Annotated in this window: 41 protein-coding genes, 2 pseudogenes and 1 CRISPR repeat array (2 of these 44 running past the window's edge); of the genes and pseudogenes, 13 read left to right on the forward strand and 30 right to left on the reverse strand. The window is 65.7% G+C overall.

Features of this window, described 5'->3' with window-relative positions:
- From LKE50_09360 to LKE50_09405, 10 genes and pseudogenes are all read right to left on the reverse strand, one after another.
- Positions 1–1,327: the 5' end (the start) of a sensor histidine kinase KdpD gene (locus LKE50_09360; GenBank protein ID MCH3968795.1), read on the reverse strand. 1,616 nt of this gene lie to the left of the window's left edge; the window shows 1,327 of its 2,943 coding nt (coding positions 1–1,327); the start codon lies at positions 1,325–1,327; its stop codon lies off the left edge, out of view.
- A gap of 170 nt (positions 1,328–1,497) precedes the next feature.
- A complete protein-coding gene (gene kdpC, locus LKE50_09365) occupies positions 1,498–2,109 on the reverse strand; it encodes a potassium-transporting ATPase subunit KdpC (protein ID MCH3968796.1) in 612 nt (203 codons plus the stop codon).
- A gap of 12 nt (positions 2,110–2,121) precedes the next feature.
- A complete protein-coding gene (kdpB, locus tag LKE50_09370; GenBank protein ID MCH3968797.1) occupies positions 2,122–4,344 on the reverse strand; it encodes a potassium-transporting ATPase subunit KdpB in 2,223 nt (740 codons plus the stop codon).
- A 14-nt stretch (positions 4,345–4,358) separates the two neighbouring features.
- A complete protein-coding gene (kdpA, locus tag LKE50_09375) occupies positions 4,359–6,176 on the reverse strand; it encodes a potassium-transporting ATPase subunit KdpA (GenBank protein MCH3968798.1) in 1,818 nt (605 codons plus the stop codon).
- Positions 6,177–6,813: 637 nt separating this feature from the next.
- Complete coding sequence (locus LKE50_09380) at positions 6,814–7,473, reverse strand: NAD-binding protein (protein MCH3968799.1); 660 nt, start codon at positions 7,471–7,473, stop codon at positions 6,814–6,816.
- 13 nt (positions 7,474–7,486) lie between these two features.
- Positions 7,487–8,140 (reverse strand): TrkA family potassium uptake protein, encoded by a 654-nt coding sequence (locus tag LKE50_09385; GenBank protein ID MCH3968800.1) that lies wholly within the window; start codon positions 8,138–8,140, stop codon positions 7,487–7,489.
- Positions 8,141–8,152: 12 nt separating this feature from the next.
- Positions 8,153–11,047, reverse strand: coding sequence for a cation-transporting P-type ATPase (locus tag LKE50_09390; GenBank protein MCH3968801.1), 2,895 nt, complete (start codon positions 11,045–11,047; stop codon positions 8,153–8,155).
- A 220-nt stretch (positions 11,048–11,267) separates the two neighbouring features.
- Positions 11,268–11,780 (reverse strand): histidine phosphatase family protein, encoded by a 513-nt coding sequence (locus tag LKE50_09395; protein MCH3968802.1) that lies wholly within the window; start codon positions 11,778–11,780, stop codon positions 11,268–11,270.
- A 341-nt stretch (positions 11,781–12,121) separates the two neighbouring features.
- Positions 12,122–13,570: pseudogene (locus LKE50_09400) on the reverse strand (catalase).
- A 639-nt stretch (positions 13,571–14,209) separates the two neighbouring features.
- Positions 14,210–14,698: a hypothetical protein gene (locus LKE50_09405; GenBank protein ID MCH3968803.1), complete on the reverse strand. Its 489-nt coding sequence runs from the start codon at positions 14,696–14,698 to the stop codon at positions 14,210–14,212.
- Between the two features lie 171 nt (positions 14,699–14,869).
- Between LKE50_09405 and LKE50_09410 the strand changes: the two genes are divergently transcribed.
- Positions 14,870–15,199: a YbjQ family protein gene (locus tag LKE50_09410; GenBank protein ID MCH3968804.1), complete on the forward strand. Its 330-nt coding sequence runs from the start codon at positions 14,870–14,872 to the stop codon at positions 15,197–15,199.
- Between the two features lie 151 nt (positions 15,200–15,350).
- Positions 15,351–15,821 (forward strand): YbaK/EbsC family protein, encoded by a 471-nt coding sequence (locus LKE50_09415; protein ID MCH3968805.1) that lies wholly within the window; start codon positions 15,351–15,353, stop codon positions 15,819–15,821.
- Positions 15,822–15,904: 83 nt separating this feature from the next.
- Here the strand turns inward: LKE50_09415 and LKE50_09420 are convergent, their stop codons facing one another.
- The 11 genes from LKE50_09420 to LKE50_09470 all read right to left on the reverse strand — a co-directional run bounded on the left by LKE50_09420 (position 15,905) and on the right by LKE50_09470 (position 31,100).
- Positions 15,905–16,960 carry an alcohol dehydrogenase catalytic domain-containing protein gene (locus tag LKE50_09420; protein MCH3968806.1) on the reverse strand — a complete coding sequence of 352 codons (1,056 nt, stop codon included), beginning with the start codon at positions 16,958–16,960 and terminating at the stop codon, positions 15,905–15,907.
- A gap of 246 nt (positions 16,961–17,206) precedes the next feature.
- Positions 17,207–22,552, reverse strand: a complete 5,346-nt coding sequence (locus LKE50_09425) for a hypothetical protein (protein MCH3968807.1) — start codon at positions 22,550–22,552, stop codon at positions 17,207–17,209.
- A gap of 216 nt (positions 22,553–22,768) precedes the next feature.
- The gene (locus tag LKE50_09430) at positions 22,769–24,292 is read right to left on the reverse strand and encodes a polysaccharide deacetylase family protein (GenBank protein ID MCH3968808.1); all 1,524 of its coding nucleotides are present in this window, start codon (positions 24,290–24,292) and stop codon (positions 22,769–22,771) included.
- 186 nt (positions 24,293–24,478) lie between these two features.
- Positions 24,479–24,658, reverse strand: a complete 180-nt coding sequence (locus LKE50_09435) for a hypothetical protein (protein ID MCH3968809.1) — start codon at positions 24,656–24,658, stop codon at positions 24,479–24,481.
- A gap of 49 nt (positions 24,659–24,707) precedes the next feature.
- Positions 24,708–25,838, reverse strand: coding sequence for a hypothetical protein (locus LKE50_09440; protein MCH3968810.1), 1,131 nt, complete (start codon positions 25,836–25,838; stop codon positions 24,708–24,710).
- A gap of 171 nt (positions 25,839–26,009) precedes the next feature.
- On the reverse strand, positions 26,010–26,462 hold the full coding sequence (locus LKE50_09445) for a hypothetical protein (GenBank protein ID MCH3968811.1): 453 nt from the start codon (positions 26,460–26,462) through the stop codon (positions 26,010–26,012).
- An 87-nt stretch (positions 26,463–26,549) separates the two neighbouring features.
- Positions 26,550–27,515, reverse strand: coding sequence for a quinolinate synthase NadA (gene nadA, locus LKE50_09450; protein MCH3968812.1), 966 nt, complete (start codon positions 27,513–27,515; stop codon positions 26,550–26,552).
- On the reverse strand, positions 27,512–28,051 hold the full coding sequence (locus tag LKE50_09455) for a transcription repressor NadR (protein ID MCH3968813.1): 540 nt from the start codon (positions 28,049–28,051) through the stop codon (positions 27,512–27,514). Before LKE50_09455 ends, nadA begins: the two co-directional genes overlap by 4 nt.
- Positions 28,048–28,953: a carboxylating nicotinate-nucleotide diphosphorylase gene (gene nadC / locus LKE50_09460; protein MCH3968814.1), complete on the reverse strand. Its 906-nt coding sequence runs from the start codon at positions 28,951–28,953 to the stop codon at positions 28,048–28,050. Before nadC ends, LKE50_09455 begins: the two co-directional genes overlap by 4 nt.
- Positions 28,946–30,424, reverse strand: a complete 1,479-nt coding sequence (locus LKE50_09465; protein ID MCH3968815.1) for an L-aspartate oxidase — start codon at positions 30,422–30,424, stop codon at positions 28,946–28,948. The genes nadC and LKE50_09465 overlap by 8 nt, the downstream gene beginning before the upstream one ends.
- Positions 30,425–30,734: 310 nt before the next feature.
- The gene (locus LKE50_09470; protein ID MCH3968816.1) at positions 30,735–31,100 is read right to left on the reverse strand and encodes a NifB/NifX family molybdenum-iron cluster-binding protein; all 366 of its coding nucleotides are present in this window, start codon (positions 31,098–31,100) and stop codon (positions 30,735–30,737) included.
- A 229-nt stretch (positions 31,101–31,329) separates the two neighbouring features.
- Between LKE50_09470 and LKE50_09475 the strand changes: the two genes are divergently transcribed.
- From LKE50_09475 to LKE50_09485, 3 genes are read left to right on the forward strand one after another with little or no spacing between them, the layout of a single operon-like run.
- Positions 31,330–32,421 carry a bifunctional glycosyltransferase family 2/GtrA family protein gene (locus LKE50_09475; protein MCH3968817.1) on the forward strand — a complete coding sequence of 364 codons (1,092 nt, stop codon included), beginning with the start codon at positions 31,330–31,332 and terminating at the stop codon, positions 32,419–32,421.
- The gene (locus LKE50_09480; GenBank protein MCH3968818.1) at positions 32,399–33,352 is read left to right on the forward strand and encodes a phosphodiester glycosidase family protein; all 954 of its coding nucleotides are present in this window, start codon (positions 32,399–32,401) and stop codon (positions 33,350–33,352) included. Before LKE50_09475 ends, LKE50_09480 begins: the two co-directional genes overlap by 23 nt.
- Positions 33,336–33,878: a hypothetical protein gene (locus LKE50_09485; protein ID MCH3968819.1), complete on the forward strand. Its 543-nt coding sequence runs from the start codon at positions 33,336–33,338 to the stop codon at positions 33,876–33,878. The genes LKE50_09480 and LKE50_09485 overlap by 17 nt, the downstream gene beginning before the upstream one ends.
- Before the next feature lie 743 nt (positions 33,879–34,621).
- Here LKE50_09485 and LKE50_09490 read toward each other — a convergent pair.
- Positions 34,622–36,133: a cellulase family glycosylhydrolase gene (locus tag LKE50_09490; GenBank protein ID MCH3968820.1), complete on the reverse strand. Its 1,512-nt coding sequence runs from the start codon at positions 36,131–36,133 to the stop codon at positions 34,622–34,624.
- Between the two features lie 367 nt (positions 36,134–36,500).
- Here LKE50_09490 and LKE50_09495 point away from each other — a divergent pair, with 367 nt between their 5' ends.
- The 5 genes from LKE50_09495 to LKE50_09515 all read left to right on the forward strand — a co-directional run bounded on the left by LKE50_09495 (position 36,501) and on the right by LKE50_09515 (position 43,218).
- Positions 36,501–37,268: a cyclase family protein gene (locus LKE50_09495; GenBank protein MCH3968821.1), complete on the forward strand. Its 768-nt coding sequence runs from the start codon at positions 36,501–36,503 to the stop codon at positions 37,266–37,268.
- A 10-nt stretch (positions 37,269–37,278) separates the two neighbouring features.
- Positions 37,279–38,190 carry a 2-dehydropantoate 2-reductase gene (locus LKE50_09500; GenBank protein ID MCH3968822.1) on the forward strand — a complete coding sequence of 304 codons (912 nt, stop codon included), beginning with the start codon at positions 37,279–37,281 and terminating at the stop codon, positions 38,188–38,190.
- Positions 38,191–38,674: 484 nt separating this feature from the next.
- Positions 38,675–39,922 (forward strand): ammonium transporter, encoded by a 1,248-nt coding sequence (locus LKE50_09505; protein ID MCH3968823.1) that lies wholly within the window; start codon positions 38,675–38,677, stop codon positions 39,920–39,922.
- A 72-nt stretch (positions 39,923–39,994) separates the two neighbouring features.
- On the forward strand, positions 39,995–40,342 hold the full coding sequence (locus LKE50_09510) for a P-II family nitrogen regulator (GenBank protein ID MCH3968824.1): 348 nt from the start codon (positions 39,995–39,997) through the stop codon (positions 40,340–40,342).
- A 215-nt stretch (positions 40,343–40,557) separates the two neighbouring features.
- Entirely contained in the window at positions 40,558–43,218 is a 2,661-nt protein-coding gene (locus LKE50_09515) for a DUF3516 domain-containing protein (protein ID MCH3968825.1), read from the forward strand.
- Here the strand turns inward: LKE50_09515 and LKE50_09520 are convergent.
- On the reverse strand, positions 43,205–43,816 hold the full coding sequence (locus LKE50_09520; protein ID MCH3968826.1) for a TetR/AcrR family transcriptional regulator: 612 nt from the start codon (positions 43,814–43,816) through the stop codon (positions 43,205–43,207). The two genes, LKE50_09515 and LKE50_09520, sit on opposite strands and share 14 nt — an antisense overlap.
- 72 nt (positions 43,817–43,888) lie before the next feature.
- On the opposite strand from LKE50_09520, the gene LKE50_09525 reads away from it, so the two are divergent.
- From LKE50_09525 to LKE50_09535, 3 genes are all read left to right on the forward strand, one after another.
- On the forward strand, positions 43,889–44,464 hold the full coding sequence (locus LKE50_09525; GenBank protein MCH3968827.1) for a hypothetical protein: 576 nt from the start codon (positions 43,889–43,891) through the stop codon (positions 44,462–44,464).
- Complete coding sequence (locus LKE50_09530) at positions 44,457–46,175, forward strand: HAD-IC family P-type ATPase (protein ID MCH3968828.1); 1,719 nt, start codon at positions 44,457–44,459, stop codon at positions 46,173–46,175. Before LKE50_09525 ends, LKE50_09530 begins: the two co-directional genes overlap by 8 nt.
- Positions 46,176–46,460: 285 nt before the next feature.
- On the forward strand, positions 46,461–47,228 hold the full coding sequence (locus LKE50_09535; GenBank protein MCH3968829.1) for a sulfite exporter TauE/SafE family protein: 768 nt from the start codon (positions 46,461–46,463) through the stop codon (positions 47,226–47,228).
- Positions 47,229–47,257: 29 nt separating this feature from the next.
- Here the strand turns inward: LKE50_09535 and LKE50_09540 are convergent, their stop codons facing one another.
- From LKE50_09540 to cas1, 7 genes and pseudogenes are all read right to left on the reverse strand, one after another.
- Positions 47,258–49,486 (reverse strand): lectin like domain-containing protein, encoded by a 2,229-nt coding sequence (locus LKE50_09540; protein MCH3968830.1) that lies wholly within the window; start codon positions 49,484–49,486, stop codon positions 47,258–47,260.
- 181 nt (positions 49,487–49,667) lie between these two features.
- Positions 49,668–50,432, reverse strand: a pseudogene (locus LKE50_09545) (virulence RhuM family protein).
- Positions 50,433–50,811: 379 nt separating this feature from the next.
- A complete protein-coding gene (locus LKE50_09550; protein MCH3968831.1) occupies positions 50,812–51,138 on the reverse strand; it encodes an HIRAN domain-containing protein in 327 nt (108 codons plus the stop codon).
- 154 nt (positions 51,139–51,292) lie between these two features.
- Positions 51,293–52,018: a metallophosphatase gene (locus LKE50_09555; protein ID MCH3968832.1), complete on the reverse strand. Its 726-nt coding sequence runs from the start codon at positions 52,016–52,018 to the stop codon at positions 51,293–51,295.
- Between the two features lie 43 nt (positions 52,019–52,061).
- Positions 52,062–52,784 carry an ion transporter gene (locus LKE50_09560; protein ID MCH3968833.1) on the reverse strand — a complete coding sequence of 241 codons (723 nt, stop codon included), beginning with the start codon at positions 52,782–52,784 and terminating at the stop codon, positions 52,062–52,064.
- A 250-nt stretch (positions 52,785–53,034) separates the two neighbouring features.
- A complete protein-coding gene (gene cas2 / locus LKE50_09565) occupies positions 53,035–53,355 on the reverse strand; it encodes a CRISPR-associated endonuclease Cas2 (protein ID MCH3968834.1) in 321 nt (106 codons plus the stop codon).
- Positions 53,356–53,363: 8 nt separating this feature from the next.
- On the reverse strand, positions 53,364–54,254 hold the full coding sequence (gene cas1, locus LKE50_09570) for a type II CRISPR-associated endonuclease Cas1 (GenBank protein MCH3968835.1): 891 nt from the start codon (positions 54,252–54,254) through the stop codon (positions 53,364–53,366).
- 287 nt (positions 54,255–54,541) lie between these two features.
- A CRISPR array of direct repeats spans positions 54,542–57,671; the repeat unit is 36 nt; unit sequence ATTGTACCAACTGGGGAATTGAGCGGGCGCCAAGAC (it continues 73 nt past the right edge of the window).

Consider the following 57,671-nt stretch of genomic DNA (forward strand, 5'->3'; position numbering starts at 1 on the left):
AGCCATAGAGGACGGCGATGTTGAGCACCGTGACGCCCAGGCGCTCCATGAGCAGGGCCACCACCGAGACGGCCACGAGAAGCCCCAACGCCTTGGCGACGTCAGAGGGGGTGTAGCGGTCCTCGGCATGGCGCTCGTGCCAGCGCCTGACCTGCTGGGACTCGTCGGGGATGATGTAGATGTCGAGGTCGGGCGCCAGCGCGGCGATGCGGTCGGTGAGCGGGGCCTGGTCGAGGAGGTGCCGGCGAGCGCCGCTGCGCCCCATCACGACCTTCGAGACCCCCGAGATGCGCGCGTAGTCGGCGATCTGGCGGGCGACGTCGTCGCCGTAGACGGTCTCGACCTTGGCTCCTAGCTGCTCGGCCAGACGCATGTTGGCCTTGAGCCGCTCGGCCGCCTCGCCGGTGGCGGGGCCGTCGTCCCCCTCCACGAGCAGGGCCGTGAAGCGGGCGTCGAAGGCGCGCGCCATGCGGGCCGCCGTGCGGACGATGCGCCCGTTTGAGGGGGCGCCCGACAGGCAGGCCAGCACATGCTCGCCGGTGTAGTAGGCATCGGGCCCCGCGGCGCGGACGCGCTCGACCATACGGTTCACGCGGTCGGCGCAGCGCCTGAGGGCGATCTCGCGCAGGGCGGTGAGGTTCTTGACGTCGAAGAAGTTCTCGAGGGCGCGCTCCGCCCCCTCGCCGCGGTAGACCTTACCCTCGCGCAGGCGGCCGATGAGCTGGTCGGGCTCGATGTCGACGAGCTCCACCTGGTCGGCGTCGTCGAAGACGCGGTCGGGGATGCGCTCGGTGACGACCACTCCCGTGATGGCGGCCACGCGATCGTTCAGGCTCTCGAGGTGCTGGACGTTCACCGTGGTGTAGACGTCGATGCCCGCCTGGAGCAGCTCCTCCACGTCCTGGTAGCGCTTGGCATGGCGGCACGTCGGGTCGTTGGTGTGCGCCAGCTCGTCCACGAGCGCGAGCCGGGGGTGCCGGCCGAGAAGCGCGTCGAGGTCAAGCTCGTGCACGTGGATGCCGTTGTGGTCCACGTCCAACGGTGGCAGGGTCTCGAGGCCGGCCACGAGCCCCTGGGTCTCGGGCCGGCTGTGCGGCTCTATGTAGGCGGCGACCACATCGATGCCCGCACGCTGGGCCTCATGGGCGGAGCGGAGCATCGCATAGGTCTTGCCGACGCCGGGGGCATAGCCGAAGAAGATCCTGAGGTGGCCGCGCGCACCCGGTGCGCCCGCGCCGTCCGGGAGGCTGGCCGCCTCGTCGCGGTCGAGCTCGATGGCACGCAGGATCCGGTCAGGGTCACGCCGTGCCTCGATGTCGTCTTCCACGGTCGTCCCTCCTCCCGGCCTTGCGGCCGACGGGTGCTGGCAGGGCATAGGCACCCTGCCAGCACTGTACTCCCCTCGCGCCCCGACAGGGCCCCTCGGCAGGGCGGACGTGGCCTCAGGACTTGCCAGCGCGCTGGCGTGACGGCCACATGGCGACCGCCGGACGCCTCCTACCTGCCGAGCGCCGCGTCGATGGCGAGGTTCACGCCGAGGACGTTCACGCGCTCCTCGCCCAGGACCCCCAGCAGGCGCCCCTGGGTGTTCTGCGAGATGATCTGGCGAACGGCGTCCTCAGAAAGGCCGGTGGCGCTGGCGATGCGCGGCACCTGGTACTCGGCCGCCGCCGGCGAGATGTCGGGGTCGAGCCCTGAGCCGGACTCGCTCACAAGGTCCACGGGCACGGCGTCGTCGCCGCGGGCAGGGTCTGCCGCACGGATGGCGGCCACACGCTCAGACACGGTCTGGCCGTAGGACTCGCTCGCGGGCGAGACGTTGGAAGGCGAGCCGTAGGCCACGGCGTTGCCGCTCGCGTCCGTGTAGCTGGACGTGTCGGAGCTGGTCTCGGGCCGGCCCCAGAGGTGCCCCGCATCCGTGAAGTCCTGGCCGAGCAGGGCGCTGCCCACCTCCTGGCCGTCCTTCTCGATGATCGAGCCGTTGGCCTGGTACGGGAAGCACACCTGCCCCACGAGGGTCACCACGGCCGGGTAGGCCACGCCGAGCGCCAGGGTGGCGACGGCGAGGACCGCCAACGCCCGAGGAAGCATCTTGACGAAGGTTCTCATAGCACACTCCCCTTATGCCATACCGACAGCGACGAGCACGATGTCGATGAGCTTGATGAACACGAACGGGACCACGAACCCGCCCAGGCCGTAGACCAGGAGGTTGCGGCTCAGGAGCTTGGAGGCCGCCACCTCGCGGTACCTGACGCCCTTGAGTGCCAGCGGGATCAGCGCCACGATGACGAAGGCGTTGTAGATGATAGCCGCGAGCACGGCGGACTGGGGCGAGTGGAGCCCCATGACGTTGAGCGCCTGGAGTCCCGGGTAGAGCGTGGTGAACAGCGCCGGGATGATGGCGAAGTACTTGGCGACGTCGTTGGCGATGGAGAAGGTCGTGAGCGAGCCGCGGGTCATGAGCAGCTGCTTGCCTATGCGCACGATGTCGATGAGCTTGGTGGGGCTCGAGTCGAGGTCCACCATGTTGCCGGCCTCCTTGGCGGCCTGCGTGCCGGTGTTCATGGCCACGGCCACGTCCGCCTGGGCGAGCGCCGGGGCATCGTTGGTGCCGTCGCCGGTCATGGCGACCATGTGGCCCTCCGCCTGGTAGCGGCGGATGGTCTCGAGCTTGCCCTCGGGCGTGGCCTCCGCGAGGAAGTCGTCCACGCCGGCCTCGGCGGCGATCGCCGCGGCGGTGGTGGGGTTGTCGCCCGTCACCATGATGGTGCGGATGCCCATGCGGCGCAGGTCGGCGAACTTCTCCGCCACGCCCGGCTTGATGATGTCCTTGAGCGCGATGACGCCCAGGACCACCTGGTTCTTGGTGACGACGAGCGGGGTCGCCCCCTGCTGGGCTATGGCCTGGACGGCACGGTCGCACTCGGCCGAGAGCCGCACGCCCGCAGGCTCGAGGTAGTGGGCCACGGCGTCGGCCGCGCCCTTCCTGACCTCGTCACCGGCATAGTCGATGCCGCTCATGCGGGTCTTGGCCGAGAACTCGATGAAGGTCGCCTTGTCGGGGTCGATCTGGGGACGGGCCAGGCCGAAGCGGTCGGATGCCAGGGCCACGATGCTCCTGCCCTCGGGTGTCTCGTCGGAGAGGCTCGAGAGCTGGGCCGCGGCGGCGAGCTCGCCCACGTCATGGCCGTCCACGGCCACGAACTGGTCGGCACGACGGTTGCCGAGCGTGATGGTGCCCGTCTTGTCGAGCAGCAGCACGTCCACGTCGCCGGCGGCCTCGATGGCGCGCCCGCTCATCGCGAGCACGTTGGCCTGGTTGAGCCGGCTCATGCCCGCGATGCCGATGGCCGACAGCAGCGCCCCGATGGTGGTGGGGGCCAGGCACACGAGCAGCGCCACGAGCGTGGTGACCGAGCTGGGATTGGCCACGCCCGCCTGGCGGGCCGAGAAGTCCGAGTAGGTGTAGAGGGCCATGACCACGAGGATGAAGATGATGCAGAGGGCCACGAGGAAGATCTGGAGCGCGAGCTCGTTGGGGGTCTTCTTGCGGCTGGCACCCTCCACCATCGAGATCATCTTGTCGAGGAAGCTCTCGCCAGGGTCGTTCACGACCTCGACCACGATCTGGTCTGAGAGCACGGTGGTCATGCCCACGACGGAGCTGCGGTCGCCGCCGGCCTCGCGGATGACGGGGGCCGACTCGCCGGTGATGGCGGACTCGTCCACCGAGGCGGCGCCGTCGACGATGGTGCCGTCGGCGGGGATCTGCTCGCCGGCATAGACGACCACGCAGTCGCCCTTGCGAAGGTCGCAGGAGTTGACGTTGACGATGCGGTCGAGCGCGTCCGGACCGGGAACCTTGTGGGCCTCGAGGTCGCGCTTGGAGGCACGGAGGGCATCCGCCTGGGCCTTGCCACGTCCCTCGGCCAGGGCCTCGGCGAAGTTCGAGAAGAGCACCGTGAGCCACAGCATGACCACGATGGCCAGGACGTAGCCGGAGGGGGCGTCCGAGATGCCCGCGAGCGAGAGGAGCCACAGGGCGCTCAGCAGGACCGCCGAGACGTACACGAGGAACATCACGGGGTTCTCGAGCTGGGTCCTGGGCGCGAGCTTGGCGAACGCCTGGGCGACCGCCTTCATGGCCTGGCCTCCCTTGGGGGCGTCGTCCTGGTCGTGGTGATGCGTGTGGTGCTCGCCCTCGGGGATGGCCGCAGGGTCCGCAGCGACCGCGTGGCCCCTGTGGGTCACAGGTGCGACGCCGGAGACCGCCTGCGTGTTCCTCTCGGCAGATGCCAAGATGGTCGGATGGTCGATGGTGCTGGTGATGAGTTCTGCCATGTGAGACACCTCCCTTATGCCGCGCTGCCGAGGAACTCGGCAACCGGTCCGAGTGAGAGCGCCGGGAAGAAGCTCAGGGCGCCGATGAGGATGACGATGAAGACGAGCAGGAACACGAACATGGGACCGTCTGTCTTGAGGGTGCCGGACGTGGCGGCGACGAGGCGCTTGCCCGAGAGGTTCCCGCCGATGGCGAGGACGCTGACGATGGGCACGAACCGTGCGAACATCATCACGACGCCGAGCGAGAGGTTCAGGAACACCGTGTTCGCGTCGAAGCCGGCGAAGGCCGAGCCGTTGTTGCCACCGGCCGAGGAGTACGTGTAGAGCAGCTCTGACAGGCCATGTGCGCCAGAGTTGTTGAGGCTGGCCGCCACCTGGGGAAGCATGGCCGCGACGGCCGAGCCCACCAGTATCGCGACGGGCGTGGCGAGGCAGGCGATGACGGACCACTTCATCTCGAAGGGCTCGATCTTCTTGCCCAGGAACTCGGGCGTGCGGCCCACCATGAGGCCAGCCACGAAGACCGTGAGGATCGCGAAGGCGAGCATGCCGTACAGGCCGCAGCCCACCCCGCCGAAGACGACCTCGCCCAGCTGCATGAGCAGCATGCACGCCATGCCCGCGAGCGGGGTCAGCGAGTCGTGCATGCAGTTGACCGAGCCGTTGGAGGCCGCCGTGGTGAAGGCCGCCCACGTGGAGCTCGAGGCGATGCCGAAGCGGACCTCCTTGCCCTCCATGTTGCCGCCGGCCTGGCCCGAGGTGCCCAGGTAGACCGCACCGTTCTGAGAGAGCTGCAGGGTCCCGGCCTGCTCGTTCACCGCGATGACGGCAAGCGCCACCACCAGGCACACCCCCATGGCCGCGAATATGGCCCAACCCTGTCGCCTGTTCCCCACGGACAGGCCGAACGAGAAGCACAGGGCGGCCGGGATGAGCAGGATCGCGATCATCTCGATGAGGTTCGTGAGCGCGTTGGGGTTCTCGAGCGGGTTGGCGGAGTTCGTGCCGAAGTAGCCGCCGCCGTTGGTGCCGAGCTGCTTGATGGCGACCTGGCTGGCAGCGGTGCCCGCGGGCACGAGCTGCTCGGTGACGATGGTGGCGCCCTGGACCTGCTGGCCGTCCACGTAGACGGTGCCGTCCTGGGTGTCTATGGTTGCCCCCTGGAGCTGGTTGCCCGAGGCATCCAGCGCGATGGGCTCGTCGAGCCTGACGTACCGGTCGGCACCTGTGGACTGCGGCACGCCTGCGGCCACGAGCACCACGGCCATCACGAGGGCGATGGGCAGGAGCACGTAGAGCACGCCGCGCACGAGGTCGACCCAGAAGCTCCCGAGGCCCTCGTGCCTGGTCCGGACGAATCCGCGGATGAGGGCGAAGAGCACGCCCATGGCCACGGCAGGCGTGACGAAGTTCTGGACGGCCAGGCCCGCCGCCTGGGCGAACCAGCTGAGCGACGCCTCGCCCGAGTAGGCCTGCCAGTTGGTGTTGGTGACGAAGCTGGCAGCGGTGTTGAAGGCGAGGTCCCAGCTCATGCCAGCCACGTGGTTGGGGTTGCCGGGCAGGACGTTCTGGAACACGAGGATGCAGAAGAGCGCGACGAAGCTCACCACCGAGAAGGCCGCGACGCAGGCGAGGTAGCGCCTCCAGTCCATCTCCTCGGCGCGGTCGATGCGGAGCAGCCTGAAGGTGCCCCGCTCCACCGGCCCGAGCACAGGCGACAGGACGACCCTCTCGCCCATCATGACGTGCTTGATGTAGCCGCCCAGGGGGTACGCGAGGCCCACCAGGATGGCCAGGTACAGCGCATACTGCATGACGACTGCGAGCATCACCGATCGCCTCCCATGAGGATGTGGACGTAGTAGACGAGCAGGGCCCCGGCTATGAGGGCCGCGACGATGAGGACGGTTTGCATTGCCCCACCTCCCTTTCCTGAACCCATGGTGCGGCACAGGACGTTAAGCCGGGATAAAGGTGGGGCCGCTGGCGTAAAGATGGGATAAAGTCGCAGGTGGAGGCTGCGAAGGTACAGGGGGTGCGGGCGACGGCGGTAGGTTGGGCTGTGGGCGGGTGGTGCTTCTCGACAGCAGCAGGTTGGGCGATGGACGCGGGCGGGAGGTGCTTCTCGACAGCAGCAGGTTGGGCGATGGACTCGGGCGGGTGGTGCTTCTCGACAGCAGCGTTACACAAGCCGACGTGTTCGGCAGAGATCCGTTACACGAGTGGCCCTCTTCGGCAGGATGCTGCCGAACCCGAGGGGTTGTGTAACATCACGCGCGATCCAGTCACCAATCGATGCCGTGACGCAGTCGAGAAGGACAAGCAGTCAAGAAGGACAGAGGGGGCGAGCCGGCTCGCGCCGACCCGCCCCCTCATGTGTGCCCGCACTCCCCTGGCCAGCAGTCGCTGGCCTCTGGCTGCGTGCCTCTGGCCGCATCGACGCCCGCAGGCGCCGCACGACCGCCCTTATGCGAACAGGCTCCTGATGCCCGCACGCCCGAGGTCACCCGTGAAGATGATGACCTGGTCGTGGTCGCTCAGCCTCGTGTCGCCGCGTGGCACGAGGATGTTGCCCCCACGCTCGACGGCGACGACCGACGTGTCGTTGGGGAACGTGAGCTCCTTCAGCGTCTTGCCCGAGACGGTCGAGTTGGGCTTGACCTCGACCTGCACGATGGCATGGTCGCCACGCCCCAGCTTCATGAGGGTGAAGACGTCTCGCATGTCCATCTCCTCGCGCGAGAAGCGCGCGATGATGTCAGCCTGGTTGACGCCCACATCCACGCCCATGCCAGGCGTGAACATCCAGTTGTTGGCTGGGCTGTTGACGCGCGCGACCGTACGTCCCACGCCATACTCCATCTTGGCGAGCATGGAGGCGACGAGGTTGACCTCGTCGAGTCCCGATGCGGCCACGAGCACGTCGCAGGTGAGGATTCCGGCCTTCTCGAGCGTGGCAGGCTCGGAACCCGACCCCTCGATGACGGTGCAGCCCGGGCAGGTGCGGCGCAGACGCTCCACGACCGCAGGCCTGAGCTCGATGATGGTCGGCTTCTGGTCGTCCTCCGAGAGCAGCGTCGCGAGGTAGGAGCCTATCTTGCCGCCGCCGACGATGATGATGTTCATGGTGGCCCCTTCCTTAGTCGGTGAGTCCGAGCATGGTCTTGAAGCGACGAGCCGAGGTCGAGGCGACGGCCGCGAAGAGGACATCGCCATGCTGGAGCTCGGTTCCCTGCGTGGGGATGAACGTGTCGTTGCCACGCATGATGGCCACGACCATGACCTCCCCCAGTGCCGTGATCTCGCGAACCTGCTCTCCCTCGAGCAAGTGCGGCAGGTCCACGCGCACGACCTCGACGTCGCCGTCCCCCATCTGGAAGACGCCGTCGAGCTGATGGTAGGTGAGCAGCTGGCAGGCACGGGCGATGCCCCACTCGGTGGTGGAGATGGCCTGGATGCCCAACCTGCGATAGGCCTCGGCCTTCGACATGTCATAGAGGCGAGCGATGACGCGTGGCACGTGGTAGACGCTGCGTGCGATCTGAGCCACGACGATGTTGGCCTCGTCCGAGGCGGTGCAGGCGATGACGGCGCTCACGCGGTCGATGCCGGCCTGCGCGAGGACGTCTCGGTCAAAGCCCACGCCGGCGATCTTGGTGCCTGAGAAGTCGTCAGGCAGCGCGTCGAGCTTCTCCTGGTCCCGGTCGATCACGCACACGTGGTTGCCCTGGGCGCAGAGCTTGGTGGCAAGCCCGCTCCCCATGCGTCCCATACCTACGATGATGACGTCCATGTCAGCTCACCCTCACCTTTCTGGGGCCGGCTGCGGGGTCGAGCCCGCGGCGGCCTTGCGCTTGTGGATCGAACGGACGATGGCCTTGCGGCACTCCTCGAGCGCGAGGACGACCACAGGCAGACAGCACAGGAACAGGTAGTCGCTGAGCTCCAGCGGACTCGTGTGGAACACGGACTGGAACGGCGGGAACAGCGTGATGAACACGATGAGGCAGATCTCGAAGATGATACCGATGTTGACCTGCTTGTTCGAGAAGAGCCCGACCTTGAACACGGACTCCGACACCGTACGGCAGTTCCAGACCTCGCCGATCTGCGAGAAGACGATGGCCGCGAGGCACATGGTGGTCGCGCGCACGTACGTGGCATCCAGGTCGGCACCCACGCCGAACATGGTCTGTCCCGGCGTCCAACCGGCCTGGACCTGGGCGAAGACGTAGGCGGCCATCGAGGCGGCGGCACCGATCATGCCGTACCAGAGGAAGGCCTTGACCATCGTCTTGCGGTCGAGGATGTGCTCGTTCGGGTCGCGAGGGGGCTTGTCCATGACGCCCTTCTCGGGCGGCTCGGTCCCCAGGCCCAGGGCCGGCAGCATGTCGGTGCCCAGGTCGATGGTGAGGATCTGCATCGTGGTCAGGGGCAGCGGAACCGCGCCGCCGCTGAACAGGTAGACGGCCGACGGGACGGCCTCGGGCACGTTGGAGTTCAGGATGTAGGTCATGAACTTGCGGATGTTGGCGTAGACCGCACGCCCCTCCTCGATGGCAGACACGATCGAGGCGAAGTTGTCGTCTGTGAGGATCATGTCCGCGGCCTCCTTGGCCACGTCCGTGCCCGTGATGCCCATGGCGACGCCGATGTCGGCCTTCTTGAGCGCCGGCGAGTCGTTCACGCCGTCGCCGGTCACGGCCACGATCTCGCCCATCTCCTGGAGGGCGTTGACCACGCGGAGCTTCTGCTCGGGGGCCATGCGGGCGAAGATGACCTCGCCTGCCAGGTCGCGCTTGAGCTGGTCGTCGTCCATCTTGGCCAGGTCCACGCCCGAGATGACGTTGACGTCGTCGCCGTCGACGATGCCGATGCGGCGGGCGATGCTCTCGGCCGTGAGGCCGTAGTCGCCGGTGATCATGACCACGCGGATGCCGGCGCGATGGCACTCGGCCACGGCGGAGGCGACCTCCGGGCGCGGCGGGTCAGCCATGACGTCGAGGCCCACGAAGGTGAGGTCGCTCTCGATGGTCTCGGGCGTGTAGTCGCTCATCGACTCGGGGATGGACGTGTCGCCTGCCGCCAGCGGCCTGTAGGCGAGCGCGAGCACGCGCAGGCCGTCCTTGGCGTAGCCGTCGTTGGCCGCCATGATGCGGTCACGCATCTCGTCGGTCATCGGCTTGACCTCGCCCGCGATGCGGACCTTGGTCGAGAGGCGCACGACCTCGTTGGGGGCACCCTTGCAGAACGCCACGCGCTTGGCGCCGTCGAGCGGCTCGCGCAGCTGGTGGATGGTGGACATGCGCTTGCGGCGGCTCTCGAAGGGGAGCTCGCGCACGCGCGGGGTCTCCTCGGCCTGGTCCGCCAGGTCGATGCCGGCCTTCTGCGCACTCGTGAGCAGGCAGGCCTCGGTGGGGTCGCCCAGCACGGTATAGCGGCCGCCCTCGACCTCGGGGTCGAGCAGGCGCGCGTTGGAGCACAGCGCCGAGCCCACCACGAGGATCCGGAGGTCCTCGTCCTTGTCGGCGGTATAGGTGGTGCCGTCAGACTCGATCGTGCCGTCGGGGCCGTAGCCCACTCCGGTGACCTCGTACTCGCGCGACGGCGTCCAGAGGTGGTTCACCGTCATCTCGTTCTGGGTCAGGGTGCCGGTCTTGTCGGTGCAGATGACGCTCGTGGAGCCCAGCGCCTCGACGCTCGAGAGCTTCTTCACGAGGGCGTTGCGCTTGCTCATGCGCTGCACGGCCATGGCGAGCGACAGCGTGACCGTGGGCAGCAGCCCCTCGGGGATGAAGGCCACGATCATGCCGAGCGCGAAGATGAACGACGAGGTCCAGACGTTCTTCACCACGAGGATGTCGAGCAGGAAGAAGATCACGCCCATGGCAAGCGCGAAGGCGGTGACCTGCTTGGTCACGCGGTCGAGCTGCTTCTCGAGGGGGCTCTCGGCCTCCTTCATGTTCTGGGTGAGGTCAGCGATCTTGCCGAACTCGGTGGCCATGCCGATGCGGCAGACGATGGCACGGCCGTTGCCCTCCGAGACCGACGTGCCTGCATAGACCAGGTTGGGGATCTCGGCCGCGGCCAGCCCCTCCTCGAGCACGGCATCGGCGGTCTTCCGCACGGGGTTGGACTCGCCGTTGAGCGTGGACTGGTTGACCTGCAGGTCGGACACCGAGACGAGCCTGGCGTCTGCAGAGATCTTGTCGCCCTCGGCCAGGTTGATGATGTCACCGGGGACGAGGTCCTCGGCCAGGATCTTGGAGTCCTGGCCGTCGCGCACGACGCTCACGTAGGCCGGGAGCATCTTCTTCAGGGCCTCGGTCGCCTTGCTCGCACGGAACTCCTGGAAGAAGCTGAACGTGCCGTTGATCAGGTTCACGAGCCAGACGGCGATGCCCAGCTCGGGCATGCCAGCCACGAACGCGATGGCGCCTGCCGCCCAGAGGAGGATCGCCATGAGGCCCGTGAAGTTCGAGAGGAACGTCAGGAGCGGCGACTTCTTCTTCCCGCCTTGGATGAGGTTCTTGCCCGACGTGGTCTGGCGCTTCTCGGCCTCCGCCTGCGTGAGCCCCGCCCGTGAGGTCTTGAGCTCCTTGTAGCAGGAGTCGCAGTCCAGGCGCTCTATGCCGCCGGAATCGCCGCCCGACCCCTTCGAGGCCTCTGGTTCGACCTCGTCCTTACGTTTCGTCACCATTGACACGACCTCTTTCCAGGACCCTTGGGTCCCAGCGACGAGACCTTCTCGTCGCAGCCGCGTGATGCCGGATGTCGGCACCGCCGACGTCATACTTTGCCCCATTTAGGCGGGAATAGTCACGTGTTTTTTAGCAAAAGGACGAACATGCTGCTATCTCACGTGTCTCTCTACGCGGTCAGGGCGGCGAGCGGCACCTCGCCACCCCTCTGGCCTGGTGCTACCCGACCATCGGACCCTGCACGAACCAGAGGAGCCGACCCGGGACCTCGTCGCCGCCATAGCGCTTGAAGGGGCGGTCGATCTGGAAGGCCGCCACCCCGCCGCACGAGAAGGGCAGGCGGGAACCACACAGCAGCCCCGACACCTCGTCCATGAAGGGGACATGCCCCACGCAGACCACCGTTCCGGGCGCCTTGGCGATGCGCTGCGAGAGCTCGACCATGAACGTGCCGACGTCCTGGTTGGTGAGGCAGTCGTGGAGCTCGGCCGCCCCCAGGGGCAGGCCGATGGCCGAGGCCGCGATGTCCGCCGTCTGGCAGGCGCGGACCGCCGCACTCGTCCAGATCTCGGCCTGGGCGCGCTCGCCGTTGCCGAGCAGCGAGAAGGCCCGCGGGAAGCCGGCCGTGAGGGCGACCGTGCCCTCCGGGGTGAGCGAGCGGGCAAGGTCGACCTGCTCGGGCTGCTTCTTCTCGGCCTTGCCATGACGTACGAGCACGAGCGTGATTGACATCGTGTTCCTCCTTGAGAGCAATGCTGGGTCCCAGTTTAGCCAGGCGATGTGTCAGAGGCCAATCTTAAGGGTTCCTGCACCGCGAACGGAAGCGGAGGGGGCCGACGGCACGTCCGGCCCCCTCCGCGGTCATGGACCGTCCTCGACGGTCCGGTCCGTAGGCTCCCGTGCAGGATGACCTACTCCTCCATCTGCTTGAGGTACCTCTCGTCGATGCAAGGCGTGGTGCAGGTCGCGCAGCTCATCGTACAGGGCTCCGCCGAGAACTCGCCGCCCGGCAGCGTGGCCGCGACGAGCGTGGACTGGTCGCCCTTGGCAAGCTCGGCCACCTTGGCGGCGTCGAGCTTGAGCGCCTTGGTCATGCGCTCGCCATAGGCGGGGTCGGCCCAGGTGCAGTGGACGGCATGACGGTACTTGATGGTCTCGGAGCAGGGCGCGATGTTGCGCGCCGTGTTGCCGATGAGCAGCTCGCGGTGCTCCTCGTCCATGACGCGCCAGAGGTCGCCGCCCGCGCGGAAGCAGTCGTCAGTGGGGTCGTCGGTGGGGTCGTAGCGCCACATGGCGCCCTCGAGGTCCAGCGGCGGCTCCATGACCTCGGGCTGGGCCGTCCAGTACCCCATCGAGTTGGGCGTGTAGGCAGGGGCGTCGCCGTAGTTGCCGTCAGTGCGCATGAAGCCGTCGCGATGGTAGTCGGCCACAGGCGCGTGCTTGGCCTGGTTCACGGGGATCTGGTTGTAGTTCACGCCCAGGCGGTAGCGCTGCGCGTCGCCATAGACGAAGAGGCGGCCCTGCAGGAACTTGTCGGGCGAGAACCCGATGCCCGGCACCACGTGCGCCGGCGTGAAGGCCGCCTGCTCGACCTCGGCATAGTAGTTGTCGGGCCAGCGGTTGAGCTCCATCTCGCCCACCTCGATGAGCGGGAACTCCGCATGTTTCCAGATCTTGGTGATGTCGAAGGGGTTCTCGTAGTGGGCCTTGGCCTGCTCCTCGGTCATGACCTGGATGTACATCTTCCACTTGGGGAAGTCGCCCTTCGCGATGGCGTCATAGAGGTCGTGCCCCGAGCTCTCGCGGTCCGACGCGCAGACCTTGGCGGCCTCGGCGTCGGTGAGGTTCTTGATGCCCTGCTCGGTGAGGAGGTGGAACTTGACCCAGACGCGCTCGTTGGCCGCGTTGTACATAGAGAAGGTGTGCTCGCCGAAGATGTGCATGTGGCGGAAGCCGTCGGGGATGCCACGGTCGGACATGACCACCGTGGTCTGGTGGAAGCACTCGGGCAGGAGCGTCCAGAAGTCCCAGTTGTTCTGCGCCGAGCGCATGCCTGTGTGGGGGTCGCGCTTGACGGCGCGGTTGAGGTCGGGGAAGTTGTGGACGTCACGCACGAAGAACGTGGGTGTGTCATTGCCCACCAGGTCCCAGTTGCCCTCGTTGGTGTAGAACTTGATAGCGACGCCGCGGATGTCGCGCTCGGCGTCGGCCGCACCGCGCTCGCCGGCCACGGTCGAGAAGCGGGTGAACAGGTCCGTCTTCTTGCCGACCTCGCTGAAGATGTCAGCCTTGGTGTACCTGGTGATGTCGTTGGTCACGATGAAGGTGCCGTAGGCGCCCCACCCCTTCGCGTGCATGCGGCGCTCGGGAATCACCTCGCGGTCGAAGTGCGCGAGCTTCTCGAGCAGCCAGACGTCCTGCATCATGACCGGGCCGCGCGGACCCGCCGTGATGCTGTGCTCGTTGTCCTCGACCGGAGCGCCTACCTCGTTGGTGAGCTTCCTGTTGGTGGAGTCTGCCATGGGTGCCGTCATCCTCTCAGGGGTCGCATATGGTCCTCGTCCTGGTTCATATCCCCCCATCCCGAGAGGAACAGACCAGGTCCCGACCACCATTTCGGCGAGCGGTCCTTCTCCACAGGCGGGCCATATTCCGGTTGATGAGCGAGGTGAGCACGCGGCCCAGCCAGGGTCACCCCGGGCAGGCAACGCGGGACGGCGGACGCGTTGCCTGGCGATAGTAACCCGCGACGCCAGGTCCGGGCCCAACCAGGGTCACCCCGGGCAGGCAACGCGAGTCGATGGACGCGTTGCCTGGCGATAGTGACCCGCAGCGTCAGGTCCGGGCCCAGCCGGGGTCACCCCAGGCAGGCAACGCGGGACGGCGGACGCGTTGCCTGGCGATAGTGACCCGCGACGCCAGGTCCGGGCCCAACCAGGGTCACCCCGGGCAGGCAACGCGGGACGGTGGACGCGTTGCCTGGCGATAGTGACCCGCAGCGTCAGGTCGGGGCCAGGCCAGGGTCACCCCGGGCAGGCAACGCGGGACGGTGGGCACGTTGCCTGGCGATAGTGACCCGCGACGCCGAATCGGGGCGCCGGCAGGGCCGGGCCCGGTCGGGGCCACCTGCCTTCCGACGCGAGGTTCTTCTCGCCAGCCTCCTAGGCCGCGGCAGCGACCTTGTTGATGGTGAGGTAGCCTGCGATGGCACCAGCCACCGCGCAGAGGCAGCCCTTGAGGACGAGCATCCCCGTGAAGCTCAAGGGCTGGGGCAGCACGAGCGCGAGCAGACCCCCGACCACGAGAAGCACGACCATGCAGACGGCCCCCACGACCAGGCTGGCCAGGAAGGTACCGGCCGGGATGAAGCCCAACTGGCGCGCCCCCTCGGTCGAGAAGGACCCTTTGCGCAGGTCGGACCTCGTCATCGGGGCCACGATGAGATAGAGCAGGAGCCCCAGCAGGAACCCGGTGAGCGCGAGATCCATGAGAATCGCCGTGAGCGAGAAGGTCGCCGTCCGGTCACCCATATGCAGCAGGAAGAAGATCAGCGCGTTGATGATGCCGTTGATGAGCCCATAGCCGATGAGGCACTTGTTGAGCAGGTACGACTCGAGAGGCTTCGGATCCACATGAGTGTCTGATGCCATGATGCTCTCCCTTGGTCGACGTGAGTCCAGCATATCAATCGGCCTCACGCAGGGCCCGCAGGGCTTGCATCGATCGAACAAGCGGGTCGAACTCGTCCCCAAACGGTCGCCGAGAGGGCCCACGACCCGCGACACGCGTGGTACGCTTCTGCTGTCGACAAGGAGCATGCCATGGTCATCGCATCGTCCAACACCATCGAGGGCCGCAAGGTCGAGACAATCGGTATGGTGAGCGGCAACGCCATCCTCACCAAGAACACCGCCCACGACCTGCTCACGAGCTTCAAGAACTTCCTGGGCGTCGAGCTCGACCTGCTACGTGACTCGACGGAAAGGTCCCGTCACATCGCGCGCGACCGCATGGCGGCCGAGGCCGAGGGGCTGGGGGCCGATGCGGTCTGCGCCGTGCGCTACGCCGGCAGCTCGTTCGGCAACGGAATCGTCGAGATCAGCTGCTATGGCACGGCTGTGCGCTTCGTGGACGAGAAGGACCAGGCCTGACGCGCACGCCTGCGCGAACGTGCCGGCCGCATCGAGCGAGGGGACCGTGGACATGACCGAAGCCCCTGGACGCACGACCGCCCCTTGACGAGGCAGCGCGCCCAGACGGAGGACCGATCCATGCAGACAACGAGCACAAGGAAGGCGTCACATGTCAATCGAGAAGGTACGCAGCTATCTGGCCGAGCGCGGGATGGCCGAGAGGATCCTGGAGTTCGACACGTCGAGCGCCACGGTGGAGCTGGCGGCCGAGGCCGTGGGCGTGGAGCCGGCACGCATCGCCAAGACGCTCTCGTTCAAGGTGGGCGACGGGGCCATCCTGGTCGTCGCCGCCGGTGACGTCCGCATCGCCAACCCCAAGTACAAGGCGGCCTTCGGCTGCAAGGCCAAGATGCTCGCCCCCGACGAGGTCGTCTCGCTCGTGGGACACGCCGTGGGCGGGGTCTGCCCCTTCGCGGTGAACCCCGGCGTCAAGACCTACCTCGACGAGTCGCTCAGGCGCTTCGACATGGTCTATCCCGCGGCCGGCAGCGCCTCGAGCGCCATCGGCCTCACGATCCCCGAGCTCGAGGAGCTCTCGCAACCGGCAGGCTGGGTCGACGTCTGCAAGCCGCAGGCCTGACGGCGCAGGAGAGCAATTCGCAAGAAGGCGCGCGGCCCGACAGGAGCGTCAGGTCGCGCGCCGACAAGCGTCCGTGGACGTGTCTACCTCTCGATGTAGACGATGGGCTTCACGAGGTCCTTGGGCTTGTCGTTCATCGTCCAGAAGGCCTCCTCGATCTTGTCGAAGCCGTCGAACTGGTAGTTGAGAAGCTTGCCCGGGTGCACCCGGTCGTAACGGATGAGGTTGAGCATGTGCTCGATGCGGTAGGCACCACCGGGGCAGAAGCCGTTCCTGATGGTGATGTCTGACTCCCCCAGGCCGAAGAGCGTGGCCGGGACCGAGTAGGTCTCGGTGGGGGCGATGCAGGCGATGCTCGAGATGTTGCCGTTGCAGCGCACGAGCTGCATGGCCTGGTTCATGCAGTTGACGTCGTGGATGGCGATGATGGCACGATCGACCTGACCACCGTTGGCCGCGAGGATCTGCTCGACGGTGTCGCCATCCTTGTAGCTGATGATGTCGGTGGCGCCGTACTCGCGCGCGAGCTTGACGCAGTTGGGACGGGTGCCGATGGCGAAGATGCGACCGGCACCACGCAATGCGGCCGCAGCCACCGCCATGAGGCCCACCGGACCGATGCCGAAGACGACCACCGTGTCGCCGAACTGCACGTTGGCATTGTCGGCGGCATAGAAGCCGGTCGACATCATGTCGACGGTCATGAGGGCGTCCTCGACCGAGACGTCGTCGGGCATGTGCACGAGGTTGGCGTTGGCGTTGTTGACCTTGAAGTGCTCGGCAAAGACGCCGTCGTGCGTGATCATGAACTTGAAGCTCTTGATCCAGCCGGTGTCATGCGCGTTGTTGGAGTCGCGCTCCTGCAGGGCCGGCTCCTCCCAGTCGGGCGTGCAGCACGGCACGACCACGCGGTCCCCCGGCTTGAACCCGGTCACGAGCTCGCCGACCTTCTCCACCACGCCGAGGGACTCGTGTCCCAGGATGACGTTGGGCAGGTCGAGGTCGTTGATGATGGAGGTGTCGGACGAGCACGGGGCCACAGCCGTAGGACGCACGATGGCGTCGAGCGGGCCGCAGGTGGGCTCCTCCTTCTCGATCCAGCCGGCCTTGCCCTTCGAGAGCATTGCGAAACCCCTCATGTCGAGCTCCTTCCACGTGCTGCCAGGCGGACGTCCGCGCAAGGTCGCATGTCGCCCACACCGAGAATGACCACACACCAGTGGCCGTTGTACCCATACGAGAGGGGCCGTAGGACCTGGACGTCCATCCGCCACGCAAGCCGCAGATGTCGATACTCGCATCGACGCGAGGGAGGGGACGAGAAGAGCCGGGACCACCTCGCGGCGGCCCCGGCCCTGACGATCGGACGCATGTGGGTCTCTCGGCTAGCGCTCGTCGCGGCGACGCCAGAGGCAGAGCATCCCCAGGCTCGTGAGCAGGAGGCCGACCGTGCCGACGCATGCCATGCCCGTGAGGTCGGACGTATCGCCGGTCCTGGGGGTCGCGGAAGCGGCCTTCGAGACGGTCGTGGTGGTCGCAGCCGTCGTCGCGGCATCGGTCGGTGCAGCAGATGTCGTGGACGCGTCGGGCGTCGTGGGGGTGGTCGGTGTCGTGGGGGTGGTCGGTGTCGTAGATGTCGTGGGGGTGGTCACGGCGTTCGTGATCACGATCCCGCTGCCGTCGTCGGTGAGTGTGGCCGCACCGCCCGCATCGGACGTGAGCGTGAGCCTGCCCGCCGCATCGACGGTGAACGTCACGGGCTCACCCAGCGCGTCATGACCCGCAGTGGCCGCCGTCTGGGTGAGGGTGTAGCCCTGCCCGGAGACCAGCAGCGCATCGAAGGCCGTGGCTGAGGTCGTGGACGTGAACGTCTTGGACGTGGTGCCGTCGGCGAACGTGCCGGCGAGCGTGAACGTGGCCCCCGCGAGCGTGGTGCCATTCTCGTCGGTCGTGAGGATGGTGGCGCGTATCGGCGAGTCGACCACGGCGAGCGTGGTCTTGGCCGCGTCGAGGGTCACCGAGGAGGGCGTCCCGTCAGCAAGCGTGAGCGTGCCGTTGGCATTGCAGGTGACCTGCACCTTGGTCGTCATGCAGGCATAGCCTGCGGGGGCGGCCGTCTGCTCGAGCGTGTAGGTGCTCCCGGCCACGAGCCGGCCTGCGACCGTCTGGCTCGCATCGCCCGAGAGCAAGGTGAGCGTCGAGGCCGTGGCATCGCCGGCGTACGTCCCCGTGAGCGTGAACGTGGAACCGGTGTCCGGGTTCCCAAGCCGGTCGACGCTCGAGAAGGTGAACGACATCGCGACGTCCTCGAACTCGAGGACGTTGTCCTGACCGACTGATGCCCAGGTGTCGGTGCCCGCGGTCGTCTTGTACGAGAGCTCGCCGGCGTCGCTCATGCGGATGGTCATCGCGCCGTCAGCTGTGAGTGACGCGTCCGGATAGCTGCTCGTCATCGACGTGGGCAGATAACCCGCAGCCGGCGTGGTCTCCTTGATCGTATAGTCACGGCCGGCGGCAAGCGCGCCGGTGAGCTGTGCCACCGAGTCGGCAGCGCTTGTGAGCGTCTTGGTGCTCGCCTCCGTGTCCCCGGCGAACGTGCCACCCACCGTGCAGGTAGCGCCCGACAGGCGCGTGGTGCCGGCGGTGTCAGTGGTGACGAGGCCGAGGGAGTTCTGCTCGTCCTGCGCGTAGAACACATCCCGGGCCACGTCGTTCCAGGTGCCGTCGACCTTCTCCTGCAGCTGGCCCATGGCAGTGATGCGCAGGGTCGCGGATGTCGCAGAGAGCTCATAGCCCTCGGGCGACACGGTCTCGGTCAGCGTGTAGGTATGGGACTCGTCGGCATCATCCGAGCTTGTGAAGAGCTGACCCGACAGGAAGGCTCCGACCTTGTCAGTGGGATTGAGCGTCTTGGATGTGGTCCCGTCGACGAACTCACCGGTCAGGACGAACGTCGAGCCACCAAGCAGGATGAGGTCATCCTCGTCATCGCCGAAGGCGTTGGTCTTGAAGAGCACGAGGAACGTCGGCATCTCGGTCACCGTGACGGTGCTCCCCTCGCTGGTGACCATGCTGCTGGCGCCGTCGAGAAGCGCGAGCGTGCCGTCCTGCTCGAGCCTCACCCGAAAGTCCGCCACCTTGGAATAGCCCTTGGCCATGGCCGTCTCGGAGATGGTGTAGGTGTTTCCCGCCACGAGCTGCCCGGTCATGGTCGCCTCGGTCGCCCCGTCGAGCAGCGTCCGGGTCTCGCTCCCAGCTCCGCCGACGAAGGTGCCCGTGATGGTGAAGTCGCATCCCGCCAGCGAGACCGTCCCCTCCCCCTCGGTCTTGTGCCCAAGGTTCTTGAGGGTCAGGGAGTTCTGGGCATCGACAGCCTTGAACGTGTTGTCAGTCACATCGGTCCAGGTGTAGCTACCCTCCTCGCCACCACGCACCTGCAGCTGGCCGGCCTCCGTGATGCGGAGCCACGTGTTCGGCACGGTGATGACGTAGCCGTCGGGGGCCTTGGTCTCTGAGAGCACGTACACGTGGCTGGTATCGGTGTCACTCGTGCTGGCCACGAGCTTGCCGGTGATGAGGCCGCTGCCGTCGGCGGGCGCCGAGTCAGTGGAGGTCCAGCTGACCGCGCCCGAGCCATCGGCGAAGGTGCCATAGAGGCTGAACTCGGCACCGGCCAGGTACTTCCCACCCGCATCCACTGTGTCGACCTTGGCAATGGAGACGCCGTTCTGCACGTCTACCATGGTGAGTGCGTTGTTGGTGACGTCGGCCCAGCCGGTCTGGCCGTCGGCGCTCCGCTGGAGGGTGCCCGCGGTCGTCATCCGCAGGTAGACGTCGGCAGGCGTCTGGTAGCCTGCAGGGGCCACGGTCTCGGACAGCTTGTAGACGCTCGTGCCATCGGCCACGAGCCTGCCAACCATGGTGTAGGGGTTGTTCGTCGTACCGCCGCCAAGGGTGCTCCACGAGAAGAAGTCCGTGGTGCCATCAGCGAACTTCGCAGCGCCGACCGGTGTCAGCTCGAACTTGGTGCCCGCGAGCTGGGCGCTCGTGGCACCACTCACGCCTGCCACAGCGACCGAGAAGGACGTGCGGGCATCAGGGACCAGGATGTAGTCGTCCTCGACGTCGGTCCAGGTGCCGTCGGCCTTCTCCTGCAGCCTCCCCGCCGTCGAGACACGGAGCGTCTTGGGCGACATCGAGATGGCAAAGCCCGCGGGCGCCATGGTCTCGGTGAGCGTGTAGGTATGGGTCTCGTCCGCATCGCTCGTGCTGGCGACGAGCTGGCCTGTGAGGACGGTCGCACCTGCCGCGCCCCCGTCCGTAGGCTCGAGCGTCTTGGATGTGGAACCATCGACGAAGACACCCGTGAGCGTGAACGTGGAGCCCGAAATGGTGGCAGGGTCAGGGTCGTCGTTGACCTTCGAGAGCTTGAGGGTGGTCGGGGTGTCGGTCACCGTGAGGACGTTGTTGGTCACGGACGTGAATGCACCGTCAGCTGCATCGCTTTGGGAGAGGTTGCCGGCAGCGTCCATCATGAGATAGACGTCGCCAGACGTCCGGTAGCCCGCGGGGGCAGCCGTCTCAGACAGCTTGTAGACGCTGCCTGCCACGAACTCGCCCGTGATGTCATGGGAGGTACTGGTTGAATCGGTGGCCCAGGTGATCGGGGCCGTCGTGCCACCCGCGAACGTCGCCGTGCCCTCTGGCACCAGACTGAATCCAGCCCCTGTGAGCTGCGTCGTCGTGGCCCCCTCGACACCAGCCACGGTAACGGTAAGGGAGTTCTGCGTATCACTCACCGTAAGGGCGTTGTTGGTGACGTCGGCCCAGCCGGTCTGGCCGTCGACGCTCCGCTGCAGGGTACCCGCAATCGTCAACCTCAGGTAGACGTCTGCAGACGTCTGGTAGCCCGCAGGGGCTGCCGTCTCGGACAGCTTGTAGACGCTCGTGCCGTCAGCCACGAGCTTGCCCGCGACGACCTTGGAGGCATCGGTCGTGGTGGTGGTCCAATCGATCGCATCGGTCGTGCCGTCCGCGAACTTCGCCTCACCTTCCGGCACCAGGCTGAAGCCGGTCCCGGCAAGGTCTTCTGCGCTTGCTCCCTCGATGCCGCCCTTGGTGACGGTGAACGAGATCGGCTCATCAGCAACGGTACCTTTGCCCGCCGCGGACTCGATCGTGTAGTCCTCGCCTGACGAGACACCCGACTGGGCGACCGTCACCTCGTAGGCGGTCGCGTCCAGCATGTAGCCAGGGGCTGCGGCGGTCTCGACGACCTCGTAGGTGCCAGCGGGGACGTCCACGAACCAGAGCTGCCCATCGCTCGTGTTGGTACGCGAGTGGGTGTTGCCGTTGGAGTCCGTACCGGTGAACCTGGTGCCAGCCGCGCTCGTCTTCTGCGTGCCGATGACGGTGTAGTCCGTCTCGGACGTGTACTTCCGCAGCTCGTACGTGGCCCCGTTGACCTTGGTCGCCGCATCACCCGCATCGACCTTCGTGAGCGTGACAGCCGCGTTGAGGGGCGTGTTCCTCATCAGGTAGCCAGAAGCCGTGTTCAGCGTGTTCACCGAGAAGTCCGACCACGTGTAGTTGGTGGTAGCACCTGCCGTCACCGTGAACGCGTTCGTGGTGCTCGTGCTCGAGCAGAAGTCGCTGCGTGTGCCTACCTCCTTGAAGTAGTACGTGCCCGCGCCCAGGCCCTCGCTGAGTGGCTTGCCGGTGAGCCTGTTCGTGATGGTCTTGGCCGCAAGCGTCGAGACGAGGCCGTTCGAGTCGGAGACGATAGGGGCAGAGGACACGAGCTTGTCGTTGCTCAGGTCGATCTGCCCAGCGCTATCCTCGCGATAGAGGTCGAACGACGCGCCCGAGAGGGTCTTCTTCTGGTCAGTCGGACTACCCTGCTCGTCGAAGATGGTCGTCGAGTCATACTTCGTGAACTGCGCCTGCCCCACCTCGAGCTCGCTGCGCAGGATGAAGGTGGTGCCGCCATCCTCGCCGACGTTGAGGTAGTCGTTGCCGGAGCTGCCGTTGGCCGCGTCTCCGTTGTTGAGGCTGACGCTCGTAGGCATGCCATCCATGCCGATGGCGAACTCGATCGACTGCGTGTCGGTGTGGTTGGCGGTGCGGTAGCCCGTGGCTACCGTGGCCTCGACCACACGATAGGTCGTGCCCTGCGTGAGACCGGTGAAGGTGTGTCCCGCGGAAGCGTCGTCAGCCGAGGCGACGGTCCACGTGGCGTTGTCGCCAGTGACGTCGGTCCAGCTGTAGCTACCCGCCTCGCCGCCACGTACCTGCAGCTGTATCTTCGCCTGCGTGGCACCTTCCGCTGCGTCATAGACCCCGTTGCCGTACTGGTCGAGGCTCCTTACGGTGACAGAGGTCGGGCTCCCACCCTGCGGCAGGAATACCTGCTCTTGGGACTGCGTGGTAACCGCCAGCCCCTGCACGTCCGTGCCTGCAGACGACTGGGACGTATCCGCATCGGAGGTGGCAGCGTCATTCTCGTCGGTCGTGGCGGCTACCGTGGTGGAGACCTGGGTGGTCGCCACCTCCTGACCCGTGGTGGCAGCGAGGGCCTCGGCGATGGGCGTCAGGCCACCGAAGGAGAGGCTCGTCACCACGAGGACGGCAAGAAGGAGTGCGAGTGCCACCGCAAGAGAGTGCGACCCATGCCTCGGGACGGACGGGGAGAACGAGTCGGACAGGTCCTGGCTGCTGTGATGAGACTTCATATGATGCTCCTGGGGAGACACGTCAGACGTCATCGACGTCCCTGGTCGCGATGGGGGGGGGTAGGGTGTTCGTTCATGGCATCACATGAGTATAAACGCGCTGGCAGCCAGACCGCATCAGATTGCAACAGGGGTTTCTGACTGTTCACCAAAAGAGGGGCCGGGGCCACCCTGCGGCAGCCCCGGCCCCTCTCGACCGACCTGATGATGGGTCCCCTATGCGGACGTGCTGCTCGACGTGTCCACGCCATAGGCGAGCAGCTCGTCGATGGTCACGAAGGAGTAGCCCTCGGCCTTGAGCTCGGGCAGGGCCGTCTTCAGGGCCTCGATGGTCTGCGTACGGTCGCCACCGCCGTCATGCATGAGGATGACGCAACCCGGATAGGCCTTGAGGATCTGCGACTTGATGGAGTCCGCACCAGGACGACGCCAGTCCTCGGTGTCGATGTCCCAGCCGATCTCGGCCGTGAGGAGCGGTTGGAGGTTGGTGACGGCACTCCCGTAGAAGTTGCCGCCGGGAGCTCTGAACACGCGGCTCACCTTCGTGCCGAGCAGGTCGTCGATGGCGCTGAAGCCCTTGTTGACCTCCTCGGTCTGCTCGTCGGCCGTCATGTAGGTGATGTTGACGCCCTGGCCGGAGCCTGCGGCGTGGTCCCAGGTGTGCGTGCAGATCTGGCAGCCCATGCTCGAGGCGCGCTTCACGGCGTCGGGGTACTCGCTGATCTGGTTGCCGATGGTGAAGAAGGTCGCCTTGGCGCCATTCTCCTCGAGGACGTCGAGCAGGTCGTTGGTGGTCGACCAGGGGCCGTCGTCGAACGTGAGGGCGATGACCTTCGTGCCCTGGGTGTTGGCATCACCGATGATGAGGCCGGCGTCCTGGGCCTCCTTGGTGACCTGGGTCGTGGTCTTGCCCGAGACGTCACCGGTCGTGGTGGTCTGCTCGCCGTTCGTACCCTGGGAGTAGACGTGCAGGGCACCCTTGTAGTAGTCGGTCGCGGTGACGTCGGTCCCCACCGTCTTATAGGGGATCTCCTCGGTCGTGGTGGTCGACGACTCGGTGGTGTCCGTGCCATCACCGATGGTGAGGGTCTCCTCCTTGGTGAGCTTGGTGGTCCCGTCACTCGTGGTCGAGCCGTCTGCCAAGGTGGCGACGAAGGCGTTGCCGCCGCCCTCGGTGATGACGCTGCCGTCGATGGCGAGGAGGTTGCCAGCCTTGGGCGAGGCATACCCGGCCGTGATGGCCTCGGAGATGGTGGTGCCACTCTTGACCTGATGCGTGTCGCCGTTCACGGTGACGTTGAAGTAGGGAGGGTTCAGGAAGAAGTAGACCCCGCCCACGGCGATGGCCACCAGCAGGACCAGGACGATGGTCGTGACGTTCTTGTGCCCACGCCTCTTGGGAGCCTTGCCGCCCTGCCCCTGCTGGGAGAGGTAGGGGTTGCTGCCGGCGGAATGCGCGCCATAGGCTCGCGACCCGCTCCGCCCCTGGGCATCGGCACGGTCTGATGCGGAAGCGACCCGCGAGGAGTAGCCCCGGGCCGCATGGGGCGAGCCGGCGCCGGCGCTGTAGTAGCCGTTGGCACCGCGCGAGAAGGCGGATCCCGACTGGGCCTGATACCCGTCGGTCGATGCGGCACGGGACTCGGCCGGGCGGTACCCGTTCGAGGAGTGCGGCGAGGTGGCATGGGCGTGCGCCCTCGAGGCGGAAGACGCGTCGTATCGTTTCTGGCTGCTTGTCATCGTTCCTCCGAAAAGCTCGTTCCCGTTCATGCCATCATAAGGTAACGAGAGAAACTCTGCAGCGTAGATGCCCACTTCCTGAATGTGCGCGCCACTGGCCACGAATCTACCTGGAACTATCCTGAGGCCTTCTCACAGGGTCACCATCGAGCCGCCACATGTGCCATTCAACAAGTGGCAGATATGTCACTGGACCGGCTTGGCGCCTGGGTAGAGGTCGTCGAACTCGATCTTGTAGGTGTTGTGGCCGGACGAGTCGTTGTCCCTGGCCAGCGGGGCACAGATGTAGTCCGAGTCACCCTCGCTGGGGCTGGAGACGGAGAGGGACCTCTGCCAGGACTCGTCGATCACGGTCGAGCGCTGCATGGGGATGGGCGGTGCCTGCTGGCATGGGCCCTGGCCGATGCGGGCACCGCTATGCCTGAGCGCCCTGGTCAGGAGAGGCCGCCTCGTCGGAGGAGGCAGGGGCCGCGGGCACGTCATCCGTCGGCTGCTCGGGAGCAGCCGGAGCCTCGGGCGCAGGCGAGACAGGAGCGACGGGGGCCGCGGGAGCAGCCTCAGGCTGCGGGGACGGCGCGACGGGGGCCGCGGGAGCCTGGGGCGCATAACCCACCTGCTGCACGACGGGCTTGGCCGGCACAGGGACCTCGCCTCCGGCAGGCCACTCGGGAACGTTGCGGGCGATCCAGTAGCCGACGCCGCGATAGCTGACGAGCTTCACGATGACACCGACCACGGCGCTGACGATCCAGACGAGCAGGAGGATGGCGCCGCTGGAGCCCAGGAGCCCCATGACCGAGCCGAGGGAAGAGGAGCTCCCATAGGCGACGCGGCCGAGGATGCTGGCGGCCGAGCCGAGCAGGACTCCCCCGAAGAGGAGGCAGACCAGCAGCATGATGCCGAACTTGGCCAGGCTCGGGAGGAAGACCGTGGCCCACAGCTGGCCGAAGCGACGCTTGGCGCCGCGCCAGACGGAGGCGAAGTCGAAACCGGCGGCCAGGTCGTCGCGGTTATAGGCGCGCAGCGCCGCCGCGATCCCGATGCAGGGCACCAGAGCGAGCCAGATGACGAAGAGCACCCATCCGAGCACGGGCACCACGAGGAGGAACAGGCCGATGAGCGGCCACACGAACCCGACGAGGACCGACTTGAAGCCCCAGGCGAAGTCGCCGTTCGCGAGCATCTCGCGCGGCACGGGCGCATGGCCGCCGTGGACGGCGTCCTCGCCCCACCTGAGGTAGAGGCCGTCATTGCAGAGGTTGAGCACGGGAAGGATCGAGATGAGCATCAGCTTGGCAAGTGCCGCTCCGGTGAAGCTCGCACGGAAGTCGGCCCAGGCCCGCGACAGGGGGCTCGCCTCGACCATCGGCGCGGCGTACGGAGGCGTGGGTGCGGCATAGCCTGGGATGGGCTGGACGGGGGCAGGAGACGGCGTGGGTCCAGGCTGGGATGCGGTCGGCGGGACCGGCGCCCCCTGAACCCGGGTGGCGTCCTCGGCCTCGATCCTCTGGCCGCAGACCCCACAGAACTTCGCGCCCTCTGGCATCTCGGCACCACATTGAGGACAATGCATCGCGACTCCCTCCCATGAGCAACAGGTTCCGTTCATGAGGAGACTATACGCCCGCGGACGGACGGAATCGCCCCGGATGAGGAGAAGATGCCAGGAATGATGCCGTTCGCAGGACGGACGGCATACGAGAGCCGGGAGGTCTTCCTACGAGAGGGAGAGCGATGTGACCTTGGCACCCTCCGGGGATGCGACAGGCACGTCGGCCTTGGCATGCTCGGCGGTCCCCAACTCGAACGAGACCTCGAAGCCCTCGACACGGCAGGTCCCGGCCTGCGTCGAGGGGTCGATGCGAAGAAGCGTGACGGGCCTCTCGGCCGTGATGTCGAGCACGCAGGGCACGCCCTCCTCGAAGGGGACCGTACGCGTGCACTCCTCTGACAGGGCGTTGCCCTCGAGGGCATAGTAGATGAGGAGCTCGCGGTCGGTGAAGGTGCAGCCCGAGATGGTCAGCGAGACGTGCGCATGGGTCCCCGGCTCGATGGGGGCGAAGGTCAGCTGCGGGTCGTCGTCCACGAAGGACCAGGCACCGTCCTCGGCACGCACGCCGCTCTCCCACTTGATATAGCTGTTCTCCTGCTTGACCTCGTCGATGACCATCGTCGCGTCCTTATCGGAAGGGTGTCTGTACCTGCCCGTAGCTTATGCCCATTCTGAGCCAACGCGAGCGGCTTGTCTCGTGCGGGGTCAGCCTCCCAGCTCGACCATGCGCCGGATGCAGCGACCCGCCCCCTCCATGACCTCCTGCGGGAGCGAGACCTCCTCCCCGCCCTCGCCCGTGAGCGCGAGATAGACGTCCATGAGCGTGGTCGCGCGCATGTTCTTGCACGAGAGGCCGGTCGTGAGCAGGGAGAAGCGCTTCTCGGGGCACGCATACTGCAAGTGCTCCACGATCGCGCCCTCGGTGCCGATGATGAAGGAGCATGCGTCCGAGCGTTCGGCGAAGTCCATGATCTGCGTGGTCGAGCCCACGAAGTCGGCCTGCTCGACCACGGCGGGAGGACACTCGGGATGCACGAGCAGCAAGGCCCCGGGATGTGCGGCACGGGCGGCTGCGACGTCGTCGACGCACGTCCTGCCATGGATGGGGCAGCCCCCGTTGAAGAACGCGAAGTCCTTCTCGGGGACCTGTGCCGCCACGTAACGGCCCAGGTTGGGGTCGGGCACGAAGAGGATCTTCTCGCTGGGGAGGGCCCGACAGATCGCGACGGCCGACGACGATGTCACGCAGACGTCGGCATGGGCCTTGAGCTCGGAGGTCGTGTTGACGTAGGCCACGGTCGCATACCCTGGGTAGCGGGACTTGAGCGCCTCGAGGGCGTCCGGGTCGAGCTGGTCGGCCATGGGACAGGTGGCGATGGGGTTCGGCAGCAAGACGCGCTTCTGGGGCGAGAGGACCTTGCAGGTCTCGGCCATGAACCGCACGCCGCACATGACGAGCGTGGGCGCGTCGGCCTTCGCGGCCGCCACGGCCAGTCCATACGAGTCGCCGACCACGTCGGCCACCTCGACGACGTCCTGGGACATGTAGGCGTGAGCGAGGATGAGGGCGTCGGCGGCATGGGCGGCGGCGCGGATGGCGTCCTGCAGCCCGCGCACCGTCGACGGGGCGGTCGGGCAGGTCGCAGGCGCCTGGCCTGCGGCGGCGCTCATGCGCTCGCCCCCATGCGCTCCCAAGCACTGGGAGGTGCCAGGAGGCCGGCCTTGTCGAGCGCCTGCTCGATGGCATCGAGACGCTCGGTGGTGGAGGCCTCCACCAGATGGTAGTGATAGCCAGAGGTCGCGTTCGAGAGGAGCGTCGACTTGGAGTCGCCCAGGGCGCTCACGAAGTCGCGCACGTCGGCCTCGGACGAGATGTCGAGCTCTGCCGTGATGCGCCCATAGACGCGGTGGCTGATGCTGACGTTGCGCACCCGGCCGCCCAGCCCCACGATGAGGCCGAGCTCCTCGGCGGCGCGTTCCGTGGTGTGGCAGACCTTGAACTCGCGGGCGCACCTGATGGGGTCCTGCATGACGTAGCCCAGGTTGGTCGAGAGGATCCCCGGCACGGAGGCCCTGATCACGGCCATGTCCTTCACGATGACCTGGCGGCTCACCTCGAAGCGCGCAGCGAGGTCCTTCGCCGGGACGGGTAAGGCCGAGGTGGTCAGGATCTGCACGATGGCATCCCGACGCTCCGAGACGCTCATCGCGCATCGCCCCCCTCGACGGCAGGGACGGATGTTGCGGCCGCGTCAGCCTCGCACGGGTGCAGGTGCTTGAGCGAGACGTCCAGGATCCCCGCCGAGTGCGTGAGCGCGCCGCACGAGATGTAGTCCAAGCCGAGCCCCAGGTAACGGCTCACGTTCTGGGCCGTGACGTTGCCGGAGCACTCCGTCTGCGCACGGCCTGCGATGAGGTCGATGGCGTCACGCATCTGCCCGGGCTCCATGTTGTCGAGCATGATGATGTCCGCGCCGGCCTCCACCGCCTCACGAACCTGCTCGTTCGTCTCGCACTCGACCTCGATCTTGCGCACGAAGGGCGCATGGGCCTTGGCCGCCAGGACGGCCTGCCGCACGCCGCCGGCAGCACCGATGTGGTTGTCCTTGAGCAGGACCCCGTCGGAGAGGTTGTAACGGTGGTTGGCGCCGCCGCCCACCGTCACGGCGTACTTCTCGAAGACACGGCAGTTGGGCGTGGTCTTCCTCGTGTCGAGCAGGGTGATGCCGCTGCCGGCGAGCAGCGCCGCCATATGGTGCGTGTAGGTGGCGATGCCGCTCATGCGCTGCAGGTAGTTGAGCGCGACCCGCTCGCCCGAGAGCAGCACGCGGATGTCGCCGGAGACGTGCGCCAGGAGGTCGCCCGCGTGGACCTCGTCACCGTCCGCCGCGAGCAGGTCGAAGGAGGTCGCCGGGTCGAGCAGCTCGAAGGTGCGGCAGAAGACGTCGAGTCCGCAGATGACGCCGTCCTGCTTGCAGATGAGGTCGACCGTACCGGGACAGGCTTCGGGCATGACCGAGGCGGTGGTGACGTCCTCGCTGGTGATGTCCTCGGCGAGCGCCGAGCGGATGAGACCGTCGGCGACCACGTGCAGGGTGATGTCATTCATGGGAGGCCTCCGTTGTGGTCCTGTTGCTGTCGGGTGCATGCGTGCCTGCCGACGTCGGGCGTGGCCGTGCGGGATCCGCGGTGCCTCTCGGCTGGGCATCCAGGGCGGCCATGCGCCTGATCTCGCGCGTCGCCGCGTCACGATACCCCGCGAGCACGGCGTCCACGTCAGCATAGGCCTCGAGCGACACCTCGCGCGCGGAGGTGGCGGACCGTGCCGTCGAGAAGAGCATGTCGTCGGCGGCACGCTGGGCGAACACGAGAGACTCGAGCAGCGAGTTGCTCGCCAGGCGGTTGCGGCCATGGACGCCGTTGCAGGCCGTCTCGCCCACGGCGTAGAGCCCGGGCATCGACGTGCGACCGGCGAGGTCGGCGCGTATGCCGCCCATGAAGTAGTGCTGCGCGGGGACCACGGGGACGGGCTCTGACAGCGGGTCGACGCCCTCCTCGAGGCAGCGCTCGTAGATGTTGGGGAAGTGGCCCTTGATGGTGGCCTCGCCCAGGGGACGCAGGTCCTCGAGCACGTGGTCCGTGCCGTCCTTCTCCATCTGGGCGCGGATCGCGGCCGTCACGACGTCACGGGGCTGAAGCTCGTCGGTGAAGCGCCGGCCGTGGGCGTCGAGCAGCGTGGCACCCTCGCCGCGCACCGACTCAGAGACGAGGAAGCGCCGGCCCGGACGCGTGGAGTAGAGCGTGGTGGGATGGATCTGCACGTAGTCGAGGTGCTCGAGCGCGATGCCGTGGGCGAGCGCGATGCCGATGGCGTCCCCCGTGATGTGCGGGAAGTTGGTCGAGTTCTGGTAGAGGCCGCCGATGCCCCCGGTGGCGAGCACCACATGTGGGGCGCGGAGCGCGAGGACCGTGCCGTCAGACGTACGTGCCACGATGCCGCCGCAGCCGGCCTCCGTGCAGATGAGATCGAGCATGCAGGTCTGCTCGACGAGGTCCACGTTGGGGCGCTCGAGGACGCGGGTCAGGAGCGTGCTCGTGATCTCGCGGCCGGTGACGTCGGCATGGAAGAGGATGCGCGGCTTGGAGTGTGCCCCCTCACGGGTGCAGTCGAGCTCTCCGGCGGGGGTGCGGTTGAAGTCGACCCCCAGGCGGACGAGGTCGCGGATGACGGTGTTGGAGCTGCGGATCATGGTGGTCACGGCGTCGGGGTCGTTCTCGAAGTGGCCGGCCCGCATGGTGTCGTCGAAGTAGGGCTGGAAGTCCTCCTCGCCGCGGAGCATGCAGATGCCGCCCTGGGCGAGGAACGAGTCGGACTCGTCGGCCGCCTGCTTGGTCACCACGCACACGCGAAGGCGGTCGGGCAGGTTGAGGGCGCAGTAGAGGCCCGCCGCGCCAGTGCCCACGATGATGACGTCATAGCTGGGCCTGAGGCGCACGGATGCCGACGCCGGGGAGCCGCCCGCCGACATGGCAGGTGCCATGGGCGACGGCGTGCTGGTACCGATCTGCGATGTGAACACGGCGCTCTTCTCGACAGGCGATGCCAGAGGGGCCGTCGCCTCGGATGATGCCGTAGGTATACCAGGTGTATATACACCTGTCAACATCAACGGAGCGAGCCGCGAGCCCGGTGCCACGGGGACGCGGGACCACGGGGGCACGGGGGCACGGGGGCACGGGAGCGCAAGGCCGACACGTGCCTCTCGACGGCACTTCGACCGTCTCCCCCTCCTGCTCGAGGTAGCGCCTTCGGCACCTTCTGACCCCCGAAAAGGTGCCGAAGGCGCTACCTCAACGCAGATGGCATACGAGGCGCGAGCCTCGCGCGCCCTAGTGGTGGTTGCAGGCGGCCGTCGGGTCCATGGGCTCGACCTGCCCCGCCAGGTACCTCTCGACGACGCCGCCCACCGTGGGTGTGGAGGTCTCGGCATAGACGGTGATGCCGCCCTGCGAGAAGCGCATGTAGGGCGGACGACCCATACCGGTCGCGATGATGGCGTCGAGGTCCAGGCCGAGCGCGAAGTCGATGACGCCGCCGCAGCCCACGGCGTCGTGGTCGACGTTCCTGACGGACTCGACGGAGTCGACCTTGCCGTCGGTCACGGTGACGATGGTGAAGTAGGCCGCGTGGCCGAAGTGACCCGCACGCGTGGACTCGAGGCCGGCGTCGGTGTCGCTGGGGATGGCGATTCTCATGAGACTCCCTTGATGGTGGCAGATGGACGCATCCGAGGGTAGCGCATCCCGTCCCTGCGCCGCCAGCAGGCTGGCATCCGCTGCCTGCCCGGCCCCTCCCACGCTTCCTCCATATCTGAACATTACCCAATGTACCTGGGGTTTCGTTTAAGTGTAGTTCGAGGGATGAAGTGCATCATCGCTCCCAAGACACAGACCTGACCAAGCCTGACCGGAGTGGAGGTGCCCCATGGACGAGGTAATCGTGTTGCCGACCGTGAACCCTGACGTCCGTCTCATCTCACTCGTCGACGCCCTGCGAGGCGAGGGGTTCTCGAGGATCGTGGTCGTCGACGACGGGAGCGACGGGAGCTCGCAAGGCCTCTTCATCTGCCTGGGCACCCGCGGCTGCACCGTCGTCCACCACACGGCCAACCGTGGCAAGGGAGCTGCCATCAAGACGGGCATCATGGCCGCGCGGAACCTCTACCCACACTCCCCTGCCATCATCACCGTCGACGACGACGGCCAGCACGACCCCGCCGACGTCGCCTCCGTCGCCCGTGCGTCCGAGGACGACCCCGCCGCGCTCATCCTGGGATGTCGCGACCTCAAGGCGTCCTCGGTGCCGGCGAAGAGCCGCCTCGGCAACGCGTTCAGCTCGACCTTCTTCCGGCTGGACACAGGCGTGCGCTGCAGCGACACCCAGACCGGGCTCCGCGCGATCCCCAACGGCATGTGGACCGAGGCCCTCGACACCCCGGGCGAACGCTACGAGTACGAGATGAACCTCCTCACGCGGGTGGCCAAGGAGGGAGGCCCCCTCGCGTGCGTGCCGATCGCCACCATCTACGTCGACGACAACCGCGCCTCCCACTTCGACCCGATACGGGACTCCTGCCGCATCTATGCGTCGTTCATCCGCTTCGCCACGGCATCGATGGCCTGCGCGGCGGTCGACCTCGGGCTCTTCGCCACAATCGTCGCCCTGGCGCCGCTCGACACGGCCCTGTCGGCGGCGGTCGCCACCTTCGTGGCCAGGATGGCCTCGGGACTCATCAACTTCGGCCTGAACAAGCGATGGAGCTTCCGCGCGGGAGGGCAGACCCACCGCCAGGCAATGCGATATGCCGCACTGTTCCTGGCCCAGATGTCCGTCTCGGCCGGCCTCGTGACGCTTCTGTCGTACGCACCCATCCCGCTGTTGGCCTCGAAGGTGCTCGTGGATTCGGGACTCTTCGTGGTGAGCTACTTCCTCCAGCGCAACTGGGTGTTCAATGGCAGCGACGGCAAGCGATGCGAGGAGGCGCTCGACGCCCATGGCCAGATGGCACGACAATAGCGAGCACCTGCGGCACCGGTACCTGTGGGCCGTCATCTACGGGGCAGTCCTCGTGGGTGCGGCCACCTATGTCCTGCTGGACACCTTCGTGATCGAGCACGTGGAGTCGAGCGTCGCCACCACCTCCACGAGCGCGCAGTCTCTCTCGACGGCATCAGGCACGACGGCCACGGCCGGCACCACGACGGACGGTTCCTCCGACGCCACCGTGACCGACACGTCATATTCCGACGACAACATACAGATCAGCATCACCACGCTGACTGTGGACGACACGCAGGTCTACGTCGCCGACGTGCAGGTGAGCGACGCCTCCTACCTCAGGTGCGCGCTCGCGCAGGGATCATATGGTCGCAACATCAAGGAGACGACCTCGGCCATGGCCTCCGAGAACAACGCCATCCTCGCCATCAACGGTGACTACTACGGGTTCCGCGACACCGGGTACGTGGTCCGCAACGGCACGTTGTACCGCTCCACGGCCGCCTCGGACACCGACGCCCTCGTCATCGCCTCCGACGGCACGATGTACGCCGCCGACCAGGATGACGTCACCGCCCAGAGCCTCGTCGACGGAGGTGCCTGGCAGGTGCTCTCGTTCGGCCCCGTGCTCGTGAGCGACGGGCAGGTGGCAGTGGATGAGGACACCGAGGTCGACCAGGCCAAGACCAGCAACCCCCGCACGGCCATCGGCATGATCAGCCCACTTCACTACGTCATGGTCGTCTCGGACGGGCGGACGTCCCAGAGCAGCGGACTGTCGCTCTACCAGCTGGCGCAGGTCCTTAGGGACCAGGGCTGCACCTTCGCCTACAACCTCGACGGAGGCGGCTCGACCACGATGGTGTTCAACGGCACCGTGGTCAACAACCCCACCGACGGCAACACCGAGGGCGAGAGGAAGGTGAGCGACATTGTCTATGTCGGGTAACACGATGACGGGCGGGGCGCGCGACACGGGCGCGGCACATGGCGCTGGTGGGGCACATGCCGCACCAGCCGGCGCGCGACCTGGCATCGGTGGCGGGGCCGCCCTGGACGACCAGCTCAGGCGCAACCGACGCGCCGCCGTGACCTACCTGGTGGCCGCCGCCTTCTGCCTGCTCTTCTCACGCATCTACGCGCAGTACAGCCATGGGGTCTCGTCACCCTATATGACCTGGTTCTTCCTCATACCGCTCCTGGCCGGGGGCATGGTGTTCGCCATCGCGGCGGCCAGGCGGAAGGCCCTCTTCGGGCGCGTGACGTTCAACGCCTACAACTCCGGCGTGGCCACGCTCACCGTCGCCAGCGCACTTGCCGGCGTCTTCGCCATCGCCGGAACGGCATCGGGATGGCTTGCCGCCTTCGTAGGCGTGGGCGCGGCCTTCCTGGGAGTGGCGGTCGTGGGAGCCATCGTGTCAGGTCGGCGGACGCGCCGTGCAGCCGCGCCGACAGCCCGACCTGTGACCCCTTGAGTACATAGGGCCTCGGAACCACGGCGGGCACCCCGACCTCGCAAGGCCCCAAGGACGAGCTGCACGATATCGGACAATCCCCGCGTGCCTTGGGCTCCAACGCCAGGGCACTGACCGCAGCCCAGGAGCAGACTCCCTGTTGCCAAGCCAGTCGAGCACGTGATGCCATGCGGCAATGGCACAGAATCGAACTTGTGCATCGTTCGTCCAAGCCATGAGTATGTGCTTCGATACTTGATTTTCAAAGACCGCAGGTAGAACGCTTGGTTACTTTTCATCAACAATCGCATCTTCAATGTGTGGCCTCTCGGACGATGTCTTTCTTCGATTCTGTGCCATCGCCTCAGCAGCCGCGCCACCAGCGACAAGCAGCTTGAGCAAGATGACGAGGCCAGAGCATCCGCCGCCCTGGTAACCATGGGCACGACCCAGCTGTTCAGGCGCATAAAAAGCGTGTACGCCAGCCTGCAGGGAACAGGCCAGCGCACACTGGAAAGGGAGACGGAGCGATAGCGTCACTTCGATCGCTCGGTCTGCAAATGAAGGGAAGACACTCACCAGGGGTGGTAATTGTCTTTCAATACCAGTATGCCCTGCAGGTGCAACAGCGCGACACATCAGCGCCTGTCTGCATGGAATCCACGCAAGCAGACAGGGGACTGACGCACCCTTACACGGCGTATGACCCGCGCGCACCGTATGCCCGGAAGGCCCACCAGCCGCCCGCGCGCCAGGTCCGTGACCTAGGCGTCCGTCACCGTGACGCTAGAGACTGCCGGGGCCTGATCGCCGCAGACGATAAATCCGATCTGCGACGTCGACGCCCCCGCGGTCAGCGTCGCGACATAGGACGCCGGCTTCACCGTGAGCGTCGAACCATCCACGGAGCAGTCGGCGCACCATCCGTCCGAGACCTCCACCGCGTCCTGGAAGGTCACGGCAATCCCCCAACCCGTGGCGTCGCCCCTGCCGTTGTTGGCCACCGTGAGGCTGTACTGCGCGTACTGCTTCCCGTCAGCCTCCCAGGTGCTGCCCGGCGTGAGCGTGGCCACGACCGTCGAGTCATTGCCTGAGCTCGCCGAGCCTGCGACGACCGTGCCGCTACCTCCCGACGCGACCGCCGTCGAGGCGTCGCCCGCCCCACCGAGCCGCGCCTTGTACCACGTGCCCTCGGCCGACAGGTCGTCGTCACCCCACCCACCCGTGGCAGCACAGGTGGACTTGAGCAGGGCCGACGCCTCGTCCTTGTTCGAGAGGTTCCAGCAGACGTACCCCACGCCGCGCTCGTCGAGCAGGTCGAGCCAGGCGTTGGCCGAATCGCTGTCGATCGAGCCGTTGCCGCTCGCGTCGCAGATGCCGAACTCGCTCACCAGGACCGGCGTGCCGGCATCGAGCGCCGCGGTGAGCTTGTCACGAACGGCCTGGCCATGCGTGGCAGCATAGAAGTGCAGCGTATAGACCACATTCGCATCGTCGACCGGATCGGATGCCACCGCATCGACGTCCTGGCACCAGGTGGGCGTCCCCACGGCCACGAGCGCGTCGGGCGCGTTGGCGCGCACGGAGGGCAGCACCGCCTCGGCATAGGCACGGACCTGCTCCCAGGTGGTCGAGCCGTTGGGCTCGTTGCAGATCTCATAGATGACGTTGTCCTGCCCCGCATAACGCGCCGACACCGTCGAGAAGAACTCCTTGGCAGCATCCTCGTTGGTGGTGGGGTCCGAGTCCGAGAGGGTGTGCCAGTCGATGATGACGTACATGCCCGCGCGCGTGACGGCGTCGACCGCATCCTCGAGGGTCGTGAGCAGGTTCGCCTTGCCGGCGTCGTCCACCGTGCAGTAGCCGCCCGACTCCTCGGTGTAGAGCGCCAGGCGGATCGTGTTGGCACCCCAGTCGCGCCAGGTCGAGAAGGCCTCCTCGTTGGCATACTGCGGGAACCATGCCAGGCCATGCGTGCTCACGCCCTTGACCTGGAAGGTGTCGCCATGCTCGTCCTTGATGGAGGTGCCGTCCACGTGGAGGGCCCCGTGCTGCTGGACCGGAGTTGCGCCCGCGGCCGTGGCAGCCGCCGAGGTCGAGGAGGACTCGCTGGTCGCAGCCTCAGTGGTGGCCACCTCGGTGGTCGCCGCCTGCGTGTCAGCACCCTCGAAGGCGCACCCCGCGAGCGCCACGCCGAGGAATAGCAGCGTGAGGCCGCAGATGCATCGAGCCGCCCGCCGACCGAGGTGCCTCGCGAACCGCATGTTCCTCTCCATGGTCGCATCTCCCCCAAGGTCAGGACGTCCCTTTGTCCCCCATGCTAGCCGAACCTGGACGCACCGCCGACGAAGGGTTGGGGGCTGAGGTCCCTCTCGTCTCGTACATCGCGTTCCTCGCCTGTATGCTCGAGGCGCTGCCATAGGAGAAGGACGCCGGGGCCAGGCGCGTGGAATCGTCCGAGGAACCGCCTCGTTGCCGCAGGCGCCCAGCGCCAGGCGGAGGGCCCGTGACCCGACCGCCTCACGGCCGTTGCCGTCGCGAAACCGAGGCACATCGTGCATGAAACATCCTGCGGGTACCGTCCTTGGGAAGGTCCTGCCGCCGTCGATGCCGCGGGGCCATGACTCGCAACGGGAGGTCGTCATGCAGAACAGGCAGCTCTGGGATGTGCTCCGCGGGCTCAAGAGCGAATGGTACGACTGGGTGGACCTCACGCACGAGCTGGGTCCGCAGACGCCGCACTGGCACGGCTTCGACCCCCTCAAGGCCGAGCTGCTCTACGACTATCGACCCGGCACCCCAGCCGACCAGCTCGCCCCCATGCGGTGCTGGAGCTACACGGTGGCCTCGCAGTACGGCACGCACGTGGACGTGCCGCTGCACTTCTTCGCCCACGGGGGCTCCATGACGGAGTTCACGCCCCAGGAGCTCGTGATGCCGCTGGTGGTGGTCGACCTCTCCGCCACCTGCGCCGCCGACCCCGAGTACCTCCTCACGGTAGACGACCTCGAGGAATGGGAGTTCGAGCACGGCGTCATCCCGCGGGGCGCCTTCGTGGCGTTCCGCTCCGACTGGTCCAAGAAGCCCGACCCCGACAACCCTGACGCGAAGGGAAGGCCCCGCTACCCCGGCTGGGACGTCGACGCGATCCGATGGCTCGTGGACAGACGTGACATCGCGGCCATCGGCCACGAGACCGCCGACACGGACCCCTCGTTCGTGACCTCGCGGCAGAACGAGTATCCCTACCCCGCCGAACGCTACCTCCTCTCGCGCGACCGCTTCCAGGTGGAGCTCATGGCGAACCTCGACAAGGTCCCGTCGGTGGGCTCGATTATCATGTGTGCGTTCCCGAAGCTCGAGCGGGGCACGGGATTCAGCGCCCGCTGCCTTGCCATCTGCCCCAGATGAGGAGAGGCGCATGACCATCCGGAGGGTCGCGATCGTAGGCAAGGGCGCGTTGGGGCTCCTCTTCGGGAGCCAGCTCGAACGCGAGCTCGGCGCGCTGGGGATGTGCTTCGTGATGGACGGCCCCCGCTACGAGCGCAAGGCCGGAAGCCCTGTCATGGTGAACGGGCGGAGAAGGACCTTCCGGGACGTGCGGCCCAGCGAGGCCGGCGTGCAGAACCTCGTCATCGTGGCCGTGAAGTCAGGCGGGCTCGACGGCGCCCTCGACCTGATGGTGCCGTTGGTAGGGCCAGACACCTGCATCGTGTCGCTGCTCAACGGAATCTCGAGCGAGGAGCGCATCGCCGAGCGCTACGGCTGGAAGCACACCCTCGTCTGCGTGGCGCAGGGCATGGATGCCGTGCGAGACGAACGCGGCCTCACGTATCACCATCCGGGCGAGCTCGTCATCGGCACGGGGCCAGGGACGGACCCAGGAGCCCTGGCAGCCGTGGATGCGCTGCTCAGGCGCGCAGACATCGCGCACACGGTCTCGCCCGACATACAGCACGCGCTCTGGAGGAAGTACATGCTCAACGTGGGCGTGAACCAGACCTGCGCCGTCATGGGCGGGACCTACGGCTCCGTGAGCGCGCCGGGCAGGCAGAACCGTACCTTCGTGGCGGCCATGCGCGAGGTCGTGGCCGTGGCGCGGGCGGAGGGCATCGACCTCGACGAGGGCGACCTCACCTCCATGGCGAGGCTCGTGGCATCGCTCGCACCCGACGGCATGCCGTCGATGGCACAGGACCGCCTGGCCAGGAGGCCCTCCGAGGTCGAGGAGTTCTCGGGGGCGCTCATCCCCAGGGCGGCACGCCACAAGATCCTGGTCCCCGCCTGCCAGTGGCTCTACGACGAGATGCACCGCATCGAGGCGGCGTACTGAGGGACCGGGTTCGACCTACGGCGACCAACAGGACCCCCGCCCCACAGATGAGGCGCCGAGCCTCCATCACATCACCTGTCACCACGTAGAGAGCCATGCAGTCGCCGACCGCGAACCGATGGTGCGGATGCGGGCGCTCCCGCATGGAGCGATAGACGGCTGTCGCCGTAGGGTTCTTGAGACGCTCGAGGATACCGCGCCCTCGACGGTCGAGGATCGCCCTGCAGCCTCGGACTCCTGGAGCACGTCGGCCACGGCCTGCCGCTCGCAGGCCCAAGCCCGCCCCGCCCCGCCTCACCCTGCTGCGTTACCTCGTCGCAACCATCGCGTCACGTTCCCGCATCGCGCGCGTCACGCCACGTTTCCCGACGTGCAAGTTCGCCGTAGCACACGCTCCGTACCGTGGTAACCGACACATCGCCCTGTGTTCTTCTCGCCGAAGCTTTGGAGAAACGCATCGCGCACCTGCGAGCAGGAGGTAGCCATGGGATCGATCGACACCGGAGACACCGCGTTCATCCTGGTGAGCACGTTCCTCGTGTTCATCATGACGCTGGGGATCGCCTTCTTCTACGGCGGCATGGTGCGCCGCCGTAACGTGCTCAACACGATGATGATGGACGTCGCCGTGGCAGGCGTGGCCAGCATCGTCTGGGTCGTCTGCGGCTACTCGATCGCCTTCGGCGACGGCGCGGGCACCCTCGTGGGGTCGCTCGAGAAGGTCCTTCTCAACGGCGTCACGCCCAGCTCCGTGCACGGCACCATCCCCGAGCTCGTGTTCGCCGCCTACCAAGGCATGTTCGCGCTCATCACCGTGGCCATCATCTCGGGCGCGGTGGCCGAGCGCATGCGCTTCTCGCGGTTCCTGGCCTTCGTGGTGGCATGGCTGCTCGTGGTCTACGCTCCGCTCGCCCACATGGTCTGGGGCGGCGGCTTCATCGACACCGCCATCGGCTCGCTCGACTTCGCCGGCGGCGACGTGGTGCACATCTCGAGCGGCGTCTCGGGCCTGGTGCTCGCCATCATGGTGGGCGGACGCAAGGGCTACGGACATCTCAGCTACCACCCGCACAACATCCCGTTCGTGCTGCTGGGGACCATCTTCCTGTGGCTCGGCTGGTTCGGCTTCAACGCGGGCTCGGCGCTCGCGGCCAACGGGACGGCCGGCCTGGCCGCGCTCACCACCAACACCAGCGCCGCCACCGGCATGCTCACCTGGATGCTCCTCGAGCGCATCACCACCGGCAAGACCACGCTGCTGGGTGCCTGCTCGGGTGCCGTCGCGGGCCTCGTGGCCATCACCCCCGGCGCCGGCTACGTCGAGGTGGGGTCGGCCATCCTCATCGGCGCCATCGTGACCTGCTGCTGCTTCTTCGCCTGCTCAAAGCTGAAGCCCCGTCTGGGCTATGACGACGCCCTCGACGCCTTTGGCGTGCATGGTCTGGGCGGCATCGTGGGCACGCTGCTCACGGGCGTCTTCTGCACGCTGGCCGCCAACCCCGACGGCGCCAACGGCCTCATCTGCGGCGACCCCACGCAACTCCTGCGCCAGGCTGCCTCGGTGCTCTTCGTCATCGTGTGGGCCGGAGGCGCCACCTTCGTGATCGCCAAGGTCCTGCAGCTCGTGGGCGGTCCGCTGCGCGTGGACGAGAAGGCAGAGGCCAAGGGCCTCGACAAGAGCGAGCACGGCGAGACCGCCTATCCGGCCTTCAACGGCATGGACCTCAACTAGCGCGTGCGGCCGGCGCGCGGGAGTCGGCGCATGGCCGACGCCACATCAGGAAGCAGACATCAGGAGGCTGGCATGAAGAAGATCGAGGCGATCGTGCGCTGGGAGGTCATCGAGGACGTCAAGGACGCCCTCTTTGCCGCAGAGGTGCGCGGCATGACGATATCCGAGGTACAAGGCGTCGGCAACCAGCATGGCATGACGGAGTACATCCGCGGCGCCGAGGTGCTCGTGCAGATGCGGCAGAAGTGCAAGGTCGAGATCGTCTGCGACGAGAGCCGCGTCGACACGATCGTGGGCATCATCTGCGATGCCGCCCGCACCCAGCCCGACGGCGCGGTGGGCGACGGGAAGGTCTTCGTGCTCCCGGTCGACGAGGTCGTGCGCATCCGCACCGGGGACCGCGGCAGCAAGGCGATCTGACGGCGAGAGGTTCCTCTCGGCAGGCACTTCCCACCGAGGCGCACATCGAGGTAGCGGGTTCGGCACCTTCTGACCCCCAGAAAGGTGCCGAACCCGCTACCTCGACGCAAGAGGATGGCCTCGCGCCGGCCGGTCGTCCTCGCGGCATCCTCTACAGTGGTGGGGCACGGGACCCGCATGGGCCCATGCCAGCCACCACGCAAAGGACCGCACGCATGCCAGACGAGAAGAACGACCCCTCCAACACCGCAGCCACCTCCGGCCCGTCCGCCGACGGCGACCCTATCGCGGCAGCCGCCACCGCCACCCTGGGCGCCCTCGTCCCCGACCTGTGGTACGACGCCGAGGCCTGGCCCGACTACGAGCCCGAGCCGGCGCTCTCGGCAGACGAGGCCCTCGAGCGCTTCCTCGGCTGGGTCGACTCGCGTGGCATCCAGCCCTGGTCCCACCAGGAGGAGGCCCTCATGGACCTCATGGTCGGCGACCACGTCATCCTGGGCACGCCCACCGGAAGCGGCAAGTCGCTGGTGGCGCTGGGCCTGCTCTTCATGTCTGCCTGCCAGCATAGGCGCTCGTACTACACCGCCCCCATCAAGGCCCTCGTGAGCGAGAAGTTCTTCGAGCTCGTGGACGTGCTCGGCCCCGACATGGTCGGCATGATAACCGGCGACACCCACATCAACACGGACGCTCCCGTGATCTGCTGCACCGAGGAGATCCTGGCCAACCAGGCGCTGCGCGAGGGTGCCGACGCCGACGTGGCCGCCGTGGCCATGGACGAGTTCCACTACTTCGGCGACGCTCAGCGCGGCTGGGCCTGGCAGGTCCCGCTCATCACCCTTCCCCACACGCAGTTCCTGCTCATGAGCGCCACCCTGGGTGACGTCGGCCAGGTCAAGGACCTGCTCGACAAGAACACGGATGCCGACGTCGACCTCGTGCTCGACGCGCCGCGCCCGGTACCCCTCAGCTTCGAGTACGTCGACACGCCGCTCGAGGCCACCGTCGAGCTCGCCCTCCGCAAGCAGGAGGCCCCCCTCTACCTGGTGCACTTCTCGCAGGATGCGGCACTCGCCACCGCCCAGTCGCTCGCCAACTTCGGCATCGCCACCAAGGAGCAGCGCGGTGCCATCAAGGAGGCCATGGAGGGAACCCGCTTCACCACGGCCTTCGGCAAGACCCTGCGCCGCCTCCTCACCTGCGGCGTCGGCGTCCACCACGCGGGGATGCTCCCCCGCTACCGCCTGCTCGTGGAGAAGCTCGCCCAGGCAGGCCTGCTCCCCGTCATCTGCGGCACCGACACGCTGGGCGTGGGCATCAACGTGCCCATCCACACCGTGGTGCTCACCGCGCTCGTGAAGTACGACGGCCACCGGATGCGCCGCCTGCGCTCGCGCGAGTTCCACCAGATCGCCGGTCGTGCCGGTCGTGCCGGCTTCGACACCGAGGGCCTGGTGCTGGTTGAGGCCCCCGAGCACGAGATCGAGAACGCCCGCATGCTCGCCAAGGCGGGCGACGACCCCAAGAAGCAGCGCAAGGTCCACCGCAAGAAGGCCCCCGAGGGCCATGTCACCTGGAACAGGCAGGGCTTCGAGCACCTGGTGGGCTCGGCGCCCGAGACCCTGGTGCCGCGCCTGCGCATCACCCACTCCATGGTGCTCGCCGAGGTCGAGCAGGGAGGCGACGCGCGCGCCCGCGTGATGGACCTCATCGAGGCCTCCGCCCAGACCGCGCCCGAGAAGGTCGCGCTCGCCACACGCACCGACGAGATCCTGGCGACCCTCATCGACGCCGACGTCATCGAGCGCCGCGAGGCCGGCGACGGCACCACCACCTACGAGACCCACGTGGACCTGCCCGACGACTTCGCCCTCGACCAGCCCCTCTCGCCGTTCCTGCTGGCAGCGCTGGAGCTTCTGGACCCCGAGAGCGAGACGTACGCGCTCGACGTCATCTCGATGGTGGAGGCCACGCTCGAGGACCCCCACCAGGTGCTGCGCGCCCAGGAGCGTGCCGCCCGCGACCGCGCGATGAGCGCCATGAAGGCCGACGGCGTGGAGTATGACGAGCGCATGGAACGAATCGCCGAGGTCACCTACCCCAAGCCGCTCGAGGAGCTGCTCGAGCCCGCCTTCGAGCGCTACTGCGCCGAGGTGCCCTGGGCCGCCGACTACGTGCTCGCGCCCAAGTCCGTGGTCCGCGAGATGGTCGAGACCGCGTCCGACTTCAAGGGCTACATCGCGCGCTACGGCATCGCGAAGTCGGAAGGGACGCTGCTGCGCTACCTCTCGGACGCATACCGCGCGCTCGACCGCACCGTGCCTGCCGAGAAGGTCGACAACCGGCTGGCGGACATCATCTCCTGGCTGGGCCTCATCGTGCGCACCATCGACTCGAGCCTCGTTGACGAGTGGGAGGCGGCCGGCGCCGAGAGCGAGGAGGGCGTCTCGGTGGCGGCCCCCGACGCGGCCGACGAGGTGGTCCACGACCGCCGGGGCCTGCGCGTGCTGGTGCACAACGCCCTGCTGTGGCGCGTGCGCCTGGCGAGCCTGGGCTACACCGACAAGCTGGGCGAGGCCGACGGGGCATGGGGCTTCGGGAGCCGTGCCTGGTCGGGGGCCCTCGACGGCTTCCATGCCGAGCACGACGAGCTGGTCTTCGACGCAGACGCCCGGTCCTGGGAGTTCTTCTCGGCAGACGAGTCGGACGAGAGGGGCGCGCACCTCTGGCACGTCCGCCAGATGTTCAACGACTCCGACGCCGCGCGCGACTTCGGCATCGCGGCCGACGTGGACCTCGACGCCTCGCAGGACGAGGGCGAGGCCATCTTCGAGAACTACCGCGTGGGCACGATCGAGGAGCTCACGGAGCCGTAGGGCCCTGACCCGGCACCAGCGCGCCCGTCAGCCCGGCGAGCCGCCGCAGCAGCTCGCCATCGATCGCACCAGTGAGGGCCCCGTTGTAGTGGCAGACGAAGGCGCCCGAGACGAGCACCATCATCGCCTCGGCCTCCTTGGCCCCGACCCCCTCGCCCAACGAGTCGCGAAGGCATCGCTCCATGGTCTTGCGCCACCCGACGAACTCCGCAGAGACGACCTCGTGCACGCGCGTGTCGTAGTGAGCCAGGACGTAGGTCTGCACGGTCGCGTCAGGCCGATGCTCCTTCGGGTCCCCCACCATCACATACCGCATGAAGTCGTCAAGGTAGTCGAGGTCGGAGGCATAGTCCGCCCGTTCATGGGCCATGAACCACGCCTTGCAGTGCTCGGTCATGTACCCCTGCACGTAGCGGCAGTAGGCCAGCACGATCTCGTCCTTCGACCCGAAGTAGTTGAGCAGCTTGGGGTGTGACATCCCCGCCACGGCCGCGATGTCACGGAGCGTGACCTCGTTCATGGGCCTGTCGTGCAGACAGGCCTCGAAGGCATCGAGGATCTGCCCACGGACCTGCTCCTTGTCAACGATCAGTGGCATGGGTTGGCCACTCCCTCCCAATTGGGTAGAATCTTTCCTGACCAATTGGTAAATATAAACGAGGTGGGCATCATGGACAAGCAGGACCTGGAACGCACGGACGAGGACGCCGCCAAGGACAGGGCCCAAGGGCGCCCAGGTTCCTCCGCCCACGACGCCGACGTGGTGCGCCTCCTCTCGAGGCAGCTCGACGAGAAGACCTGCAAGACCACGATGACCTGCGCCGTCATCATGGTGGTATCCGTCCTCCTGCATGACGGTGACCATATCCGGCAAGCCCTCAACTGGGGCTACACCATCCCCATGTCACTCTGGGTGCTCAACCTCACGGTCTATGTGCTCCCCGTCGTCTCGATCTTCCTGGTACGCCTCCGACGCATGAGCGCCACCGCGGTCTGCGCCGTTGCCGGCATCTTCACCTCCGCCGCCTTCCTGATCCTGCACCTCTGCGGGTCGGCCACGGGCCTGTGGGGCGTCTGGAACTACTCCTACTTCGAGCTCATCAAGGGTGTCACCTACCAAGGAACCTTCTATCAGGGCGTCGACTGGATCAGTTGGGTGGCGCTGTTCGAGGTCCCCGTGCTGTGCCTGCCCTCCTCATGGGTCGCCTGGAAGCGCTTCCTCGCCGTGAGGCGCGCCGATGCCTGATCGGCCCGAAGCCCCCGTCCGGACGCCCGACACGGGAGCCGCCGGGGCCTGCCCCTGCTGCTCGTCCATCGACACCGACGCCTCCACGACCGATGCCCAGCAGCTCTACCTGCTTCGGAGGCTCGTGCTCGCCTGCCTGCTCACCATGCCGCTGGTCTGGAGCCCGCCGGCCATGGTCCAGCTCGTCCTCGCCGGTATCGTGCAGTTCGGGCCTGGCATGGTCTTCTACCGTGCCGCGGCATCCTCCGTCCGCGAGCATCAGGTGGGCATGGACCTGCTCGTGTCCATCTCGACCTCGGTCATCTATGCCTACAGCGTCGTGATCGCACTCACCCAGCACGAGGACGTGCAGCTCTACTTCCTCTCGGGCTGCGTGCTCGTCTGCCTCATCCTCTTCGGGCGTTACCTCGAGGTGGCGGCAAAGGGCGAGACGGGACGGTCGATCCGCGGCCTCATGCGCCTCCAGCCCCAGCAGGTCCGTCTCGAGCGGGACGGGGACATCCGCGAGGTCGACGCCTCGGAGGTGTCTCCGACCGACGTCGTGCTCGTGCGCGCCGGAGAGCGCGTGCCCATAGACGGCCGCATCGCGAGCGGCACCTGCCTCGTGGACGAGTCCATGATGACGGGAGAGAGCGACCCCGTGCTCCGGCACGAGGGGGACGAGCTGGTGGGCGGCACGCTCCTTCGCGACGGCCAGGTCCGCCTGACACCGACGCACGTGGGGTCCCCCTCCGTCCTCGAGCAGATCATCCAGGTCGTGGAACGTGCCCAGGAGACGAAGGCACCCGTTCAGGAGCTCGCTGACCGCATCGCCTCGCGTTTCGTCCCCATCGTGCTGGGCATCGTGGTCCTGGTGTTCCTCGCCTGGTGGTGCCTTGCGGACCCAGGCGACGTCGGGCATGCGACCGTGATCGCCTGCGGCGTGCTCGTGGTGGCATGCCCTTGTGCGCTGGGGCTGGCCACTCCCACGAGCATCATGGTGGGCACCGGCAGGGCGGCCGAGCTCGGCGTGCTCTTTCGCGATGCCACCACCTTGGAGCAGGCCAGGTCGGCAGACGTCATCGTCTTCGACAAGACCGGGACGCTCACCTCGGGAGTGGTCGTGGCAGACGACGGGACGGCCGAGAAGGACGCAGGCCCTCGCCTCCCCCAGGTCACCAGCGACGTGGTCCGTCCCGCCGCTGCCCACGTGGTGAGCGAGCTCACCAAGGCCGGATGCGAGGTATGGCTCATGAGCGGCGATGTGGAGCGCCACGTCAAGGACATCGCACGAGAGACGGGGATCGACGAGGACCATGTGCTCTGGGGAATCTCCCCCCAGGAGAAGGCCCAGAACGTGGCCCGGCTCAAGGACGGCGGACGTACGGTGGCGATGGTGGGGGACGGCGTCAACGACGCGCCCGCGCTCGCCACGGCCGACATCGGCATCGCCATGGGAAGCGGGCATGACGTCGCCATCGAGAGCGCAGGGGTCGTGCTTCTCGGCGGCCGCCTCGAGGCCGTGCCGCTCGCGCTGCGCCTCTCCGATGACGTCTACCACAACGTGCGGCAGAACCTCGTCTGGGCCATCGCCTACAACGCGGTCGCGATTCCGCTGGCCGCGACCGGGCTCATCAACCCCTCGATTGCGGCGGCAGCCATGTCAGCCTCCTCGATCGCCGTGCTCATGCATTCGCTGGCACTACGTAAGGCAGAGGAAGGAACCATATGAGCGACACGGACGACATGTCCCCCAAGAACCTCACGACCGAGACCTACGAGACGGGCGTGGAGGGCATGATCTGTCGGCAGTGCGAGGACGTCGTAGCCTCCGCCCTGCTCTTCAAGCGAGGCGTGGTATCGGCAGACGCGAGCTACTGGAAGGGTGTCGTGAGGGTGACCTATGACCCCGCACTCACCACCGTCACCTCAATAGAGGGCACGCTGGCGGACGCCGGCTACCCGGTCCGCACAGGGACGGGGACGCTCGGGCGTCATAAGCGACGTCGCGTCGATCGTGGCGACCATCGCGCTGTTCCTCGTCTTCAAGAACCTCCACCTGGCCGACGTCCCCAAGGCCGAACAGGGTGCGTCGATGGGGCTCCTCTTCGTGATCGGCCTCCTCACGAGCGTCCACTGCCTCACGATGTGCGGAGGCATCCTGCTCTCGCAGACCTGTGGCACCGACCTGCTGCGTGCCCAGTCGCCACAGGGCACCGACGCCGGGAGGAACCCCGCCCCCACCCGTGCCCGGCCCCTCGTCTCGGCCCTCGCCTACAACGCGGGACGGGTCGCGCTCTGTTGTGCGCTCGGAGCGGCGTTCGGCGGCCTGGGAACCGTGCTCACCTACACGAAGGACATGCGGAGCATGGTCCTCACGCTGGCTGGGGCGGCCGTCGTCCTCGTCGGCCTGCAGATGTGGGGCCTCTTCCCCTCCCTCAGGAGGCTCGAGGTCGTCCCGCGACGCCCCAAGGGGACGAACCTCCCGAGCCGGCATGGGAGGGTATGGAGATGGCCCGCTCTCGTCGGCGCGGCGACGGCCCTCATGCCCTGCGCTGCGTCCTACACGATGTGGCTCTTTGCCATGGGGACGGGCTCGGCTGCGTCAGGCGCCCTCTCGATGTTGGCATGGTCACTGGGCACGACCCCGCTCATGGTCGCGTTCGGCTGCGCGGGTGCGGCGGTTCCACGGCGCTGGTCGAAGTGGATGCTCCGGGTAGGCGTGATACTCATGCTGGCCCTTGGCCTCAAGATGCTCTCGAACGGGATCGCGCTCATAGGCTGACCCTCGGCGCCGTCAGGCCGGATGCCTCCCTACGCGGCGACCTTCCGTACCACGACCGCGAGGCCGAGAAGCACGACCGCCCCAAGCGCGCACGGAGCCGCGGAGGTCCCCTCGTCGGCCGTGTACGGCGTGCCGACCTTGGTCACGGAACTCGCCTGCAGGACGGCACCCGTCGCGACTTCCGTCGTGGCCGCGCCGCCCGTATCGGCCGTGCCCCCATGTACCACGGGGGTCACCGGTGTCGCTGGCGTGGTCGCGGCAGCGGCCGCCACCACGACCGTGTACTCCTTGCTCGCGCTGCCACCGCCGTTGGTGGCCGCCACGGTGAAGGCGAACGTCCCCGCCTTCGTGGGCGTGCCCGTGATGCGGCCGGTCGTGCCGTCGAGCGTGAGGCCGTCAGGCAGCGCCCCTGCCGAGACGGACCAGGTGATGGGTGCCGTGCCGGTGGCCACGAGCGTCACGTCATAGGCCGTGCCCTGCGTCGCCCCCGCAAGCGACTCCGTGGTGATGGATGGCTTCTCGTCTGCGAGGGGATTGCCGAACACCTTGATGGGAAGGTTGTCATATGAGGCAGCATAGCCCGCGGTCTTCTTGAAGCTGTCGATCACATCCGTGTAGTCGACCCATTGGCCGTTCTGGCATACGTAGCTCTCACCCTTGTTGACGATGCCCCTTATGGCCGTGCCGGCCTCCTTGTAGAAGAGCTTGTGCGTGCCCTCATAGGTGACCGTCTCGACGACCGCATACCTCTGGCCCTTCTCGAGGGTGACGGACATCGGCAGGGGCTCACGATGGTACCCACCGTAGGTGTACGACTTGGTGAAGTCTGCGACACGTGTGCCATCGACAGGGTCGGCAGCGTCATCTCCCAGGAGGAATACCTGGTAGCGTACCGCGGAGCCGGGCGTGGTGGTCTCAGATGACACGGCCTCGAGGCTCGTACGCTCATCGGCCGTGAAGACGTTGGCCATGGACGTGGTGTCATCAGCGTCGAAGGAGCGGATGTAGGACTCCATGAAGTCATACTCGTCGACCAAGGAATAGTCCTCGTCGGAGGCCTCCCCCTCGAGGGAGCTGACATCGTAGTCGAAGGACTCCGCGCCAGCGATGGACGTGTCGTAGTAGGAGAGATAGAAGTACCCGTCGTCGCCCCAGGTGGAGTAGTTGGGAGCCTCCTCCGTAGACGAGCCCCAGCTGTTCTTCACGATCCAGGCGCCGTCGCCCGGAGGAGACATGCTGGCCCCATCAGAGGTCGTGCCCTGGGCGAAGTTCTCCTTGGGATAGTCGTCGTCCCAGCCGACGACGCAGACGGCATGGTTTGCCAGGCTGCCCATATACCCGTAGCCCGCATATTTGACAGGATATGCATAGCTGGCCCACGTCTGCGTGTTCGTGACGTCGTCCCTCGCGTCGATTCCGGCGCAGTAGCCGATCTCCACGGCCCTCCCCTGCGAGAGCTCGTCCTTCATGGCATCGATGCCGGACTGGTTAAGCGTGACGGTGCCGGTCTGGGCGTCGACCGTTCCATAGGCGGACGGGAGGATACAGCTCTGCTCGAGCGGGATGGTCTGCGTGAAGCGCAGGCTCTGGTCCACGGACCAGTCACCATCCTTGGACCAGAACCATATGCCACCGCCCTTGCTCGTGTCCTTGGTACTCCCCACTCCCTTGTATGGGGCCACACTCTCGAGCACGGGACCCGCCCCTGAGGCGTAGACGGACGAAGCAACGGACGCACCGCCACCCCCATCCAGCACCCAATCGCCCTTCTCCGCGTTGGAGAGGCTGTCGAAGTCGTCGGGGAGAATCCAGCCCTCGCCGTCCTGGTCCGAGCCAATCTGGAGGGGCGTGTGGGACATCCAGGCAAGATGGAGCTCGGAGAGGTCAAGGTCGAGGTCTGTGCTGGAGACCCCCATCTCGTTGAGGATGCTCTCCTCGGAGGCCGCAGTGGCCCCGAAGGCCCAGCAGGTGCCCCAGGGATTCTGGAGCTTGACGGAGGTGACGTAGCTCGTGCCGCCCGCATACTCTCCGGCGCCCGTCCTGGTGCCGCCCACATGACGCAGGTCGAACCACGAGGGGTAGCTGCTCTGGACGGAGAGCTCAGCCTCCGTGGAGCCCTCGGGATAGTCGTACGAGTCGTTTGGCGGAATCGAGGAGGTGCCCTCGGCATACGAGGCCACAGGCAGCAGCGCTGCCGAGAGACACACGCCGACGACGACCGCCACGAGACCCTTGGTCTTGAACCCGTGTCTGGCCATGGAGACCCCTCCCCTGCCGTTCGGTTGGGACGAGGATACCTGAAGCGAACCCAAGCACCGGCGGCGCATCGGTCAGCGGCAGGAAGAGGGGATGAGGGGGAAGCCCAGGCCGGCCCATATGCCGAGCCGCTCCTTCCCTACCGCGCGTCGACCACGAAGACCGTCACGTGACCTATATCGCTTACTCCCTACGCTTGGAAAGAACCTTCTCGGCCTCATTGAGCGAGTCAAGATATGACCGCTCGACAGGGGAGACCTCCTGCACCTGATAGCGACGGTACTCCCGCTCGGCCTTGGTCATGGCCTGCTCGTGACTCACCGTTCCCGCACCCTCGAGCACATCTGCGCCTACGGTACGAATCGTATTGTCGAGCTGCTCGACATAGTCAGCCATGTAAGTGGGCAGATGACTCTGGGCACGGAACTCAGCCAGGTCGAAGAACGCTGACACGAGGTTATTCAAACGCTTGAGCTCGTCTTCCTCGAGATAGTTCTTGGCTACTCGTGTATCAGCCAAGGTCACCTGTTTGCCGGCGAATGACGTGAGGCCCATAAGAGGTCTCTCGGCATCGGCACGCTCGAATATGACCTCGGCAGCAGTATGGCCATGAGCAGCAAAATGAAGCTTGTTCTGGACCAACTTGAAGAACTCTGTGGACTCTTGAGCCTTCGGGTCGTAATCGACCGCTGTGGCTTAGAGGTCCAGGACCTGCCGATAGAGCACCTTCTCGGAAGATCGGATATCACGAATGCGGTCGAGGAGCTCGTGCCAGTAGGAACCACCACCGCTACCCTTAAGGCGCTCATCGTTCAAGGCGAACCCTTTGACCATATACTCTTTAAGGACCGCTGTGGCCCACTGTCGAAAAGCCGTGGCACGCCTGGAGTTCACCCTATATCCCACGGATATCACAGCATCGAGGCTATACGCCGTCTTTGGACGCATAGGAGTACCAGCGCTATTCATTTGCACTTTCTGCAAATTTCGGGTTGTGCTGGGCTCATCGAGTTCACCTTCATCGTAGATATGCATGAGATGCCGCGATATCGTGCTCACTGACACACCAAAGAGGTCAGCCATCTGAGCCTGAGTGAGCCAGACGGTCTCGCCCAAGAGGGATACCTCGATCTTGGTAGTGCCATCAGCAGCCTCGTACATGACTATCTCGCCAGATTCGTCCATCATGTCCCTCCCCCGCCGATATCCGCAGCGAATCAGTGCCGTATAAGGCATTCCCGCCATTCCAAGGAAACGATAGCAGGCTCAGGCTCACGACCTGCCGGGGCACCACCGAAACATGCCGGGCGCCGTCAAGCGTAGCCCCTTACCGCGCGTCGACCACGAAGACCGTCACACGGACCTGATGCTCGGGGTGCTCGGTAGGATCGACCTGGGCGACCTTTGCCGTGAAGGCGCTGCCATGCCCGAAGAAGAGCAGCTGCGCGATCGACGCGTTGCGGTCTGCCGGGACGTAGCCGATCTTGGTGGTGCCACGCATGACGGCGACGGCCTGCGGGTCGTACGGGTTGTCGGGCTCGGCCACGAGCGAGACGGACGTGCCGGGCTTGAGCTCGTCCGCCACCTCGAGCCCGTACCAGTGCGAGAACCCTGCCACATGAAAGCTCATGAACTCACGCGATGGCTCGTACATGATGTCCTCCTTGGACGTGTCCCACCTTCGAGGACAGCGTACGGGAGGGGTGGGACATCAATGCACGACCCTCGCGCGCATTTCCCCAACTCATCTCATCGATTTCCCCAACGCATGAGCATAGGAATCCCCAGGTGGCATCTCGCGACACCGGTCACTCATCCCAGTCGTACAGGGCCTTTCCCAGCTCGATGACCTCCTGGTAGAGCACCGTATGCCGGTCATCGACATCCTCGTCGTAATGGAAGTGGCCGAAGTACCAACGGCGGTAGGTGAGACGGTCCTCGAGGTTGTCGAGGAACCCCGTGAGCTGATCATGGTCGATCTGGCCCTCGTCCGAGCGCAGCACCTGCCCGAGCATGCGGTCGGCACAGGTGTGCGTAAGCACGTAGTCAACCTTCCAATCCGCGTCGTCAAGGGAGGCCAGGGCACGGTCGTACTCGTACTCGTCTGGCAGCTCCTCGGCGAACCACGTCTCGCCAGGGACGCGCCAGGCCTTGTCCACGCTCGTGGCACCACCCATGACGAAGGCGGTCGTGCCGCCGAGCTGATAGGTCTCGCCGCGCATGAGATGGATGATGTGCGGCCAGTCCTCGTAGCACTGCACCCTGCCACCGAACAGGTCGTCCTCGGGAAGGTCCTCGAACGCGGGGTAGTACTCGTGGTTGCCGTCGACGAAGAGGGTGGTCCAGGGACGCGACTCGAGCCAGCCAAGGTCGTCCGAGTTGTCCGCGACCGAGTCCCACGGCAGGCCGAAGTCGCCGAGGATGATGACGTAGTCGTCGCGCGTGAGCCCATAGCCCTCGGGGAACACCTCCTCCTCGAGCTTGGACCTGTCGAGGCCTCCGTGGTAGTCACCAGTGACGAAGAAACGAGACATGGGCACCTCCTGGACACATCAGGCTCGCAAACAGCTCCAGCCTTTACATCTCTGCCTCAGTATGGAGTTCCTCAAGAAGCCCCACGGTGATGATGCTGGATGGCAGAGCTACAACAGCGACACCCATGAGAGACGAGATCATCGCGACAGTTCTACCGACCATCGTGGTGGGATAGATATCCCCATAGCCGACCGTAGTCAGGCTTATGACTGCCCAATAGATGGCATCAAAGAGCGTTCTGAACGTGTTGGGCTCGACGTTGAAGACGACAAGCGCAGAGATGAGAATGTAGGCCACCGCAAGACCAAGTACAGCGAGAAGCGCCTGGCGCTTCCGTGACAGCACGTCTACGACGACGCGGAGGCTCTTTGAATAACGAATCAGCTTGAAAGCCCGCATCACACGCACAAGGCGCAGAAGCCTTGAGACCTTCCAGGCCGAACCGAGCAAGTTGAAGGCTGGCAGGATAGTCAGCAGGTCGACAATGGCCATAGGCGTAAACGGATAGAGGAAGAACGAACGCGCTCCCATATGAAGCCGTAGGTCTGATGTCATCCAGCGCAAGGCATAATCGACGATGAATATCGTGACCGTTCCGTATTCGATAATCGAGAACCCAAGATTGTCCTCTTTGAAGCATAGGGGCAACATGCTTACCAGGATGATGATGGTCATCGCACGGCCGTAGAAGACTCCGACTTTGTCGTCCTCGTCATCGCTATGCAGAACCTGGTCAATCCGTGCCCTTGAGATCAAGCCGCTCATCCGTCCTTTTGATTGCCAGCAATTTCCACGCAATATGATAGGCACCCATAAGATTGGCGGGCTTCATTAGTGGCTCCATCAGGTACTCCAAGCAACATGAATTATGGGAGCCATCCACAACGTGCTGATTGATGAGGTACGCTGCTCCTACCCCAGCCCGTTGAATCTCGAGAAGAACGCCTTGAGCCGACCTACCACACGCTCCTTCATGTCCTCGTAGGCATTGTCGGAGCTGCGAAGCAATCGCCCATCAGAAGGACATGGTCAACTGAGGTCCCAGCTCCTCATACTTCTGAGCTGGTCTTGTGTCAATGAGAATGGCCCTCTCTTCATACTGCTTCTCGGTTAACAGAAGCGCTGTTACTGCGCCCGTTGGAGGCAAGTTCGCCTTTAGCCTCTGGAGGTGAGACTGGGCTCGATCTCTCGAGGAGAGTACCCGCGAATAGACGCTGAACTGTTCCATGTAATAGCCATCCTTGATAAGGAACTTCCTGAACTGGGCATAGGTCTTTCGTTCCGTCGAGTTGCCAGTCGGAAGGTCGAACATCACAAGAAGCCTCATTGACCTCATGACCTCTCCTACTCGTCCGAGAACATCTGTAGCGGCACAATTGAAGGAAGAAGAAGTTCTGAATAATCGGCGTCATAGACAGCGGCTTTGAGCGAAACGAGCATCAACTCAATGGCGGTCTGCGACGTGACGAGTCTCCCATCAAGTTTGACGAGTCGTTCAAAAACAGAAGCGAGCACGATTTTCTTCTCATGGGTGAGATCGCCTGCCAGGTGCTGTTTTACCACGATCAAGTCTACGAGCGGTCTGAACGGCTCGATGAGATCATCGACAAGATTGAAGGCATTGAGCTCGTTATGGTGATTTAGGCCACGAGAGACGAGCCACCCGCCAGCAACTGCAGCCCGGGCGACACCCGCCCTCAGGATGTTATAGCCATAGTTTAGAGGACCAGAATAGGGCCCGATGCGTCGGTTGCCATCATCAATGAGCTCCTTGAAGTAGGCTGCCGCAGCCGCGCCCTCACGATTATCAGTATCGCCAGACTTGACCTCAGCTACATAGCGCCCTACAGAGCATGGGCTCTTCCCACAAAGCTCCAGCACACTTGCTTGATTCGTAATCTTCGCCTTTACGATTCTCTGCCACAGACGCTTCTGCATCGGCTTCGAAATCGCAAGCTGATTCTCAACGATATCGGCATGACGTGAATGAGCGCCCAAGGGTAGGAACAAACCGTTCGGCATATGGTCATCTCCGCATAGCATCACTCCAATTCCCCCGTCTGCAAGTTGGGACAGGGCTGCCGTTGTGATCTGTGCTTGATGCGTTTCAAGAATTACGACCCAGATGTCCTCGAAGGGCACTCTTACCTGTCGCTCATCCTGAATGATGAGCAGAGCTTTGTCACAAGCAGAAAGTTTTGCGGGAGACTGGATGCAGATCGTTCGTTTAGGCATCGTTACTGCACCTCCAGAAAGAGGTATGATAATCACAGTTTAGGCGATAGTTGTACCAACTGGGGAGTTGAGCGGAACAAGCGCCTAGACAAGGGAATCTTCGGTTTACCGATGATTACCCGCAAGGTTAACCCGTCTCATCCTCTGGATGGGGCGGGCGATCCTTTTTCTAGGCACCATTCCCTGAATTCCGGGCTGTAGGAGTCATATTTGAGCCTTCTAGTTACAGAATATCTTCGTTCCATACCAAAGAACCCCCTGTTCGCAGAGGGTTCTTTGGGTCAGGCATTGTACCAACTGGGGAATTGAGCGGGCGCCAAGACAGTGACCCATCGACGCGCTGCCAGCCGACCATTGTACCAACTGGGGAATTGAGCGGGCGCCAAGACTGGAACGTCTTCGCGAAGTTGTCCCAGTCCATTGTACCAACTGGGGAATTGAGCGGGCGCCAAGACTTGGCATCATCGATGCTGATCGTGGTCACGATTGTACCAACTGGGGAATTGAGCGGGCGCCAAGACTGTGTCGTGCCGTTCCCTCCTTGGACGACCATTGTACCAACTGGGGAATTGAGCGGGCGCCAAGACTCGTCGGGCAGTCGTAGCCGAGCTGGTCCGATTGTACCAACTGGGGAATTGAGCGGGCGCCAAGACCTCCAAGGCTGGTCCGTCTATGTCTCGAAGATTGTACCAACTGGGGAATTGAGCGGGCGCCAAGACTCTTGCGAAGCTCCACCGCACGCGCCGCGCATTGTACCAACTGGGGAATTGAGCGGGCGCCAAGACCATGCGACATCGGCGACGTGACCGGGCTCTATTGTACCAACTGGGGAATTGAGCGGGCGCCAAGACTCGATTGTCTCGCTCATTCGTCCTCCTTCGATTGTACCAACTGGGGAATTGAGCGGGCGCCAAGACTCAGCATGAGTCGGCCCCGTGCTTCTCGCGATTGTACCAACTGGGGAATTGAGCGGGCGCCAAGACGGGTAGCGGTCGAGCCAAGCTCCACCTTGAATTGTACCAACTGGGGAATTGAGCGGGCGCCAAGACCAAGACCTAGCGACACGTCTTAAAGACCCAATTGTACCAACTGGGGAATTGAGCGGGCGCCAAGACTCCCAGGCGGGCTCGTGCGAACGCTCAGGGATTGTACCAACTGGGGAATTGAGCGGGCGCCAAGACGTGAAGTTCACATACGCAAACACCATGGCCATTGTACCAACTGGGGAATTGAGCGGGCGCCAAGACCAGACGTAGTGCCCGGCGTGCTCGCGGTCAATTGTACCAACTGGGGAATTGAGCGGGCGCCAAGACCGAGCAAGTAAGCGAGCCCCCATCATCTGCATTGTACCAACTGGGGAATTGAGCGGGCGCCAAGACTGTAGCTGGTGAACGTCCTCCGCGACACGTATTGTACCAACTGGGGAATTGAGCGGGCGCCAAGACCGTCGGAAAGAGCAGTTACGAGCGATAACAATTGTACCAACTGGGGAATTGAGCGGGCGCCAAGACTGGCGTGAAGCAGCAGTCATACGTCTGCATATTGTACCAACTGGGGAATTGAGCGGGCGCCAAGACAGGGTGCCTCCGTACTCTGCAACTGCGACGATTGTACCAACTGGGGAATTGAGCGGGCGCCAAGACAGCGTGTAGGTCTTGCTTCCCGTGGTGGCGATTGTACCAACTGGGGAATTGAGCGGGCGCCAAGACCGCTTGGGCAGTCGTAGCCGAGCTGGTCAGATTGTACCAACTGGGGAATTGAGCGGGCGCCAAGACCGGAACAGCCCATCGGTGCGGCCATCCACTATTGTACCAACTGGGGAATTGAGCGGGCGCCAAGACTTCCTCCACCTTATCGTCGGCTGCCATGAAATTGTACCAACTGGGGAATTGAGCGGGCGCCAAGACGAGTCGACGATGACAGTACCGAGGCCGAGGATTGTACCAACTGGGGAATTGAGCGGGCGCCAAGACACACGCTCTCGGTCAGGTCTGACTACCTGCATTGTACCAACTGGGGAATTGAGCGGGCGCCAAGACACACGGGATGGACCCAGCACACGCAGCGTCATTGTACCAACTGGGGAATTGAGCGGGCGCCAAGACAAGGTGGTGGCATAGATGGCAACTGGTATCATTGTACCAACTGGGGAATTGAGCGGGCGCCAAGACTGACACAGTCGCTCGTGTACATGTTCGCGGATTGTACCAACTGGGGAATTGAGCGGGCGCCAAGACATGTGCTTCAGGGCGTTGTTTGCGCAGTCGATTGTACCAACTGGGGAATTGAGCGGGCGCCAAGACTCGCAGCTGGTCAGCGCCTCACGTTCACGTATTGTACCAACTGGGGAATTGAGCGGGCGCCAAGACGGTCCGTAGATCCCGAGGAGGACGCGCGATATTGTACCAACTGGGGAATTGAGCGGGCGCCAAGACTAGGTTCCGTCCGTTACCGCCGCCATCGGCATTGTACCAACTGGGGAATTGAGCGGGCGCCAAGACGGAACGGTGGCATACACCGACGGGCAGAAGATTGTACCAACTGGGGAATTGAGCGGGCGCCAAGACTCTGCGACCTCGCGGGCCTGCTCCATGCAAATTGTACCAACTGGGGAATTGAGCGGGCGCCAAGACTATGCTTTCTCCTTCTGAGTAGCTTCGCGATTGTACCAACTGGGGAATTGAGCGGGCGCCAAGACTAAGCACGTTGATGTCGTCTGGGTCGGTGAATTGTACCGACTGGGGAATTGAGCGGGCGCCAAGACTCGCGGTCATCCTGGTCATCGAAGGTCGCGATTGTACCAACTGGGGAATTGAGCGGGCGCCAAGACCCATCAAGGCACAGGACAGGCCGGACCTCAATTGTACCAACTGGGGAATTGAGCGGGCGCCAAGACGCAGGAATGCGAGGTATCCACTCCCGCCGAATTGTACCGACTGGGGAATTGAGCGGGCGCCAAGACCTCAAGGAGAGCGGCCTGCCATGCGAGCTGATTGTACCAACTGGGGAATTGAGCGGGCGCCAAGACCTGACGCTGAGGATGCAAAGCAGCACTACCATTGTACCAACTGGGGAATTGAGCGGGCGCCAAGACGGGGGCCTTCCTCATGCCGTGACCTCGGAAATTGTACCAACTGGGGAATTGAGCGGGCGCCAAGACTCCTTAAAGCGGACGGGTGACAGGACCTCGATTGTACCAACTGGGGAATTGAGCGGGCGCCAAGACCGCTCGAGGTAGCGTTGCTTCTGAGTCGCCATTGTACCAACTGGGGAATTGAGCGGGCGCCAAGACTCGCCGTTTACGAAGCTCCCGTCTCATATGATTGTACCAACTGGGGAATTGAGCGGGCGCCAAGACACGACCACCGACCCGATATGCGCAAGTGGAATTGTACCAACTGGGGAATTGAGCGGGCG

The organism is Atopobiaceae bacterium (assembly GCA_022483015.1).
Lineage (GTDB): Bacteria > Actinomycetota > Coriobacteriia > Coriobacteriales > Atopobiaceae > JALCUE01.

What these genes read in the sequence shown, in the direction of transcription:
- cas2 (MCH3968834.1), bottom strand. Translation starts at nt 53,355, where the DNA reads ATGAGGTCAATGAGGCTTCTTGTGATGTTCGACCTTCCGACTGGCAAC.
- LKE50_09415 (MCH3968805.1), top strand. Translation starts at nt 15,351, where the DNA reads ATGTCAATCGAGAAGGTACGCAGCTATCTGGCCGAGCGCGGGATGGCC.
- LKE50_09425 (MCH3968807.1), bottom strand. Translation starts at nt 22,552, where the DNA reads ATGAAGTCTCATCACAGCAGCCAGGACCTGTCCGACTCGTTCTCCCCG.
- LKE50_09435 (MCH3968809.1), bottom strand. Translation starts at nt 24,658, where the DNA reads ATGCAGCGCTCGACCGTGATCGACGAGTCCTGGCAGAGGTCCCTCTCC.
- LKE50_09505 (MCH3968823.1), top strand. Translation starts at nt 38,675, where the DNA reads ATGGGATCGATCGACACCGGAGACACCGCGTTCATCCTGGTGAGCACG.
- LKE50_09560 (MCH3968833.1), bottom strand. Translation starts at nt 52,784, where the DNA reads ATGAGCGGCTTGATCTCAAGGGCACGGATTGACCAGGTTCTGCATAGC.
- LKE50_09550 (MCH3968831.1), bottom strand. Translation starts at nt 51,138, where the DNA reads ATGTACGAGCCATCGCGTGAGTTCATGAGCTTTCATGTGGCAGGGTTC.
- cas1 (MCH3968835.1), bottom strand. Translation starts at nt 54,254, where the DNA reads ATGCCTAAACGAACGATCTGCATCCAGTCTCCCGCAAAACTTTCTGCT.
- LKE50_09480 (MCH3968818.1), top strand. Translation starts at nt 32,399, where the DNA reads ATGGCCAGATGGCACGACAATAGCGAGCACCTGCGGCACCGGTACCTG.
- LKE50_09455 (MCH3968813.1), bottom strand. Translation starts at nt 28,051, where the DNA reads ATGAGCGTCTCGGAGCGTCGGGATGCCATCGTGCAGATCCTGACCACC.
- LKE50_09405 (MCH3968803.1), bottom strand. Translation starts at nt 14,698, where the DNA reads ATGGCATCAGACACTCATGTGGATCCGAAGCCTCTCGAGTCGTACCTG.
- kdpC (MCH3968796.1), bottom strand. Translation starts at nt 2,109, where the DNA reads ATGAGAACCTTCGTCAAGATGCTTCCTCGGGCGTTGGCGGTCCTCGCC.
- LKE50_09395 (MCH3968802.1), bottom strand. Translation starts at nt 11,780, where the DNA reads ATGTCAATCACGCTCGTGCTCGTACGTCATGGCAAGGCCGAGAAGAAG.
- LKE50_09430 (MCH3968808.1), bottom strand. Translation starts at nt 24,292, where the DNA reads ATGACAAGCAGCCAGAAACGATACGACGCGTCTTCCGCCTCGAGGGCG.
- LKE50_09410 (MCH3968804.1), top strand. Translation starts at nt 14,870, where the DNA reads ATGGTCATCGCATCGTCCAACACCATCGAGGGCCGCAAGGTCGAGACA.
- LKE50_09500 (MCH3968822.1), top strand. Translation starts at nt 37,279, where the DNA reads ATGACCATCCGGAGGGTCGCGATCGTAGGCAAGGGCGCGTTGGGGCTC.
- LKE50_09490 (MCH3968820.1), bottom strand. Translation starts at nt 36,133, where the DNA reads ATGGAGAGGAACATGCGGTTCGCGAGGCACCTCGGTCGGCGGGCGGCT.
- LKE50_09470 (MCH3968816.1), bottom strand. Translation starts at nt 31,100, where the DNA reads ATGAGAATCGCCATCCCCAGCGACACCGACGCCGGCCTCGAGTCCACG.
- LKE50_09440 (MCH3968810.1), bottom strand. Translation starts at nt 25,838, where the DNA reads ATGCCAGAGGGCGCGAAGTTCTGTGGGGTCTGCGGCCAGAGGATCGAG.
- LKE50_09510 (MCH3968824.1), top strand. Translation starts at nt 39,995, where the DNA reads ATGAAGAAGATCGAGGCGATCGTGCGCTGGGAGGTCATCGAGGACGTC.
- LKE50_09385 (MCH3968800.1), bottom strand. Translation starts at nt 8,140, where the DNA reads ATGGACGTCATCATCGTAGGTATGGGACGCATGGGGAGCGGGCTTGCC.
- kdpB (MCH3968797.1), bottom strand. Translation starts at nt 4,344, where the DNA reads ATGGCAGAACTCATCACCAGCACCATCGACCATCCGACCATCTTGGCA.
- LKE50_09390 (MCH3968801.1), bottom strand. Translation starts at nt 11,047, where the DNA reads ATGGTGACGAAACGTAAGGACGAGGTCGAACCAGAGGCCTCGAAGGGG.
- nadA (MCH3968812.1), bottom strand. Translation starts at nt 27,515, where the DNA reads ATGAGCGCCGCCGCAGGCCAGGCGCCTGCGACCTGCCCGACCGCCCCG.
- LKE50_09525 (MCH3968827.1), top strand. Translation starts at nt 43,889, where the DNA reads ATGGACAAGCAGGACCTGGAACGCACGGACGAGGACGCCGCCAAGGAC.
- kdpA (MCH3968798.1), bottom strand. Translation starts at nt 6,176, where the DNA reads ATGCTCGCAGTCGTCATGCAGTATGCGCTGTACCTGGCCATCCTGGTG.
- LKE50_09380 (MCH3968799.1), bottom strand. Translation starts at nt 7,473, where the DNA reads ATGAACATCATCATCGTCGGCGGCGGCAAGATAGGCTCCTACCTCGCG.
- LKE50_09515 (MCH3968825.1), top strand. Translation starts at nt 40,558, where the DNA reads ATGCCAGACGAGAAGAACGACCCCTCCAACACCGCAGCCACCTCCGGC.
- LKE50_09475 (MCH3968817.1), top strand. Translation starts at nt 31,330, where the DNA reads ATGGACGAGGTAATCGTGTTGCCGACCGTGAACCCTGACGTCCGTCTC.
- LKE50_09445 (MCH3968811.1), bottom strand. Translation starts at nt 26,462, where the DNA reads ATGGTCATCGACGAGGTCAAGCAGGAGAACAGCTATATCAAGTGGGAG.
- LKE50_09555 (MCH3968832.1), bottom strand. Translation starts at nt 52,018, where the DNA reads ATGTCTCGTTTCTTCGTCACTGGTGACTACCACGGAGGCCTCGACAGG.
- LKE50_09520 (MCH3968826.1), bottom strand. Translation starts at nt 43,816, where the DNA reads ATGCCACTGATCGTTGACAAGGAGCAGGTCCGTGGGCAGATCCTCGAT.
- LKE50_09420 (MCH3968806.1), bottom strand. Translation starts at nt 16,960, where the DNA reads ATGAGGGGTTTCGCAATGCTCTCGAAGGGCAAGGCCGGCTGGATCGAG.
- nadC (MCH3968814.1), bottom strand. Translation starts at nt 28,953, where the DNA reads ATGAATGACATCACCCTGCACGTGGTCGCCGACGGTCTCATCCGCTCG.
- LKE50_09495 (MCH3968821.1), top strand. Translation starts at nt 36,501, where the DNA reads ATGCAGAACAGGCAGCTCTGGGATGTGCTCCGCGGGCTCAAGAGCGAA.
- LKE50_09530 (MCH3968828.1), top strand. Translation starts at nt 44,457, where the DNA reads ATGCCTGATCGGCCCGAAGCCCCCGTCCGGACGCCCGACACGGGAGCC.
- LKE50_09540 (MCH3968830.1), bottom strand. Translation starts at nt 49,486, where the DNA reads ATGGCCAGACACGGGTTCAAGACCAAGGGTCTCGTGGCGGTCGTCGTC.